43 protein-coding genes and 1 tRNA gene (1 of these 44 running past the window's edge) are annotated in these 57,671 nt (G+C 39.3%); 11 read left to right on the plus strand and 33 right to left on the minus strand.

The features are described from left to right. Positions 1–34 precede the first annotated feature (34 nt). From BCU84_RS07655 to BCU84_RS07670, 4 genes are all read right to left on the minus strand, one after another. A complete protein-coding gene (locus tag BCU84_RS07655) occupies positions 35–1,588 on the minus strand; it encodes an AbgT family transporter (RefSeq protein WP_102527498.1) in 1,554 nt (517 codons plus the stop codon). A 302-nt stretch (positions 1,589–1,890) separates the two neighbouring features. Continuing rightward, entirely contained in the window at positions 1,891–2,553 is a 663-nt protein-coding gene (locus BCU84_RS07660; RefSeq protein WP_102527538.1) for an SDR family oxidoreductase, read from the minus strand. Between the two features lie 41 nt (positions 2,554–2,594). Next, on the minus strand, positions 2,595–3,065 hold the full coding sequence (locus tag BCU84_RS07665; protein ID WP_102527499.1) for a GNAT family N-acetyltransferase: 471 nt from the start codon (positions 3,063–3,065) through the stop codon (positions 2,595–2,597). A gap of 149 nt (positions 3,066–3,214) precedes the next feature. Then, positions 3,215–5,230: an NADPH-dependent 2,4-dienoyl-CoA reductase gene (locus BCU84_RS07670; RefSeq protein ID WP_102527500.1), complete on the minus strand. Its 2,016-nt coding sequence runs from the start codon at positions 5,228–5,230 to the stop codon at positions 3,215–3,217. A gap of 162 nt (positions 5,231–5,392) precedes the next feature. On the opposite strand from BCU84_RS07670, the gene sppA reads away from it, so the two are divergent. Next, positions 5,393–7,234 (plus strand): signal peptide peptidase SppA, encoded by a 1,842-nt coding sequence (gene sppA, locus BCU84_RS07675; protein WP_102527501.1) that lies wholly within the window; start codon positions 5,393–5,395, stop codon positions 7,232–7,234. Between the two features lie 161 nt (positions 7,235–7,395). Then, positions 7,396–8,418: an asparaginase gene (gene ansA / locus BCU84_RS07680; RefSeq protein WP_102527502.1), complete on the plus strand. Its 1,023-nt coding sequence runs from the start codon at positions 7,396–7,398 to the stop codon at positions 8,416–8,418. A 93-nt stretch (positions 8,419–8,511) separates the two neighbouring features. Here ansA and BCU84_RS07685 read toward each other — a convergent pair whose 3' ends face one another. The 4 genes from BCU84_RS07685 to BCU84_RS07700 all read right to left on the minus strand — a co-directional run bounded on the left by BCU84_RS07685 (position 8,512) and on the right by BCU84_RS07700 (position 11,566). Further along, positions 8,512–8,793 (minus strand): DUF1315 family protein, encoded by a 282-nt coding sequence (locus tag BCU84_RS07685; RefSeq protein WP_102527503.1) that lies wholly within the window; start codon positions 8,791–8,793, stop codon positions 8,512–8,514. Then, entirely contained in the window at positions 8,790–9,107 is a 318-nt protein-coding gene (locus BCU84_RS07690) for a zinc ribbon domain-containing protein (protein ID WP_102527504.1), read from the minus strand. Before BCU84_RS07690 ends, BCU84_RS07685 begins: the two co-directional genes overlap by 4 nt. Positions 9,108–9,114: 7 nt before the next feature. Beyond that, on the minus strand, positions 9,115–10,245 hold the full coding sequence (locus BCU84_RS07695; RefSeq protein WP_102527505.1) for a M14-type cytosolic carboxypeptidase: 1,131 nt from the start codon (positions 10,243–10,245) through the stop codon (positions 9,115–9,117). 649 nt (positions 10,246–10,894) lie between these two features. Further along, on the minus strand, positions 10,895–11,566 hold the full coding sequence (locus BCU84_RS07700; protein ID WP_102527506.1) for a response regulator transcription factor: 672 nt from the start codon (positions 11,564–11,566) through the stop codon (positions 10,895–10,897). Between the two features lie 362 nt (positions 11,567–11,928). On the opposite strand from BCU84_RS07700, the gene BCU84_RS07705 reads away from it, so the two are divergent. Together BCU84_RS07705 and arsB are read left to right on the plus strand one after the other, a co-directional pair. Next, a complete protein-coding gene (locus BCU84_RS07705; protein ID WP_102527507.1) occupies positions 11,929–12,270 on the plus strand; it encodes a winged helix-turn-helix domain-containing protein in 342 nt (113 codons plus the stop codon). Positions 12,271–12,428: 158 nt separating this feature from the next. After that, positions 12,429–13,502: an ACR3 family arsenite efflux transporter gene (arsB, locus tag BCU84_RS07710; protein ID WP_102527508.1), complete on the plus strand. Its 1,074-nt coding sequence runs from the start codon at positions 12,429–12,431 to the stop codon at positions 13,500–13,502. 90 nt (positions 13,503–13,592) lie between these two features. Here arsB and BCU84_RS07715 read toward each other — a convergent pair whose 3' ends face one another. Further along, entirely contained in the window at positions 13,593–15,368 is a 1,776-nt protein-coding gene (locus BCU84_RS07715) for a DUF885 domain-containing protein (protein ID WP_102527509.1), read from the minus strand. A gap of 371 nt (positions 15,369–15,739) precedes the next feature. On the opposite strand from BCU84_RS07715, the gene yegS reads away from it, so the two are divergent. After that, positions 15,740–16,642 (plus strand): lipid kinase YegS, encoded by a 903-nt coding sequence (yegS, locus tag BCU84_RS07720; RefSeq protein ID WP_102527539.1) that lies wholly within the window; start codon positions 15,740–15,742, stop codon positions 16,640–16,642. 42 nt (positions 16,643–16,684) lie between these two features. Continuing rightward, a complete protein-coding gene (locus BCU84_RS07725; RefSeq protein WP_102527510.1) occupies positions 16,685–17,329 on the plus strand; it encodes a DUF4386 family protein in 645 nt (214 codons plus the stop codon). Positions 17,330–17,572: 243 nt separating this feature from the next. On the opposite strand, the gene BCU84_RS07730 is transcribed toward BCU84_RS07725, so the two are convergent. The 8 genes from BCU84_RS07730 to BCU84_RS07765 all read right to left on the minus strand — a co-directional run bounded on the left by BCU84_RS07730 (position 17,573) and on the right by BCU84_RS07765 (position 26,641). Next, positions 17,573–18,004 carry a DUF2000 domain-containing protein gene (locus BCU84_RS07730; RefSeq protein WP_102527511.1) on the minus strand — a complete coding sequence of 144 codons (432 nt, stop codon included), beginning with the start codon at positions 18,002–18,004 and terminating at the stop codon, positions 17,573–17,575. Positions 18,005–18,121: 117 nt separating this feature from the next. Further along, entirely contained in the window at positions 18,122–19,114 is a 993-nt protein-coding gene (locus BCU84_RS07735) for a hypothetical protein (RefSeq protein WP_133146626.1), read from the minus strand. 445 nt (positions 19,115–19,559) lie between these two features. Then, entirely contained in the window at positions 19,560–20,015 is a 456-nt protein-coding gene (locus tag BCU84_RS07740) for an N-acetyltransferase (RefSeq protein WP_102527513.1), read from the minus strand. A 134-nt stretch (positions 20,016–20,149) separates the two neighbouring features. Next, complete coding sequence (locus BCU84_RS07745) at positions 20,150–20,527, minus strand: DoxX-like family protein (RefSeq protein ID WP_102527514.1); 378 nt, start codon at positions 20,525–20,527, stop codon at positions 20,150–20,152. Between the two features lie 609 nt (positions 20,528–21,136). Then, positions 21,137–21,224, minus strand: a tRNA-Ser gene (locus BCU84_RS07750). Between the two features lie 198 nt (positions 21,225–21,422). Continuing rightward, the gene (locus tag BCU84_RS07755) at positions 21,423–22,055 is read right to left on the minus strand and encodes a YchE family NAAT transporter (RefSeq protein ID WP_102527515.1); all 633 of its coding nucleotides are present in this window, start codon (positions 22,053–22,055) and stop codon (positions 21,423–21,425) included. A 656-nt stretch (positions 22,056–22,711) separates the two neighbouring features. Further along, on the minus strand, positions 22,712–24,772 hold the full coding sequence (locus BCU84_RS07760) for a S9 family peptidase (protein ID WP_102527516.1): 2,061 nt from the start codon (positions 24,770–24,772) through the stop codon (positions 22,712–22,714). Between the two features lie 330 nt (positions 24,773–25,102). Then, positions 25,103–26,641 (minus strand): fumarate hydratase, encoded by a 1,539-nt coding sequence (locus BCU84_RS07765; protein WP_102527517.1) that lies wholly within the window; start codon positions 26,639–26,641, stop codon positions 25,103–25,105. A gap of 181 nt (positions 26,642–26,822) precedes the next feature. Between BCU84_RS07765 and pabB the strand changes: the two genes are divergently transcribed. Then, positions 26,823–28,301 (plus strand): aminodeoxychorismate synthase component I, encoded by a 1,479-nt coding sequence (gene pabB, locus BCU84_RS07770; RefSeq protein ID WP_102527518.1) that lies wholly within the window; start codon positions 26,823–26,825, stop codon positions 28,299–28,301. Positions 28,302–28,588: 287 nt separating this feature from the next. Here pabB and BCU84_RS07775 read toward each other — a convergent pair whose 3' ends face one another. The 13 genes from BCU84_RS07775 to malQ form a co-directional block, all read right to left on the minus strand. After that, a complete protein-coding gene (locus tag BCU84_RS07775) occupies positions 28,589–29,302 on the minus strand; it encodes a hypothetical protein (protein ID WP_102527519.1) in 714 nt (237 codons plus the stop codon). Between the two features lie 27 nt (positions 29,303–29,329). Further along, the gene (locus tag BCU84_RS07780) at positions 29,330–29,935 is read right to left on the minus strand and encodes a hypothetical protein (protein WP_102527520.1); all 606 of its coding nucleotides are present in this window, start codon (positions 29,933–29,935) and stop codon (positions 29,330–29,332) included. A gap of 446 nt (positions 29,936–30,381) precedes the next feature. Then, entirely contained in the window at positions 30,382–31,179 is a 798-nt protein-coding gene (locus BCU84_RS07785; RefSeq protein WP_102527521.1) for a hypothetical protein, read from the minus strand. Positions 31,180–31,291: 112 nt separating this feature from the next. After that, on the minus strand, positions 31,292–31,768 hold the full coding sequence (locus tag BCU84_RS07790) for a hypothetical protein (RefSeq protein WP_102527522.1): 477 nt from the start codon (positions 31,766–31,768) through the stop codon (positions 31,292–31,294). A gap of 55 nt (positions 31,769–31,823) precedes the next feature. Continuing rightward, positions 31,824–32,726, minus strand: a complete 903-nt coding sequence (locus tag BCU84_RS07795) for a hypothetical protein (RefSeq protein ID WP_102527523.1) — start codon at positions 32,724–32,726, stop codon at positions 31,824–31,826. Positions 32,727–33,098: 372 nt separating this feature from the next. Further along, positions 33,099–34,046 carry a hypothetical protein gene (locus BCU84_RS07800; RefSeq protein WP_102527524.1) on the minus strand — a complete coding sequence of 316 codons (948 nt, stop codon included), beginning with the start codon at positions 34,044–34,046 and terminating at the stop codon, positions 33,099–33,101. A gap of 376 nt (positions 34,047–34,422) precedes the next feature. Next, positions 34,423–35,901 (minus strand): hypothetical protein, encoded by a 1,479-nt coding sequence (locus BCU84_RS07805; protein WP_102527525.1) that lies wholly within the window; start codon positions 35,899–35,901, stop codon positions 34,423–34,425. 279 nt (positions 35,902–36,180) lie between these two features. Then, positions 36,181–37,905, minus strand: coding sequence for a glycogen/starch synthase (locus BCU84_RS07810; RefSeq protein WP_102527540.1), 1,725 nt, complete (start codon positions 37,903–37,905; stop codon positions 36,181–36,183). 120 nt (positions 37,906–38,025) lie between these two features. Then, positions 38,026–39,288 (minus strand): glucose-1-phosphate adenylyltransferase, encoded by a 1,263-nt coding sequence (glgC, locus tag BCU84_RS07815; protein ID WP_102527526.1) that lies wholly within the window; start codon positions 39,286–39,288, stop codon positions 38,026–38,028. A 96-nt stretch (positions 39,289–39,384) separates the two neighbouring features. Further along, positions 39,385–41,982, minus strand: a complete 2,598-nt coding sequence (locus BCU84_RS07820; protein ID WP_102527527.1) for a glycogen/starch/alpha-glucan phosphorylase — start codon at positions 41,980–41,982, stop codon at positions 39,385–39,387. Positions 41,983–42,072: 90 nt separating this feature from the next. Then, complete coding sequence (gene glgX / locus BCU84_RS07825; protein WP_102527528.1) at positions 42,073–44,271, minus strand: glycogen debranching protein GlgX; 2,199 nt, start codon at positions 44,269–44,271, stop codon at positions 42,073–42,075. Between the two features lie 2 nt (positions 44,272–44,273). Further along, on the minus strand, positions 44,274–46,502 hold the full coding sequence (glgB, locus tag BCU84_RS07830) for a 1,4-alpha-glucan branching protein GlgB (protein ID WP_102527529.1): 2,229 nt from the start codon (positions 46,500–46,502) through the stop codon (positions 44,274–44,276). A gap of 110 nt (positions 46,503–46,612) precedes the next feature. After that, positions 46,613–48,877 carry a 4-alpha-glucanotransferase gene (gene malQ, locus BCU84_RS07835; RefSeq protein ID WP_102527530.1) on the minus strand — a complete coding sequence of 755 codons (2,265 nt, stop codon included), beginning with the start codon at positions 48,875–48,877 and terminating at the stop codon, positions 46,613–46,615. 368 nt (positions 48,878–49,245) lie between these two features. Between malQ and BCU84_RS07840 the strand changes: the two genes are divergently transcribed. Further along, a complete protein-coding gene (locus BCU84_RS07840; RefSeq protein WP_102527531.1) occupies positions 49,246–49,830 on the plus strand; it encodes a CoA pyrophosphatase in 585 nt (194 codons plus the stop codon). A 6-nt stretch (positions 49,831–49,836) separates the two neighbouring features. Here BCU84_RS07840 and BCU84_RS07845 read toward each other — a convergent pair whose 3' ends face one another. After that, a complete protein-coding gene (locus tag BCU84_RS07845; protein ID WP_102527532.1) occupies positions 49,837–50,172 on the minus strand; it encodes a hypothetical protein in 336 nt (111 codons plus the stop codon). Between the two features lie 237 nt (positions 50,173–50,409). On the opposite strand from BCU84_RS07845, the gene asnS reads away from it, so the two are divergent. The 3 genes from asnS (at position 50,410) to BCU84_RS07860 (ending at position 54,751) form a co-directional block, all read left to right on the plus strand. Next, complete coding sequence (asnS, locus tag BCU84_RS07850; protein ID WP_102527533.1) at positions 50,410–51,810, plus strand: asparagine--tRNA ligase; 1,401 nt, start codon at positions 50,410–50,412, stop codon at positions 51,808–51,810. A gap of 337 nt (positions 51,811–52,147) precedes the next feature. Next, complete coding sequence (locus BCU84_RS07855) at positions 52,148–54,031, plus strand: DUF294 nucleotidyltransferase-like domain-containing protein (RefSeq protein WP_102527534.1); 1,884 nt, start codon at positions 52,148–52,150, stop codon at positions 54,029–54,031. Between the two features lie 3 nt (positions 54,032–54,034). Further along, a complete protein-coding gene (locus BCU84_RS07860; RefSeq protein ID WP_102527535.1) occupies positions 54,035–54,751 on the plus strand; it encodes a 3'-5' exonuclease in 717 nt (238 codons plus the stop codon). A 112-nt stretch (positions 54,752–54,863) separates the two neighbouring features. Here the strand turns inward: BCU84_RS07860 and BCU84_RS07865 are convergent, their stop codons facing one another. Both BCU84_RS07865 and uvrB read right to left on the minus strand, forming a co-directional pair. Further along, positions 54,864–56,435, minus strand: a complete 1,572-nt coding sequence (locus tag BCU84_RS07865; protein ID WP_102527536.1) for a BCCT family transporter — start codon at positions 56,433–56,435, stop codon at positions 54,864–54,866. Between the two features lie 294 nt (positions 56,436–56,729). Beyond that, positions 56,730–57,671: the 3' end of an excinuclease ABC subunit UvrB gene (gene uvrB, locus BCU84_RS07870; RefSeq protein WP_102527537.1), read on the minus strand. The gene runs 1,095 nt beyond the window's last position; 942 of the gene's 2,037 nt are visible here — the last part of the coding sequence; its start codon lies off the right edge, out of view; the stop codon is at positions 56,730–56,732.

Here is a 57,671-nt window from a genome sequence, read left to right on the forward strand (position 1 = left end):
CTTTCTTTTATTTTATTGTTCTGTACTTAATGTCTTAGCCGTAAGTGTAGCTAGCACCTAATCCTAATGGGAATCCAATTGACCAATAAATTAATAACCACGCACTCCAAATCGACAGTAGCGCCAAGCTAAATGGCAACATCATTGAAATGAGCGTACCTATCCCAATCCCCTTCACATAGCGTTGACAATAAACGACAACTAATGGGAAGTAAGGCATTAATGGCGTAATAATGTTGGAGCTTGAATCACCAATACGGTAAGCCGCTTGAGATAAATCAGGGCTGATATTAAGTTGCATCAACATAGGCACGAGCACTGGACCAATCAACGCCCATTTAGCAGATGAAGAACCCACAAACAAGTTAACGAAGCCCACTAGTAAGATCATACCTACCACAGTCACTTCTGCAGGTAGGTTTAAGGCTTTAAGCCCACCAGCGCCTTCAACGGCAATTAATGCGCCTAAGTTCGATGCTGAAAATGCTGCTACAAACTGTGCACAGAAAAATGCCATCACAATATAGTGAGACATGCCACTCATTGACTTAGACATGGCTTGTACAACATCAGCTGAAGTTTTAAAGCTTCCAGTCATGTAACCATAAACTAAACCCGGCAACATAAAGAAGATAAAGATTAGCGGAACAATCGATTGCATTAGCGGTGCGCTAAAACTGGTAAGTGATCCATTAGCATCTCGTAATGTCGACGTTTCTGGAATGGCGAGTGAAAAGAAACCCACAATCGCAGCTAACATCACAGCTGAAGCAATCCTAAAAGCTTTCATTTCTTTCGCACTAGCTTGATCCATCTTAGGTAAGTCAACTTCGTCACGGTTAACTTTATGAGATTTATTCAATCTAGGCTCTAAGATTTTATCGGTTAAATACCAAATAACTAATGTAATAGGAATACAAGAAGACGCAGCAAAAAACCAATTATTCAGAGGGTTTACTTGGATATCAGGATCAACAATTTGTGCTGCTGACTGAGTAAAACTTTGCAATAATGGGTCGATACCTGATGGGATAAAGTTGGCACAAAATCCACCTGAAACGCCCGCAAATGCTGCAGCAATACCCGCTAATGGATGGCGGCCAACCGTAAAGAAAATAACCCCTGCTAATGGAATAACCACTACATAACCTGCATCTGTAGCAGTATGAGATATAATCCCCACAAGCACGACAGCTGGCGTCAGGAACTTAGCGGGTGTGACTTTTAGCATTTGCTTTAATGCAGTATTAATAAAGCCAGATTGCTCAGCAATACCCACACCCAGCATGGCAACTAACACAACACCTAATGGCGCAAATGCGGTAAAAGTAGTTACCATTGAGGTTAAAAAATGGGTTAACGCATCTGCGCTCAATAAGTTATTCACTTCAATAGGACTGTTTGTACGAGGATCTATCGCTTCAAAACTCACGCCTGAAAGCAGCGCTGAAATCCCCCACACAGCAAACATCAAAATTAAAAACAACATCGCTGGATCAGGTAATTTATTACCCACTCGCTCAATACCATCTAAAGCTCTACCTAAAAAGCCAGGCGCTTTTTCTGCAGATTCACTTTTTATTGTCATCACTTCCTACCTTGTCAGTTTTCGGCAAATCTCTATGCCAATGATATAATTATCATTACACAGAAAACCCACTCGAATCTGCTTAATATATTTTTTAGCCTTCAAGAATAAGCAATCAATCTGTAATTAAACTTAAATTCAAACTTAAGTAGTACATTAAGCAAGCAGTTAATTACACTTTTAATGGTTACTTAGAATAACAATCTTAATTAATGACTTTACACGGTGTAGCAAACGTTCTGTCATCTAAGCAATAAAAAAGGGAGCACTGCTCCCTATTTATTAGAATATTGAATAACCCATTACCAAGGCAATGTTTGACCATTAGAGTGTTTAAACACACCAGAAGATGCCATATTCAAGTCATTAATCAGCCCAACAATCCGACTTGCTGATTCAACTGCTGAGATATCCCCACCATGGTTAACCATATCAGTCTGCACGTAGCCTGGATGATAAATACCAACAGCTATATTTTTATCAGCAAGATCATGACTTAACGACATTGAGGCCGCATTTAATGCCGCTTTCGACATGCGATAACCATAACGTCCGCCAGAAGTATTATCTTCAATAGAGCCCATACGAGAAGTGATCATCGCAACTTTACTGCCCGGATTAAGTTGATTTTGCAGTGAAGCAACAACCCTAAGCGGTGCGACGGCATTGACTTCAAACTGTTGTCTGATGGTATCTAAATTAAGATGTGATAATTGCTCATCGCGTAAAATACCTGCATTGCAAATAAGAATATCAATAGCCACACCCGCAAGCGAAGTGTGCATATTATGAATCCCCTCATCTGTCGCAACATCAATTTGTGTAATCACATTAATATCCAGTGCTTCTAATTCATCAGAAGTGTGGCGACACAAGCCAAATACCTTACATCCTTGTTGCTTAAATAGTTGTGCTAAAGCTAAACCGATACCTCGGTTAGCCCCTGTAATAACAACGTTAGACATTACAATACCCTTAAAATCTTTGATAACATTAATGAAAAGTATCAATAAAATTGACACATACCAAGTCCTAAAACTTCACCATCCCGGTTTTGGTAACCGTATCGCTGATAAAATGATTCTTTACCTTTTACAGATAATAATCCTACAGTCGCTCCATTACAGACCGTATCAGCCAAATAACATTGAATATGTTCCATAATAAAATGCCCTAAGCCCTGACCTTGATAATGGTTTTTTACCACAACATCTTGTACATAATAAAACAAAGCTCCATCACCAATAATCCTGCCATAAGCAGCTAAATTATTGTCACAATATAAGCAAACATGAAATAAAGATTGATTCAAACTGTTTTGCGCCAGTGTTGGGTCCACTTCTCCCCAACCAGCATCAGCTCTTATTTGATTAAACGCTCGCACTGATGGCGAGTTGAAACATATATTTACTTTATGTTCCTTATCATCATGGCGGACAAAATGATCAAAAGATTGCTTTAGCACATTAAGATTCATCCAAATCACCCCGTGTTACCTATACGATAGGTTTAATGGCAAAATGTCGTTATCAACATTTAATGACTAACAAAGCAAAAAACCTAGCAAAATGCTAGGTTTTTAAAGCTAAACTGAGTTTCAGTCGAACTGAATACTGACAATAAAAATTAAATTGCCATCGCTAGCTCTGCGCCTTGACGGATTGCACGTTTAGCATCAAGTTCAGCCGCTACATCAACACCACCAATCAAATGAACAGGTAACCCTGTGGCTTTCATATCGTCAACCAATGAGCGATTAGACTCTTGTCCAGCACATAGAACAACATTATCAACAGCCAAAATTTCAGACTGCTCACCGACTTTTATATGCAAGCCTTGCTCATCAAATTTTTCATAACTGACGCCAGTTTTCATATTTACTTGATGTTGTTTCAATACACTTCGATGGATCCAGCCAGTCGTCTTTCCAAGGCCTTTACCCATTTTGGTCGTTTTGCGCTGCAGTAAATACACTTCTCGCTGCGGCTTATGTTGCACTGCATCAGTTAATCCACCGGCATGCTGGTACTCTTTATCGATACCCCATTGCTTTAACCATTTATCAGGCTGCAATGTTGTTGATTCTTGCTCACATAAGAAATGCGCAATATCAAAACCAATACCGCCTGCACCGATCAGGGCAACTCTTTCACCAATATAGGCTTCGCCTTTTAGCACTTGCTGATAATCAACCACTTTTGGGTTATCAAAGCCTGGTAAGTCTAATGCACGAGGAACGACTCCAGATGCAATGATGACTTCATCAAATTGTTCATTAATAAACACTTCTGAATCTAAACGAGTATTAAGGCGTAGTTCGACATTATGTAATTTCATTTGGTTTGTGAAGTAACGAATAGTTTCATCAAACTCTTCTTTACCCGGGATTTTTCGCGCTAAATTAAACTGACCACCGACTTCAGATTTAGCCTCAAATAGTACGACTTCATGACCACGCGATGCCGCATAAACCGAGAAAGCCATACCCGCAGGGCCTGCGCCCATCACAGCTAAACGTTTTTTGTTTGTCGTAGGAGTAAAGTTGATTTCCGTTTCATAACACGCACGCGGATTAACTAAACATGTCGCTCGTTTTAACGCGAAAGTATGGTCTAAACAGGCTTGGTTACAACCAATACAGGTATTAATAAGTTCACTGGTGCCCGCAGCTGCTTTATTGACAAATTCAGCATCAGCTAAGAACGGACGCGCCATTGATACCATATCCGCCTGACCAGATGCGATGATTGATTCACCAATCTCTGGGGTGTTAATTCGGTTAGTTGCAATGAGCGGCACGGAGACTTCAGACTTAAGTTTTTCTGTTACCCATGAAAACGCACCACGGGGGACACTGGTAGAAATTGTCGGTACACGAGCTTCATGCCAACCGATACCCGTGTTAATAATTGAAACACCGGCGCTTTCTAACCATTTAGCTAATTTAACCACTTCTTCCCAAGTCGAGCCGTTATCAACTAAATCTAGCATTGAAAGTCTAAAAATAATGATGAAGTCTTTGCCTACTTTTTCACGTATAGCTTTAACGATTTCCAGTGGTAAACGGGCACGATTATCAAAACTTCCACCCCATTCATCTGTACGTTTGTTAGTACGAGAACTAATGAACTGGTTAATCAGATAACCTTCAGATCCCATCACTTCAACGCCATCATAACCGGCTTTTCTAGCAAGCTTAGCGCTATTAGCGTAATCAGCAATTGTGCCTTTTACTTGTCTACCTGACATTTTTGATGGGGTAAACGGCGTAATAGGTGATTTTATTTTGCTTGGCGCTTGGCTAAACGGATGATAGCCATAACGACCCGCATGTAGAATTTGCATACATATTTTGCCATCCGCTTCATGCACTGCATCAGTGACGATACGGTGCTTACTCACCTGCCAAGGAAAACTCAACTGGCAAGCGTGTGGCGCTAAACGTCCACGAAAATTTGGTGCAATACCACCAGTGACAATTAATCCGCAGCCACCTGCTGCTCGTTCTTTATAAAATGCAGCCAGTTTCTCAAATCCGCCCTTTTCTTCTTCAAGACCTGTGTGCATTGAGCCCATCAGCACTCGGTTTTTTAACTGAGTGAAGCCTAGATCTAAGGGTTCTAATAAATGTGGGAACGACATTCAAACATCCTTTTTAAACAAGTGATTTAAACTAGCATACAACGAGAGTTACTTAAGCTCAATGCTTTCCAAAGGCTCTTGTTAAAAACCGTTACAATTCAATTTCCCAAAGCTGCACATAATCAGTTAGCATTACAGTATTAGAATGTTATAGGAGTGGCTATGTCCGCCAAACCATCACTTATTAAAAGAATCTTTACTCTGATTTGGAAAACCATTAACGGTATTCGCAAAATCATCCTCAACCTTATCTTTTTCGGGTTCATAGCCATCATTATTGTGGCGTTGAGTGCGGATGACGAAATTGTGGTCGAAGATCAATCAGCCTTAGTATTAAACCTTGCTGGCAGTATCGTTGATCAAAAGCGCCATGTAGACCCGATTGAAGCGGTGTTTAAACAAAGCAAAAGTAATGATCCTGAAGGTGAAGTTCTGCTTTCTGACATTATTTATGTGATTAACAGTGCAACACAAGACCCTCGAATTCAGGTCATCGTATTACAAGTGGGTAATTTACGCGCTGGCGGGATCAGTAAAATGACTGCGATTGGCGATGCATTAAATGAATTTAAAGCCGCAGGTAAATCTGTTGTTGCTTTTGGTAATTCCTATGAGCAAAACCAGTACTTTATTGCCAGCTATGCCGACAGTATTTACTTAAACAATAAAGGTGCAGTTTCCCTTGAGGGACTTAGCAGTTACCGCTTGTTTTATAAGTCCGCACTCGAAAAATTAAATGTCAGCACCCATGTTTTCCGTGTTGGTACTTTTAAGTCTGCGGTTGAACCTTTCATTCGTGATGATATGTCAGCACCAGCTAAAGAGGCCTCAAGCGCATTACTTACTGATATTTGGCAAAACTACGAATCTACTGTTGCTGCTAACCGCAATATAGACCAAAACGATATTGTATTAAATCCGCAACGTTTTTTAACTGAGCTTGATAAAGTTTCTGGTGATTCTGCACAGTTAGCATTGAAGATGAAATGGGTAGACGAACTTGTTTCAGATGAAGCCTTTAGATTAGCCATGGTAGAAAAAGTAGGCCAAGATACTGAAGGTGATTCATTCAAACAAATCAGTTTCTCTGACTACCATGCTGCAGTGCAACCAATACCAAGTCTTATAGAAAAAGACTCGGTGGGTATCATTGTTGCTAAAGGCAACATCTTAAATGGTAAGCAACAAGCTGGACAAATTGGCGGTGAAAGTACCTCCGCGCTACTTAAAAAAGCGCGCTTTGATGACAAAGTAAAAGCAGTAGTACTTCGTGTCGACAGCCCAGGTGGTAGTGCATTTGCTTCTGAAAAGATCAGGCAAGAAGTGATTGCGCTTAAAGAAGCAGGTAAACCTGTTGTCGTCAGTATGGGCAGTCTTGCAGCATCAGGCGGCTATTGGATTTCAGCCAGTGCAGATTATATCTACGCGACTCCTACTACCCTAACCGGTTCCATTGGTATCTTTGGTATGTTTGCCACATTTGAAAATGTGTTATCAAACTGGGGCATAAATTCAGATGGCGTATCGACGTCTGAATGGGCAGGTATTTCAGCGACTCGTGCACTGGACCCTAATGTCTCAGCCGTTATTCAACGTCACGTTGAACATGGTTACCATGAATTTATCTCTCTTGTTGCCAAAGAGCGTGACATGACTCTCGAGCAAGTTGATCGTATTGCACAGGGCCGTGTTTGGTCAGGAACTCGCGCTGTCGAACTTGGTTTAGTTGATGAGCTTGGTGATATTGACAGTGCTGTAGCCAAAGCCGCAACCCTAGCCGAAATTGAGAAATTTGATACTAAGGTCATTCAGCAAGAGCTCACAACTGAAGAAATCTTTGTTCAGAAAATGCTGGCTTCAGCATCAACTTACTTGCCTCAAGCGTCGACTCAGTCACCGATACTTGAACAATTATTTAGTCAGTGGATTTCAGTTGTTGAAGAGTTCTCAATGTTTGAAGACCCTAATGGCATGTACCTGTACTGTGAAAACTGTAATTATTAACCCTATATCGCTAATAAGCTCAATTTAATTACTCACTGAAAACAATTAAATTGAATATTATTCAAAAATGCCCGCTTTGCGGGCATTTTTATTGGGTTTTAATCAATCTAAGACGTATAATTTGCAGATCTGATAATTCCCAGTGCTGAGAATCAACTTCAATGACAAAACGTTCTATATACGTCGCCTACACAGGCGGTACCATAGGTATGCGCAAAACAGACAATGGCTTTGCACCTGTGGCTGGATTTTTAACCGATTGTGTTAAATCTATGCCAGAGTTTTATCATGAAGAAATGCCAAGCTTTGTCATTAATGAATACTCGCCGCTAATTGATTCATCAAACATGGCGCCAACTGATTGGCAATTGATTGCCAATGACATCAAAGCGAATTACGACAAGTACGATGGCTTTGTTATTTTGCATGGTACTGACACTATGGCGTATACCGCCTCTGCTCTATCTTTCATGCTACAGGGGTTATCAAAACCGGTTATTGTGACAGGATCGCAGATCCCGTTGGCACAGCTTCGCTCAGACGGTCAAACAAACCTACTAAACTCGTTATATATAGCAGCAAACTATCCTGTCGCTGAAGTTTGTTTATTCTTTAATAACAAACTCTTCAGAGGTAATCGTTCAACCAAAGCCCATGCTGACGGCTTTGATGCATTTGCATCACCTAACTTTCCGTTGCTACTTGAGGCTGGCATAAAAATAAACCTCCGTGCTGGCCAAATTACCGAGCCAACAAACGAAGCGCCACTGATGCCTCTTGAAGTGATAAACATTAGCCCGCAACCAGTTGGCGTTATTACGCTTTATCCAGGTATTTCCACTGAGATTTTTGCCAATATTTTAATGCAACCCGTTAAAGCATTAATATTATTAACCTTTGGTGTTGGCAATGCACCGCAAGACAAAGCATTGTTAGATACGCTAAAGCAAGCAGATGAACGTGGCATTGTTATCGTCAACTTAACCCAGTGTTTCCAAGGAAAAGTGAACATGGGCGGTTATGCTACGGGCAATGCCCTTGAGCAAGCGGGTGTAATAAGTGGATCAGATATGACCATTGAGGCAGCACTGGCAAAATTACATTATTTACTATCAAAAGATTTGACATCAAGTGAAATAAAATCAGCCATGAAGAAAAACTTACTAGGTGAGTTAACTGAGTAGAATTTACATTTAAATTAAACTACTGTTTTATTTGCATTAAAAAGCCACATTAAAGAATGTGGCTTTTTTTGTTTGCAATGTAATTACTTCACACTAAATGTCAGATTCTTTGAATTCAGCTATGGACTCGCCGCGGAATTCTTTTTTAAGTTGAGATTTAGATAGCTCGTTAATCTTGCCACCAGCACCAATCGTAAAGTGATCAGTCTGAGATAATTTACGTGCTTGATATAACATGACAACTTGTAACGTTGATTCTTTCTGCTCATCAGATAAAACGGTGCCGTCTTCCCACTTACCCGTTTCAGCCGCTGAGCGGAGTCGATGATAAACTTCTTCAGGCATGTCATCGATGACTTTATTGATATCGTTCATACGCTTTTCCGTTTGTGTAATACAATTCTTGCACGGGTTATGGTGTAGCCCACAAAACCAAATACAAAACAACCTACAGCTATATACGACTGCATTCCGGTTGCGGTTTCACCACCCCAAAACCAAATCACCACACCTGCAATAAATAAAGTTAAAAACACAAAACTATGGGTCATTAACTGATTAGATTTTTGGATGTGACTAATAACACGAACTGATTCATTATCGCCATCGGTACTCGAATGACAAAACTGACATTGTTTCGCTTTACTAGAAATACGTTTTTGACATGAAGGACATTCAATTAACGCCATAACTTGACTACTCTGTTAAATTATCAACAACGGCAAGCATTGCCACTAGCGATGCTTCACCAAGATACTCACAACGAGCTGGAGACCAACCCACTACAGGATCAGGCAGATTATCGTTGTCTTTAAATGGCATTTCTAACGTATTCGCTAGACATTTAAATGTGTTACCTACCCAGTTAGAGCCAACAGTTAAGTTTGCTTTTCCAGGCTCATCTTTGTCATAACCGTATTTAGTTTGAAAATCAGCACTTGCCATGCCTAATGCTGCAAGGAACTGCTCTTGTAACTTAGCCATATGTTCAGTGTAGTTTGGTGCGCCTTCACAGCCAGCAACAAACACATAAGGTAGACCTTCATCACCGTGGACATCATAAAATAAGTCAACGCCCGTTTCTTTCATTTTATTCGTTACATAAAACACTTCAGGGCTTCTTTCTAAACTTGGCGACTGCCATTCACGGTTTAGGTTAGTTCCCACAGCATTAGTACGTAGATGCCCTCTCACGCTTCCATCAGGATTCATGTTTGGCACAATGTAGAAGTTAGCTTTGTCCAATAAAAGTTTTGCTGTTGGGCAATCACTGTCAAGTAATTGGTTTAATAGACCTTCAATTAACCATTCAGCCATGGTTTCACCAGGATGCTGTCTTGCAGTAATCCAGATGTTTTTCTTAGCAGGATCGTTATCGCCAATTTTAAGTAAGCTCATATCGCGACCATCAAGGGTTAAGCCAAGGTTTTCTAAGCTAACTGATGGGTGTAATTGCACAGAGCTTATCAAGTCTAAGTGACGCTCGTAGCTGTATGGTGCAAAGTAAGCAATCTGAATGGCTTCACAATCTAAATCAACTTGAATGGTTAGCTTGCCATCTTGGTAGGCCGTTGGTAAACGGAACCAGTGTTGACGGTCGTAACTCGCCACTGCTTGATAATCTTCCCAACCTTTAGGGTAAGATGCAGTACCAGCATTCATAATGTTCAATGAATATGTTTGACCAATTTCACCTTCCATACGGAAGTTAAACCACTGATAAAACTCGCCGCCTTCATCAGGTCTAATCGCCAGTTGAATGTCATCGTGCTTGTCTAAATTGATAGTCTCAATGTTGCCACCATCAAAATTCGCGCTAATACGCATAGGACTTCCTTATGTAAGGTTATTATCGATTTTTATCAGTGCATCTTATCAAATGCAGTTACTCAATAAAATCAAATCTAGAACAACTGATAAACATCTGCACAATTAATCCCCTTAGCAGGGTATTCCATTGCCAAACCGTCTTTGTTCCAGCTCAATATTCAGGTGTACTCTATATAGGTCTGTGATAAAAATCAGTAGAAAATCAGTTACTGAAAGTGAATTACTTGAAGTGAATTAATGAAAGTGAATTATTGGAAGTGAAAAAATAAAAAGTCAGATATAAAAATGCCAAGTATGTCTGCCATACTTGGCATTAATTCAATGTTTGTTAATTCTAGAATTTTTAATCAATTACAACAACATTAGTGAATATATATACCCATGTTACCTCAAGATGCTTTGTCAGACACAAGCTCAGATAACAATGCAAGGCGTAAGCGGAGGTAATTTTGATTCACTTTTTAAAGGTTTCAACGTAGCAATGGTTTTCGAGTTTGCGCCCATAGGGCAAGTCAAATAGCACCAATCTCCGTTGTTATAAAATATCGATGTAGAATAACTTTACTTCAATTTTATGCCTAGGGACTGTTGATCTCTAAAGGTTGTTTTTGCAGCTTGAAATATCATGGGGATAAGTGCCAAAAACTTAAATTAGGCTTGAACTAAAGCAATAGCCTTTGCCACGAACAGTGTTGATAAGCTCACGAGGTAAACATTTTTTGGCCATTTTACGTCGAGTATTGCTGATGTGCATATCAAGGTTTCGGTCAAACTCACCCAGCTCTTTATGTAACACCCTCATTTGTAGCTCTGCTTTAGTAACAACTTCACCTTTGCGCTGGAACAAATATTTAAACAAACGATATTCTGTTTGAGTTAGTTTCAGATGCTGTGTGTTCAAGGTGACGGTATTACTGACATCATCAAACAACACATCATCAAAATCAGACTGATGGATTACTTTGTCACTTCTACGGCGAAGTACATTAACTCGCAGCAATAACTCTTTTACATTGTATGGTGCTGCAATATAGTCATCTGCGCCAAGCTCATATGCCTGCATACGCTCAACGTCATCATTGTTATTCGCTAAAACAATGACAGGGGTTTGGCAATGTTTAGCCATTAATAACCAAAATGAATCCATTTTAGGCACAAAATAGTCTAATAAAATTACTTCAAAGTCGTTACGTTCTATCTCAACCAGTGCATTAAAAGCATTATCAACTATTTCTATGCTATAGCCTAAAGACTCCATGTCCTGACAAAGTGCCAAACTATGAGTAAGTTGCTGGTCAATCAGTAATATTTTTTTCATAACGCTTTAATCTAAATGATAACAATTACCATTAAGATTACCACTCTAGTTAAGTTATTGCTACAGTAATTGTGTAAAGATGAGATCTTAATAACATTTATAGATAGTTCATTGTCTTAGCTAAATTAATAAACAAGGTGTGTAGGGGTCGATCACATATTCGTCATCATTAGTTGAAGCGTAGTAAACTGAGGAATATACTTACATCGTTAATCGTCGATTAACTATTGCTTAATCTTTTATAGCTTCAATAGCTATAATGTAAATTTTGAATGATGTGTAACGTGAACAGTCCTAGAAAAATAGGTTAATGATCGATGCGTAAACACTCTTTATGAACTAGCCCCAAATTGGATGTTGCAGTGAATAAGACTTGTGATCAAATCAACCAACTTGCTTTTAAAACCACAGAGCAAGATATTGCTAATGAAATCGCTTTTGCAGCTAAAGCAAAAGCTTTATCGCACCCTGCCCGTATCCGAATTCTCAAGATATTATTTACTCTTGATGAGCTGGGTGGATGTTTAAGCAGTGATTTAGTTTCAGAAGTAGGACTTGCCCAATCAACGGTTTCAGAGCACATCAGAATTTTAAAAGCGGCTGGCTTTATTAGTGCTGAGCCCAAACCGCCTAAAATATGCTATCGCATTGTTCGTAGTGAGCTGGTTACATTTCAAACAAGTTTCAAAGACATTTATAGCTAATATGAATGGCAGTTTTATAGTTTATTTTGCACCCAATTTAATCGCTATTCGACGATTTACGATTAAGCACTTAAAGCTTACGAACTAAAATGGTAAACCACACAAGCGATGAGCTGTTATGCCGAGCTTGAAACCGATTTTTATAACTGGAATTTATGATGAACACTGACATACAAACACTCGGGGCTAAGAAAATGAGTTTTCTTGACCGCTACTTAACACTTTGGATTTTTGTTGCCATGGCCATAGGTGTGTCTATTGGTGCGTTGTTTCCACAAGTTGAACAAATTACCGAATCACTGAGTATTGGCTCAACCAATATTCCGCTGGCCATTGGTTTAATACTGATGATGTATCCACCGTTAGCAAAAGTGGACTACAAGTTATTAGGAAAAGTAACTAAAGATAAGCAAGCCATAACGCTATCGCTCATTATGAACTGGGTTGTCGGGCCAATTTTAATGTTTGCCCTCGCCTTAACGTTTTTAAGCGATTACCCAGGTTACATGGTGGGTATTATTTTAATTGGTATTGCCCGCTGTATTGCCATGGTTTTAGTGTGGAATGATATAGGTGGCGGTAATAAGGAATTGGGCGCTGCATTAGTGGCAATTAACAGTGTATTCCAAATTTTAACTTATAGTGTCATGGCTTGGTTATTTATCACCGTACTGCCACCGATATTCGGATACGAAGGCTTTGTGGTCGATATCTCAATGGCCGATATTGCCCAAAGCGTAATGATTTATTTAGGCATTCCATTTTTAGCAGGGTTTTTAACTCGTAAAATCTTAGTCGCCAGAAAAGGAGAAGATTGGTACAACACAGTATTTATTCCAAAAATCTCCCCTATAACGTTAGTTGCCCTACTCGCAACCATCGTGCTGATGTTCAGTTTAAAAGGCGACATGATCCTTGAACTACCCATGGATGTATTGCGTATTGCTCTGCCATTGACAATTTACTTTGTACTGATGTTTTTTATCAGCTTCTTTATTGGCGAGAAGATGGGGATCCCTTACGATAAAAATGCTTCTATCGCATTCACAGCCACAGGAAACAACTTTGAACTTGCGATCGCTGTGTCAATTGCAGTCTTTGGTATCCATTCAGACCAGGCGTTTGCCGGCGTCATTGGGCCATTAATCGAAGTCCCAGTGCTTATTGCTTTAGTGAACATTGCCTTACGCATGAAAGCTAAATCTGAGCAAAAGCTGCAACAAGCCAGTTAATCAAACTTATCAAAACAAAAAGCCGGCTATTCATATTCAATGATCATAGCCGGCTTTTTATTTGCTTTATTAATACAGTCAGACAGTAAATTATTTCGTCATCATTAGCTGTTTAATGTACTTAACTGGCGCACTACCATAACTTAAGAACTGCTCATGGAAAGCTTTCAAATCAAAGTCATCACCCTGGGCAGCTTTTAACTCTTCACGTAAATCATAGATTTCACGATAACCAGAGTAATAACTGGTTAACTGAACTTGGCTTAATGTAGCACGGCGCCATTTACCTTCTGCCTCTGCACGCTGCTGAAATGCCTCATTCATCATAAGATCGAGTGCTTGCTCTTCGGTCATGCCATTCACTTGGATACTGTAATCTAAAATAGTATTGGCAATAACGCGCAAATTCCATTTGTAGTACATCAGCCAAAGTTCAGGTTCAAAATCACCGTAGCCTTCTTCAAGCATCATGCGCTCAGTGTATACAGCCCATCCTTCAACCATGGCACCATTACCAAATAAGCTTTTAACCAAGCTTGGTGATTCGTTTGAATAGACTAATTGGGTGTAATGTCCTGGAATAGCTTCATGGATATTCAGAACTTGTAAAATCCAATGATTATATTCACGTAAATAACTTTCAGCAGACTCATCACTCATGCCATCTAACGGTGTCACATTGTAATAAGTATTAGCAGACTTCTCATAAGGGCCAGGTGCGCTGATAGATGCTCCTGCAAAGCCACGCATGTATTCAGGAGTTTCACGCACGACTAATGGCTTAGATGGATCTAACGTCATCAGTTGTTTTTCATTGACGAATTTAACTAATTCAGGAATTTGTGCGCGCACTTCATCAACAAAATCTTCACGCTTAACATGCTTAACTGACAAAACATCAATCAGTTGCTTAATCGCAGCATTGTCATCTTGTGGTTTTGGCGTATCAATGTACTTAGACCATAAATCATGGGTAATTTTAGCCATTTCCGCTTGAACGCGGGACTTATCAGCCGTCGCCTTTTCAAATAATGCTTTACCTGACATGCCCGCTTGAATATCAAAAGCGAACTTTTCTTCATATAACTCTTCACCGATTCTAAAGCTACGTGAGCCCTCTTTTTCAAGCTTGGCTTCTAGCTGCGTCAACCATTCAATATGTTGATTAATCGCATCCGTTGCTTTAGCAAAACGTTGGTTAAATAACGCTTTGTCCGCATCAGATAAACCAGATCCGCTGACTTGCTGTTTAAGCTTGTCTGATAATACAGAAAAGGCGCCTTTGTTTTGCATAATCGCCAGTTGTGTATGCTCAATCGTTGGGTCAACAATATTAGCTTGTGCTGCAGCATAATAGGCAGGCACATTCTCTAAACGCTCAACCACAGATTTAAGTCTTACATCTAGGGGCGCAAAGTCTTCATTAATGATTTGCGCAAAACCACCTGCCACATTGTATTGTGATGGATTCCACTGCCAAGATTTAAAGCGTTCTTGTTGCCATTGAATACTGCCAAGTAAATTTGAAATTAATTCGTAATCGATCAATTCATTAGTTGTCAGTGCGGTTTTATCAAATGCCAGTAATTTAGCTTGCTGGGTTTCAACAAACGCTAATGTCTTAGCTCTTGATGCTTCGTTTGGAATGTCTAAATAGCCATCGTTTACATGTTTACCACTGTATAGCGCCCATGTTGGAGACCACTGCCATAAGTCATCAATAAATCCATCAGAGAACTGGCTAAAATTCGGCGATTGAACTTGTTCAGCTGCCGTTGTGGTATCACTTGTTGTCGATGCACTATTACAACCCATTAGTGCAGCAAGCCCTAGTGCGATAGCGACTGAAATGGTGGCTTTTTTCATTGTCTGTATTCCTTTATCCCTTGAGATCATCTTAATCATGAATTTATAAAAAAGTGCTAGCTGTACTTAGATACTTGAATTAGAAACTTGAATTAGAAGCTTTAATCACAAACCTTAATACGAAACCTTAGTACGGAACCTTAATACGAAACCTTGATCTATTTTTATTGTTATTTATTTCACGTTTTTAAGCGGTTGAACATTTAGTTGTTAATCTTTTTGTGGCATAAGTAAATCATGAACTTCAATTCATTTCAGCTCAATTTAGTCTTTTGACACCTTTTGTGACAACTTATTCAGTCACTTTGAGCTAATAGATTAATTACCCATGGCACACTATGTCATCAGGCTCACTGCAAAAAGGATTTGAAATGACAACGCTACGTTACAGTTTGATTTTGAATGGTAAAAAAGCGGGTATCCCAGAGATCCGCACAGCGGTTTATGCATTAAGAGATAAAGGTTACGACCTTGCCGTTAAAGTCACATGGGAAGGCGTGGATATGCAGCGCCTAATAAAAGAATCAATCATTGCAGGTGCAGATAGAATTATCATTGGTGGCGGTGATGGCTCACTAAATGAAGCTGTTACCGCGTTAATGCACTTACAGAGTGATTATTCATTACCGGAAATTGCTGCTTTACCACTTGGCACGGCCAATGATTTTGCAACCGCTTGTCAAATCCCCACCACTATCACTGATGCACTTAACTTTGCAATAACAGGCGACAGTTTTCCTATCGATCTGATCAGTGCTAATGATCGTCACTTTATCAATATTGCCGCTGCGGGCTTTGGCGCCCAAGTCACCGCTGAAACTCCTGTTGAGCTAAAAGATTTCCTTGGTGGCGGCGCATATACCCTTACAGGTTTAGCTAAAGCGATCGGGTTTAAACCTTATGAAGGTTCCATTACCACTGAAAAAGGTCGATTTGAAGGTAATATAGTCGTAGGTGCCATGTGTAATGGTCGCCAAGCAGGTGGGGGTCAGGTGCTAGCACCGACGGCAAAAATAAATGATGGTTTGATGGATGTTACTTTGCTTAAAGGTTTTACCCCAATAGATTTGCCCCAAGTAATTGAAGAAATAAAGACTTCGAATACCAATGGTGAATTTTGCTTTCACTTTCAATCTAAATGGTTAGAAATTGATTTCCCATTGGCCTTACCTCTGAATCTCGATGGTGAACCTTATCACTGCGAACAAGTCCGTTTTGAAGTCAAACCTAATGCAATTAAATTTGTACTGCCTAAGAACAGTCCGCTGATTTAGCCGGTTCCTGTCGCAATATTCAGTTAACAAGGAGTTTATATCATGAATCAATTGCAAAAAGCTGGTGGAATTGCAGCGCTTATGGAGGCAAGCATTTACGTATCAGCTTTCATTTTTTTTGGCGCATTCTGGGCTTATCCCATAGATGCTAACCCCGCTCAACAGTTTGCTTTTCTTGCTGAAAACCAAGTTGCCCTATCTATTGTAAATCTCATCATGTATGTATTATTCGGTGTCTTGCTAGCGATATTGGTAATGGCTATGCATCACCGATTAACAATAAACACTCCATTGCTGTCACAAATTGCTTCGGTCTTTGGGATCATTTGGGTGGGTTTGGTCATAGCCAGTGGAATGATTGCCAATATAGGGTTAGCTACGGCATTGGGCTTGGCAACAAAAGACCCTGAGCAAGCAATGACAGTCTGGCGAGCTATCTATGCTGTCGTCGAAGGCTTAGGCGGGGGAAACGAGGTTGTTGGCGGTCTGTGGGTATTATTGCTGAGTGTTGCCGCTTTAAAAGGTAACGAATTACCTAAAATCCTCAATTACTTTGGCCTTTTTGTAGGCATTGTGGGTATTTTCACCATCTACCCTGCAGATGTACTGACAGAGATTTTCGGTTTAAGCCAAATCATATGGTTTTCTTGGCTAGGGAAAGTATTGCTGAGTAGGCCTAAGAGTTAATCATCATTAAGTGAAGTGAACTTATTTTAAGTTGAGAAGTGCGCTCTTCGTCAAATGCTAAGGCCGCACTTTTAAACTGTTTAATATCAAAAAAGATACCCAATTGATTTTGCAGCCTTGAAAGAGTGATAATCAGCAGGATTTCGTTATTAAATGTATAGAAAGCAAGAATAAAGCGGTACAGAGTATATAAAAAATGCCCGCTTAGTCGCTCTTAAAGGTGCAGGTTACGTATTTTGACGTTTACCTATACAAACTAAACTTTTTGGTGAATTCCCGTAAAATTTCAGTATCACCAAATAAGCACACACCGAGATATTCTAAGTCTGCTTCTTTAGTTTCATTGGTCCTTTGCTGTTGTGCTAAAGAGCCACCTTCAATCATCGAACTGGTAAAGTCTGTAAACTTAATATCTCGACTTATGGCTTCCTCGCGCACTTTACGAAGTTTATTGGAGTTATCCGCTTTTAACACAATAAAAGGATAATGAGATAAGTTCGGGTGCAAATTCCCATCCATGTCATGGTAATCAATATACTGAGTTTCACTATCATCTAGCTGACTTGCAAGACCAACACTCAAGTGACCTAATACATTCAGCGACCTGCCAAGTTCCATCTTTTTACTCAAAACCGCTATGAATCGTTTCTGACTTTCATCTGGCAAATTTGACATAACATTTCCTTGTTAATTGATAGGTGAACACAAGTGATATATCGCATCATTATAAATCCCAACTCCGCAGTGATATATCACTTAAAGATCAAGGCTATATAAGAACTGATTATTGATTTAATGCACCAAGTTTACTTTTTTACCTGCTCGCCACATGAGTATGAAAAACATCATAAAATAAATAGGTGTTTCCACAAAGGTGTCATATGTGAGCCACTGTTCTTCAGTTAATTGACTTGCTACACAATAATTTAACCCAGCCATACATAAACCAATAAATGCTAAACCTATGACAAAGAATCTATGTTGAATAGGTGAGTTTAAATAGCGCTCAAAACGAGTTCCAAAGTAACCACCTTTATTAAACACGCCATCGATTATTAACGCTGATGCACTGAGTATTCCCATGAATGTGCCTTTGAGTTGAACTAAAAACTCACTTTGAAATGCAAACGAGAATATCGCTGATACGAAGAGCATTATTGTTCCGAACACTGCAAATCCACCAAGTAAATCGGCTTTTACAAAGCGTTGAATAATAACAAGTGCTAACCCTAAAAATACACCCGTAAATGCAGCCATGACTAAATCGCCAGTAACTTTCGCTACTAAGAAAAATACAGCACCTATGCCTATATCCGCGACAATAGAGGGTTTGTTTCTCCGCCATTTTTCACTTTGAAGCATTCTTTTTTCAGTTGCCTCTGGTGTTTGATCAGAAACACTCAGTTTTTCGAGTGTTTTAGTGGCAAAGTGAATATCTTTACCTGGATGACTTTGATAAATTAAATCAGTACCTTTCCTAACCTCGATACCGACACTAAACCAATTAAAGTAGCCAACTGATACGTGCACGGGTTTTGTTTCGTTGCCTGCTTGACTGGTCGATTGAAACTTATGCACAACTACTTTGACAGCTCCGTTGAATGAATCTGAACATTGGTCTATTAGATTCCCATTGCAAAATAGTTCAGATGTATAAGAAGTAAGTGTAAATGAGTACTTCACTTCATAGTCATCACCGTTATATTGAAAAGGCCGTTTGTAAGTCCATAAACGCATCGTCATCACCCTGATTTTTCCTATTTTTGTTTTTCTATCATCTAGCAAACTTGTATGGGCTGCACTTAAGAGCTCCAATAGGATCCGTTACTGCCTAGTTTTTAATTTAATAAGAGCCTCTAAGTATCGTTTCTGACTTTCATCTGGTAAATTTGAAATAACATTTCCTTGTTGAGGCTCATTTTGAGACATTTAGCCAACCTTGTTGAAGCATGAACAAGCTTTGAAATAAACTACTTGTAAATTCTGGTCTTTCATTTTCAATAAATTGATTCACTTTCAATAAATTGATTCACTTTCAATAAATTGATGCATTTTTAATACTTGATATTTATGTATTCCATTGTTCTGCCACGCACGCCCTTCAGTGGTAATACTATTATGAAATGGCAAAATCAATAGATGGCCTCTAACAATTTTGCTTCTCGCTTTCGCCAGACTCTTGCTTATCCCAGAGTTAGACGACCCTTGTTATCCATTTTTTACGCTGTTTTTAGATAACAGACTTAACTGACAGTGCTACTTTTCTAATACCGTGGGCTGGCGTCCACCTTTTAAATTCGATAAAGCCATGTTTCTTATATAAATTAATTGCTGGTATATTTACTACAGCAGTTTCTACAACAGCTTCTGAAAACTCAATTTTTTCTAGAACAAAGCTTACCAATTTACCACCAATACCTTTCCTAAAGTAATTGGGGTCAACAGTTAAACTATTAATATCTAAGTGCTGGTCTTCCATTACAATCTCTATAACTCCAGCTACGCATTCATTTTTAATAAATCCATAAAACTGTGTTTTTGAATTTTCTATATTGTTAATACTTCGGAATAGAGGCGGAAAATCAAGAGTGCCTATAAGATGAGCTTCAACTTGATATGATCGTTGAAAAACAGTAAAAATCTGGTTTGCTACTTTTTCATCCGAATTATTAAGTTTTCTAATCATAATATGCCTAAATCAAACATTTTCATTACTCTCTAATATCGCAATAAGCGGCAAATATATAGTTGGCTAAAATCTTAAAGTAAGTGAAACAGCCAAACCAATTTTTTCGATTATTCTTCTTGTTATATATATACTTAGCTCTGACTAGATTGCTTTAAATTATTTAGTAAAACAAGACTTAAACCGATAATGGGAATATTGGTTGTTATAGGGTTGAAAGCCTCTATTAATAACTGATGCTGTATAACTGCGACAAATAGCAATAAACCAATAAGTGCATAAATGTTAAGTAAAACAATCAACTTGGAGCGGTAAAAAACAAATAAAATAATGCCGAATATCACTTCGATAATACCAGCAGATTTTGTAATGTGATAAGACACTTCGTCAGAAAAACCAATGCTTGCTGTCATTAATTGTTCGAGCGGAGCAATATGGATTAACTTTGGGAATATTCCATGGTAAAGCCAACTAAAGCTGACTATATAGCGGGCTATTTGAATAGATGACAACGACTTACTTCCTTGTATTTATAACAGTCTATTAGCGAGATTTCAGATAAACAAATTCAATCATCTCTCGTGCAAAATGATTACTAATAGGTATATTCTTTATTAATTTCAATACGCTATCAGCATATCGCCTCAGAATCAATAATCCCTTTTGGGGAAGCCGATAATTTAGTTAACCGAGAATTAGCACTTCTCGTTATACAAGTGTAACTAATCTAAAAAACACACAGTATCAATAGGTTATAATTTAAAACAAAGTGAAAATGAAATTTTAAGATAACATATCAATAATCAAAGTGGCCAAGTTTATAGCAATAAAATAAAACTGTTTGAAGGTTCAAAATCTATGCTAAAGAAACGATGACAGTATTTAGATTTCTGGCAATATTTTCGCTGACGGCTAGGTTGAGCAAATAGGAATGTTAACTAGGGTAAAGTACCAGAAGTGATCATAGTCATTAGGCAAATCATTTTTAGAAAACAGACTTATGACAAATACATTAAGAGATAGACAATAGAAACTGATAATTAAAAACAGATAGATAGAAACAAATAGATAGGAACAAATAGATAGGAACAGATAAACAAAAAATATTTTGAGAGAAAATTTGGCGGTGACGGAGAGATTCGAACTCTCGAAGGGTTGCCCCTTACACACTTTCCAGGCGTGCTCCTTCAGCCACTCGGACACGTCACCATTTCAAATTTTTATCTTGTAGCAATTCTCACAAACGCCAAATACTGATTAGTCAATTTAGATATTGATATCAAGATGTTCGTGAACGGACGGTACTTTACGCAAATGCGCATAGTGGGTCAAGAGAAAATCCCCTATTCCCATTCTATTGCGCATTTGCTGCTCAAAATGGTTTCAAACTGAGGTGATTAACGCTGTTTACGCCATTAAGGTTGGGAACAAGCCTTTTAATCCCGCTGCTACAACCTCAATGCCTATGGATAACATCAGTAGACCCATCAGACGGGTAATGACGTTAATGCCTGTGGTACCTAATATTTTAAAAATAACTGGTGCAAGTCTAAATAAACCAAAGCTCATGAAGCCAAAGACCACCACCGTTATCGACATACCGATTAAATCGACCATCTTATTATTATCAGATGCAAATACAATCACCGAACTAATGGCTCCTGGGCCTGCCATTAATGGCAATGCTAATGGCACTACTGCCACTGACTCCATCCCTGACGCTTCACGATCTTCTTCTTGATTTCGCTTTACTGGGCTTAATTTACCTTGCAGCATCGACATTGCAATGATTGCAATCAAGCTACCACCAGCGATTCTGAACGCTGACAGTGAAATACTGAACATATTTAAAATATGCTGACCAATAAATATCGTCACCAATAAAATCACGACAACCGCAAAGTTAGCGACTTTGCCTGTATGGTTACGTTCGACCTCTGTTTGGTGACTGGTCAAGCTTACAAAAACCGGCAATAACCCCACCGGGTTAATGATGGCAACCAGTCCTAAGAAAAACTTAACGTAAAGCATGAAATCCACAAGCAAATCCTCAAAATTATATGGTTTTGTGGCCCAAAAAATAATCGCGCAACTTTACTGATTATTTGCTTTTTATCAAATGAGATTTTTTAAAACTTTGAGCCAGTTAATAAAAAATCTAATCTATGAATATATTCGCTTTTTCGAATTAGATTTACTTATGAAAAAGTATGCCTTGAATCACATTTCTGCCTTCATCCTTCATTTTCCACTCTTGTATTAAATAAACAACGTAGCCTTTATAGTGAAATTTAATTCCAATTAAAGGCGAAAATTAATATTTTTCAGCCTACATAGTGCAACATTTGTTATAATATTTCTCTTTCTGAATATAAATTACTGTTTAGCTTTTGTTTTCACTTTTTTCAATACAGTACATTAAGGTTTCTCATGGGTAAACGAAATAGAATTAGCCAAAAAAACGGTCAACGCAAAATTACTGGCTCTAGAAGAAGGTTAGCTTATTTTCTATGGATAACAAAAACCGGACATAAATGCCCGCCTACCGAGCTTAAAATAGCTGACGATAATAGCTAAAACTCAAACGCTATTTAACGACTCTATGATTAGGCTGTAAGATCCACTTCATAAAATCAGACAAAAAAAAGAGATGCTTATTAGCATCTCTTTTTGTTTAATCAGACGTGTTGGTATAACTATTTTTTCTCAGTCCAACGATCCATCCAACCAAGTACGTTTTTGTACCATTGTTGCAAGTTATCTTGGTTCAGAATCCAATGGTTCTCATCTGGGAACATTAATAGTTCTGATGGGATATCGTTACGCTGCATGTAAGTAAACGCAGCTAAGCCTTGTCCATAAGGTACACGGTAATCTTTTTCACCGTGGATCACTAGCATTGGCGTTTTCCAGTTTTCAACATAGTTTACTGGGTTAAACTTCTCATACAGTTCTTTGTTTTCAGTGTAAGTACCACCGAACTCATACTCTGGGAACCATAATTCTTCAGTTACGTGATACATAGAACGCATATCAAATAAACCAGCATGGTTAACTAAACACTGGAAGCCGTCACTCCAATTACCTTGGAACCAGTTCATCATGTAACCACCGTACGAACCACCTAATGCACAAGCGTTATCAGTATCTAGCCATTTCTGTTGTTGACCAACAGCTGCTAAGCCTTTTTGTAAATCTTCTAAAGGCTTACCGCCCCAATCTTTTGAGATTGAATCAGTAAATGCTTGGCCATAACCAGTAGAGCCATGGAAGTCGACCATCACTACGCCATAACCTGCACCAGCCCATAGCTGCGCATTCCAGCGACCACTAAATGAATTGCCAAACGATCCTTGTGGGCCGCCGTGAACTAAATAGGCAACAGGATACTTTTTACCAGACTCATAGTTAGCAGGCTTGATCCAGTAACCATGTACTGTCTCGTTGTTCCAACCTTTAAAGTTAAACTGTTGGAATTCGCCAAATTGAATCTCAGCAAGCTTTTCTTCGTTAACATTAGTTAAGCGAGTCAGGTTTTCACCTTCCAGGCTGATTTTGTATAAGTCACCTGGCTCTACCAATGATTTATTACTAAAGATGATGCCTGAATCAGTAACGGCTACAAGGCTGTTACTGCCGTCATTGTATAGTGGACGTACATCACCAAACTGGGTGTTAACTTCAAAGATGCTAACTTGCCCCACATCTTGCGCAGTAACATACAAGGTTCGGCCATCATCACTAAATGTCAGTGAATGTGGGCTGCGATCCCACAGCGGTGCGACTTCTTTTTCAGCGCCTGTCACAGTGTCACGTAACATGATGCGGTAACGATCGGCTTCAAAACCAGGTTTGCTCATGGCTAAATAAGCTAATTGGCGACCATCTTTTGAATACGTTGGCTGTGCATCCCATGCTAAGTTTTTCTCAGTTAGGTTTTCAGCTTCGCCGCCTGTTACTGGCACTTTCCATAAATCGTAATTTGTTGTCCAAGCTTGGTCTTTACTTGGCGCTTTTGCGCTATAAACAATATGCTTACCATCTGCAGTAAATGTGACCTCTTCCATGCCTGAGAAAGGTTTTGGCGGGGTTTCAGTATCTAGACCAAAAGTAACATCAACCACATCTTTTACTGGCTTACCATTTAACTGGCCAACGAATAAATGATTACGGGCATGATCTTCCCATGTGTCCCAATGGCGAACCATCAACTGCTTGTATTCACGGCCTGTAGTCTTTTTGTTTTCTTCTTCTGCAATACGGTCAACAGTACAAGCTAAGTCCTTGCACTCTGGAAAGACGCGCATGTTCATGACAACTTGTTTGCCGTCATTTGAAAGCTTGTAACCATTAACGTCTAACGGTAAATCAGTGACTTGTAATGCTTCACCGCCAGATAAAGACAGGTTATAAAGCTGGCTTGAACCATCGCGCGCAGCAAGGAAGTAAATTGATTGGTCGTCAACACTGAAGTTAACGTCATGCTCAGTCCCTTTATGGGAAGTAATTTGCACTGGTTTAGCATTTTTGTTGCTTAAGTCGAGAAGATAAAGATCAGAACTACTCTCGCCTTGTGCATCAATGTGTTTAACTGCATAAACCAATTGAGTGCCATCATTTGACACTGCCGCAGAATGTAATTTGTTAAGTTTAACGAGCTGCTGCACATTAAAAGGAGTTTTAGTTGGCTCTGCAGCTTGGACAGAAAGTGCAAGTCCTGCTGCGCCAAGCGCAAGTAGTAGCGACGACTTTTTCATTTGATGAAGTTCTCTTGTTATTTTTTGTTGTTGATATCAATCACATTCAATTTCTAAATAAATCAATTATGGCTAGCATCATCACAGTTTTATGAGGTGAAGTTAGCAGTCAGTTAGTGAACTGAAATGACTCTGTTTAAAAAATACTGCTAAGCACATTACCCAAACAAAAACGCTCAGGCAATAGAGGGGTTCAAAAAAATGAATCTATCTATTTCTGAGCGTGATTTTTTAAACAATTTGAGTGTTTAAGCAGCTATATAAGCACGTATGACAGCATTTATATATGTTTCCATATAAGCACTTAATTAAGCTAGTCAAATATCAACACTAGCTTTTAGCGTTAGCAATATTCACTTTCCAAATTGCAGGACCCGTTTCATGAGCATTAATACCCTGAGTATCAACGGCTACAGTAACCGGCATATCTTGCACATCAAATTCGTAAATCGCTTCCATACCTAAATCTTCAAATGCGACAACGCGCGACTTTTTGATTGCTTTTGATACAAGGTAAGCTGCGCCGCCCACAGCCATTAAGTAAACCGCTTTGTGTTTCTTAATTGACTCAACAGTCTGTGGTCCACGCTCTGATTTACCAATCATGCCCATTAACCCTGTTTTTTCGAGCATAAGATCAGTGAACTTGTCCATACGGGTTGCTGTTGTAGGGCCTGCTGGGCCAACGACTTCGTTACCTACTGGATCGACTGGGCCAACGTAGTAAATAAACTTACCGGTAAAGTCGACACCTTCAGGTAAACCTTCTCCAGATTCGATGAGAGTTTGAATACGTTTATGCGCTGCGTCGCGACCTGTTAGCATTTTGCCGTTTAGCAATAAGGTATCACCACTCTTCCAGGTTTCAATTTCAGCTTGGGTGACGTTATCTAAATCGACTCTGTGAGTGTTCTCACCCGCTTCACGAGTGATCTCAGGCCAATCAGCTAATGATGGTGGGCTTAAATCTGCAGGGCCTGTGCCATCTAAATGGAAGTGAACGTGACGAGTCGCTGCGCAGTTAGGGATCATTACAACAGGTTTAGATGCCGCGTGAGTCGGTACAGACTTAACTTTAATATCTAAAACTGTCGTTAATCCGCCTAAACCTTGTGCACCAATACCTGTGCTGTTAGCACGTTCAAAAATATCTAAACGTAGCTTTTCTTCGGTAGTTTCTGCGCCGCGTTCCATTAGCTCATGGATATCAACAGGATCCATTAACGACTCTTTTGCTAACACAGCGGCTTTTTCAGCAGTGCCGCCAATGCCTATACCTAGCATTCCTGGTGGACACCAACCCGCACCCATTGTCGGTAAGGTTTTTTCAACCCAAGCTGCAATGTCATCTGACGGATTTAACATGACCATTTTAGATTTGTTTTCTGATCCGCCGCCTTTAGCAGCAATCATCACTTCAATGTGATCGCCAGGCACCATATCAATATGTACTACAGAAGGCGTGTTATCACGAGTGTTTTTACGTGTGCCAGCAGGGTCAGCCACAATAGATGCACGTAAAGGGTTGTCTGGATTCAGGTAAGCTTGGCGTACGCCTTGATCAACCATTTCTTGTACAGTCATGTCGGTTTTATCCCACTGAACTGCCATACCAATTTTAACGAAAGTGGTCACAATACCTGTGTCTTGGCATAAAGGACGTTTGCCTTCAGCTGACATACGAGAATTAATCAAGATTTGTGCGATTGCATCTTTTGCAGCTGCACTTTCTTCGCGATCGTAGGCTTTCGCCATCGCGTCAACGAAATCTTTTGGGTGATAATACGAGATATACTGCAGAGAATCAGCAATGCTTTCGATGAAATCAGCTTGCTTAATCACAACACTAGCAGAAGAATTTGTAGACATATAGGGGCGCTCCAGCAGCCATTGAGGCATAACTTGTTTTATTTTTATATGAATGCGGTGTTAAAATTGAATTTAACCATAGAGTTAAAAAAGCATTCAATTAGCTATTAATCCTTTCAGGGACAATATGATACTCTTTCCAGCCTTTTTGGGCTACATGACATTTTAAATAGGTGTATTAATGGGACAGTTGAGCCAAGACTCTCTTGCTATAACAAAGCTAAATTGGGCATTAGACACCCACACAGTTTTCAGCGTGGTGAGCGATCAACCCTGGGCAATGTTATTGGATTCAACTCAAACCCTACATCAAGATGCCAATTTTGACATCATAGTGTTTAGCCCAATTGCCACCCTTGTCAGTGATGGGTCAAGCATCGACTGTTCAATAGTACCTACAAGACAAACTCAATCTGATATCAACTCCTCAGCTACTATTACTCCAACTGCCACTGCTAATGTTTTTGAAACACTGCAAGCAATGCAAAGCAAACTTTATCCAACCCAGTTTGATTGTAAGTTGCCATTTAGTGGCGGCTCAGTGGGTAGTTTTAACTATGATTTAGGCCGAGTCATTGAAAACTTGCCCCAACAAGCCATGAAAGATATTCAACTACCTGATGTTAATGTCGGTTTTTATGACTTTTCTTTATTATTTAGCCATCAAGAAAAATGCTGGTATGCCACGCATTATCTTGGCGAGGAAGCACTAAAGCTTGAGGTGAAAAAATTTGAAGCAAAACTAAATATAGTTAAACTCAATGAAGCTAAACTAGACGAAGCACAAAATACCAGTAAGCAATCTCATCCAAACAATGTATTTAAACTCACCTCGACTTGGCAAAACCAAACCACAAAAGCGCAATATCAGCAAAGATTTGAGCAAGTTCAAACCTATTTACATCAAGGTGATTGCTATCAAATCAACTTAACTCAGCGATTTAATGCCAGCTATGAAGGTTGTGAGTGGCAAGCTTATTGCGCTTTATCAGATGCCAACAAAGCCCCTTTTTCAGGTTTTATACGTTTAAAAGATCATTGTATTTTATCAATATCCCCTGAGCGGTTTATCCAGCTGACTGACGATAAAGTCTCTACAAAACCTATCAAAGGCACGTTACCGCGCGGTAAGACGCCGCAAGAAGATGATGCTAATGCCGCTAAGCTTAAAGCATCAGAGAAAGATCGCGCCGAGAATGTAATGATTGTGGATTTACTGCGTAATGACATCAGTAAAGTGGCTACTGCTGGTTCTGTGAACGTGCCAAAGCTATTTGATATTGAAAGTTTCCCTGCAGTGCATCATTTAGTCAGTACAGTGGAAGCCACTCTTGCCCCTCAATATGATGCTGTTGATTTATTAAAAGCGGCCTTCCCTGGTGGTTCAATTACTGGCGCACCTAAAATCCGCGCGATGGAAATTATCGAAGAGTTAGAGCCATCAAGACGAAATATCTATTGCGGGAGTATTGGTTATATCAGCCAAGATGGTCATATGGACACGAGCATCACCATCCGCACATTAGTCACCGAAAACAATACAATCTATTGCTGGGCTGGCGGCGGTATTGTAGCTGATTCCGATGTGGATGCTGAGTATCAAGAAACCTTTGATAAGGTCAGTAAAATTTTGCCAGTGCTTGAGCAAGTTAATCAATAACATCTTAAAATCATCGATTATTCTCAATCAACTCATATTAATACAAGGCCAGCCAAACATTAATTTGCGGACCTTGATTTAACATAAAATTGAAAGCCGTGAAAATATCAAAGATAATTAAGCCTTATTTTACACAGTTACAAGATAGGCAATAAAACGATTCTTCTAATCTAATTAAAGGCTCTCTAACTGCGTAGTTTTCAACAAGAACATTTAAAGAGAAAGAACAGTTAGCTGGCCATTATTTATTAGAATATTTTTATAATTTTCTATGGGTTACTTTATGATTAGTTGAGTAAATCTGACTCAATTCCATTTTCTTTTAGCAGCTTAAATATATTACTCGGTAAGATAAACAAGGAAGTTGACCCCTCTTCAACCGATAGCAATGCTTGATTCGGAAACCACTCCATAGCCAAATCTATAATCTGCTGAAAGTAATCTGCAGTTTCATTACTAAAAACCTCATCCAAATTAATATCTCCTACCACTTTCTCATTTAAACTAATCGTTAATACGCCATCTTTGACTTCATCTTGGTAGCTAACACTATCATGCTCACCACGTAACTTAACTAACTGCTCTAAGGGGTCAATAAAACCTATATAAGGTGAGCGAATATTATCTAAATCATTAATGTCAAATAACTCAATCGTTTCAGCTTCAAAATGGTCAGCTAAACACGCTATGATTTCAGTTCTATTTGTACCATCAAGTAGTAGCTGATTAAGTTCATCCTCGACATTAGTCTTATTGTTTTCAATATCCACTTCTTCAGTTTTATCTTTTGAAAAGTATTCATCGTCTGTCAGATACTTACCCGCCCTGACATTCGCCCAAATGGTTTTCCATTCTGGGGCAATCTCTTCGGAATCAAGTTGCTTAAACCAAAGCTCTGCGATTGTTTGAAACGCCGCAGAATATTGCTGCCGTTGCTGGTAAAACTGCAGGCTAGTCGCCAGCATCCGACCCAGTATTTCTTCAGAATCATCCCATCGCATTTGTCTTCTATACATTTCTGTAGAGAGCTATTGACTTAAGTTACAAAGATGTTGAATAGAGAAAGCATTAAAATATGGCTGGAATGATTCACCATCTTTATCCTTTTTTATAATTGCCGCCAACTTATCGATAGAGAATAATGCACCACTATTTAACGGCCGAAGTGCTTCAAGCTGCCATTGTTCTGCCTGCTTAACATAAGCGTCATCGAGAAATTGCTGATTTAAGAATAAAAACTGATAAAGTAGTTGCTCACGCTGTAAAAAAAGTGACTTTACATTTTCAGTCGCATTTAATGGCGTCAACAATCGACTTCTATTTTTAATTAATAAATAGCTAGTACTGATACTGCCCAGCATTGATTCTTCACAGCGGGCTTCAGATTTGATGCGCTGAAACTCTGCAAACCAAACGTTAATATCATCTGATGGGTGCCACGCTAAACAGTAGATAAGCGGTACAGGTTCTGCCCATGCAATATCTTCTTGTTTACGTATTCCCTTTAGAAAATAGGGCTCCATATATTTAACTTCTTTTTTAGAGTATTGGTGCTCTAATAGGCATTTTTTTAACTCAGCCCATAATACCTTACGAGCCTTCATCCATTTTTTATCTTCCACTTTCCAATACATGTTCTACTACTCCACGGCGTTAATTAAGTCTTACATACCTTCCAGCAAGTTATTATCTAAATAAGTCTTTCATTAATCTATTTGATTAAGGAGTAATATTAATTAAAAATGCCATTAAATCCCTTTTAGAAAAAGGTTAATTTAAACATGACATCTATTTTAAAAATACAACCCAGCAATTGTTTTCAGTAATATCTATTACCGCTTTAATATCTGAAATATTGTAAGTTATCATCTGAATTCTGGCCTAATACACTCATTCTAATTAACATTAAACAAAATCGATTTATCGAAAAAATGGCAGCAGAATTTGCTTGACGATGTTTATCAAGCTTATTGGCTCATCTAATAAAAGCGTAACTGCCTGAAAGACATTAGCGTGGGGGCCATGTTATTTAATCTTCGCCAATGTTGTCATAACCTGCATATTATTTATTTTCGTTATGTTACTCGGTTGAATATTGACTGGTTCTAATTTCTTCAACTCGATCCCTTAACGCTTGAGGCATTTCAGGGTCATTGATGGCATCAATAATATCTTGCGCTAACTTAATCTGTTTGGGATGTTTTTCACCTGTTGAAGCTAAAAAAGTATCAAGATCTTCAATAAACCACACGAACCCCTTTTCATTTTTATATTGTTCAAAACTTAACTTAACTGCAGATTTCCATATATCTATCTTATTCACACAGATATCGGTATCGAAACGTTCTTTTCTAGTCAGAAAGTCCCCCCAATCATAGCAAGGATCCATACAAAACTTTCTAACATGGAACTCTCGCTCGCTTTCACCTTCAAGCTCAATATACTCCTCTAAGGTCTGAGGCATAAAAACTTGATCGATTACCCACTCCCGACCATTTAACCGACTAACCCCTTTATAAGGGACATTATGCCTATGCTTAGCAATTCTATAAAAAGTGTTTCTATCATTCACCCTATAAGCAGGCATATCTGAATAGCTTTTTTTTTCTTCACAATGGCGATGAAACACTTGCTTTAATGTGTCCGTGTTTTCACTTGGGTGTAGCCAGAGCTCAAGAAGTAAACCACTCCGAAGTTTATAAAGTGTTTCAAGCGCATTGTTATCACCGGTGAGAAAGTAGCTTTTTAAACTGTTTAATTCTTCTTTAGATAAGTCTGTAACCTCAACCAAAGCCTCAGAAATATTAGTCCGATACTGCGGCCACTCTTTTTTACGCTGCTTCATCCACTCTTTGTCGTCACACTTCCAATCACTCATTAAAACTCCTCACTTGCAGTAATTAACTCGTTTATTGTCTCGTCATCTATCCCATCAAGCAGATACGCTTTTAGACAATTTTATATATACCTGTCAACCATTTAGAAAATAATTAACACATATCAACGACATCTTCTAATTTCTCTTTAAAATCAGCATCATTAAATTGACCTGTATATGGTGCAATCCAGTCTTGATAGTGTTTTTCAAAATACCCGCGGGCACCAAGCTTTAATGCGCTTAGGTCATGACTATCTAATTCATCTTCATCCGCTTCTTCTAAGTACTCAAAATAAGATGAGCTTAGGGTGTTGCGGTTGATGTTACCTGCCACTAGGGATATCAACTCAGGTTCGGGCTCTTCGTCGCCGTCTAACCAAACTAAAACTGGGTTTTGGGTAACCTTACTGATAGCTTGCAGCATCTCATCAATATCATCAGGTAAATCAGATGAGCCCATAATATAAAGCTGACCAAAACCTGATTTTAATGAACTAGTCTCAAGCTCTGCTGTATCTTCAACAATCTCTTTAATCTGTTGCCAAACACTCGTTTCAGTTTTAACGATTAACTGTGCGTACATTTCCATCGGTATGTCCTTATAAATGTTTATCTAAATCCGAGGCTATTTATTCTGGTTTTTGCTATTCCGTCAACACAGTTAATATTGGGTATTTTTTAGGGAAAGAAGAATACGTTGCCTCTTTACCCTCTGGCGTTTGGGCAAAATCCCACATTTGCTGCAGAGGCTCAGGTAATTCAGTGGTATTGAGTTTCTCGCGGGTTAAATTTACTAATTTCCAAGCCCTTTTATAACGTTCTTCATCAATGCCTTTAAAGGGATCCAGTAATTCATAATATTGGATGAGCTGTAAGAATTGGTTATTATCTATGGGTGTACGACCAAAAGTATAATCTAGCTGTGGTGCCATATAAAAAGAAAAATCGACTAAATATTGATAATGGTAACTAACATAAGCATCAGGATTAAGTAAGAGTTTAATATTAGCACTACAAAAAGCACCAAACGCGCCTTTATGTCCTCTTGTAAACTCCTGCCATTGTTGTTCTGTAGTGCCATATAACAAGCGGCAATACACCTCTTCTAGACCATGAACCACTCCTTGTGAATTCCCTTTAAAGTAAACGTTTTGCTCGGCTAATATCCAATGAAAAAAGAAATTTTTATCATCGTAACGGTCGTCCAAATAGGCTGTTTGTTGTTGGTTTTTTGCATCTTTTCTCAATTGACAAAATGTAAAATATAGCTCGGTTATATTTTCCTCTGTTTGCAAAGGATGTAAGAGTAACAAAATAGTACAATTTGCATGTTCAGGCAGGTCTTTTAATTGATCTTTTATCTCAGGTAATTCACCTGTTAAATAATAACTTTTATAGTAACGGACATCTTTTGGCAAAAAAGACCCCATGTCACGTAATGTTTTGCTCAGTTCGGCCCAGTCTTTTTTGCGCTGTTTTACCCAGGTTGGATTATCCAGCTGCCATGGCGTTTTATCTAATAAATCTACGAGTTGTTCTATTAACATGCTGTTGGTCACTCCTTGTTGACAGGTTTTATCGCGCGCTAAAGATGTTAATTAATCTAGCCTATTTAATATCCAATAAAAATAAGCTTGCTGATAACATACAAATTTATCATGACACCTATTTTAAAAATACAACCCAGAAATTGTTTTCAGTAATATTGACAACCGCTTTAATATTTGAAATGTCGTAAATTATTATCCTAAGTCACTCATTCTAATTTACATTAAACAAAAATCGATTTATGGCAAAAATGGCAGCTGAATTTGCTTGATGATGTTTATCAAGCTTATTGGCTCATCTAATAAAAGCGTAACTGTCAGAAAGACATTAATCATGGAGGCCATGTTGTTAAATAAAGGGTAACGTTATTTTTAAACTAATTTCCCGCGCCTTTTTTTCTTAACAGCACTTCGTTTCTCAAGTAGTTTTTGCTTTAAACTTTTTTCAACTATGGGTTCAGGTAATGGAATTTCTGTAAAAAAGGGGTCAGCTTCTATCATTAACTCCTCTAATGACGCAGCCTTTTGTGCCAGTTGCCACCAATGCTTGATAAACTCCGGTAAGTCATCATTACTCATAGCCTGCTTAAGTTGGCTCAAAAACACCCTCCGAATATCTAGATCTTCATCTAAGAACTCAAAGTTTTCGACATAATAGAAAAGCTCCAATATATGAGATTTGTTAGAATATAGTATGTCTTTACCAAAAGCTTCTTCATTTGACCAGGTCAGCGCTTTGGCCCAATATTTAACAGCAAACTGACTCAGCTTATTTTTATTAATGATTCTTGCTTTAGTTAACCAACTGTACATACCTCCAAACTTATATGGCAGCCCAACTAACGCATATTTATCCACTTCAATATTAGGTGCCCTAAAATACCGTCCATCACCTAGGTGCTCAAAATAAAAGTTGACTAACCTTTTCTCCAACCCCATAAAAAAACCATTTTCGTTATCATAATCATTAAAATCTATATCTGCATTCGCTTGGCGAAATAATGCGGCAAAGTAGTTTAATTCATACCGAAGATCATACATATCTTCATGACCATCAAAAACAACATCCCTAATGCTAAGCCAATTATCGAGCGACGAATCAGGATCTAGCCATAAACGGATAACCAAAGGCACAGGGTTATCTTTATCATTTCTGTCCCATTTGGGCGCTTTGCCCTTTATATAATATCTCTTAAAATCAGACAGCTGCTTTTTAGTAAATTTCTCAACAAAATAATCAGAAAAACGAGGGCTAATTTCATGTTCCCAAATAGCCTCTCGTTGAGCGATCCATTCAACGGTTGTTGTATCTTTTCTCATGATAAAATCTCCTCCACTATCTCTTTCATGTCATCTAACAAGTCATTCTCAACAATATTTTTTGACAGTATTTATCATGAAACCTATTTTAAAAAATACAACCCAGCAATTGTTTTCATTAATATCAACTACCACTTCAACATTCGAAATATCGGAAGTAATTATGCTAATTTCACTCATTTTTCTTAGATTAAACAAAAATCGATTTATGGCCAAAAACGGCAGCAGAAATTGCTTGATGATGTGTTGTGGTCAACTCATATTGGCCACGATCTTATAGTTTGACCAGAACAATCGTTCTGATTCATTGGTTGTCAGTCCGCCGTTATATTGATATGTACGAAGCTGGCAATAATATCCATATATGGCCGTGATATTACTCAGTGATAAAATCTGAGTAGCTAAGGCCATCAACTAATTTGAACTGGTCATCTACACCATGAAGTAAGCCATATACTCCGTGTAAAAAAATACTATAATTACTATCAATAAAGGGGATTATCTTTAGCTTAAGATATGACAAGTAATCTTCAGGGGCTGGGAGTATTGATTTGGGCTCGTCACTCCTTGAATAGTTAAGATACCTGGCAAAATTAAGATTACTTTCCGTTCTCAATGAATCTAATAAAAACAGTCTATTTGCATTAAACACTCTAGATTTACATAAACCATTCCTAACTCTCGAGCTTTCCGAAATTATAACCCTACGAGATTTATTTAAAATAAATACATTCAAAAACAAGATTGATCTATCAGTGCCTATATATTTAGATGACATTTCAAATCTGTAATGGTAAGCATCACCCTGTCCGACTTCCGACTTAAACTCTTTTGATAGCATACTCTCTAAATTGACTAACTTAACTTCTTTAGGAACATATTCATGCAGACAGAACTCATTTTTCTTTAATTGATAAAAAATATGAGAAATTGGATCTTCACCTTCATCAAAATTAGATATAAAAGTGCTAAAGAATGCACGTTTATATTCGGATTCTGTATTATCTAAAGTTAGTGAAAATTCTTTTGTTAATCTTTTATCGACCCATTCATCTTCTTTATCTTCAAGAGCTGCTTCCCATAACTCAGCCATTCTTTCCAAAGTGAAGCCATACTTTTCAACACACTTTAAAAATTCAGTGACAAACTCTTTTTTTGCTTGGGATGCTGCGTGGCATGCGTGCTGGGGTATAAAGTGCCTTATATAAAGAAACAGCTGACTTATTGACTTGAGGTTTTGTTTACGCTCAAAAGCCGACTTATCCATATGATGCAGCGAAGAGAACCAAAAAGGCAGTAAAATCAAGAATCCTTGATATTGATTACTACCACACATACTTAACCAATTATTGGCATGCCTAATAAAAGACATAGAGAAATCATTTTTTTTGCTCGCTTCAAGAGGAAATGCTCTAACTTGAAAGGAATTGTATTCTATTAGCTTATCTGTATATTCAACTTCATCATTGGTCACCCACTGGAACAGAGTTAAACGACGATGCCAATCATCAAAAGGCATAAACTCTTCAGGCACTACTTTCATTACTGATTTAACTAATGTTTCCCTGAGGTATTTTGTTCCATATTGTGTCGTGGCTTCACTGGCCATTTCATCAATATAAGATGTTGAAATTGTAGGGCACCACCTCATTCTAGTCTCAAGTGAAGGGGCATATTCAGAACCTTCAGTCCATTCTCCTTTAATGAAATATCGTTTCATTGCGGATATTCTATTTTTGTTAACACCGTCACATAGCAACTGAAATTCTATGGGCTCCCAAGCAAGCGCCCTATCGGACAGCCATTGTGGATCTTTTAATAACCATACTTCTTTATGAAAACTAAACTTTGCCATTCAACCCACCATAATCTAAAAATCACTTGATTTCGGATTAGCATCTTCCTAGAAGATAACACTTTAATAAAACTAATTTTCAATAGCTTAATGGATTTACATTAAAGATTCGATAGCTCTTTTAGGTAGGTTTTAAGTCTTTACTGATTAAGTTTGATTAGGAAGAAGATAGATTGACTAGGATTAATATCAATGACTAACAGCCATGTGCTCAAGATACAAAGCTCGCAGATTGTTATATGTGCGAGCTTTGTTTATCAAACCTTTAGATAATTAACCTTAACTAGAGTAAAGCTTTTCTAAATACTCTTGCGCGACTTTGTGCCAAGTAAATCGAACTTCACTGGCAGATTGTCTCATGGCCAAATACTCATCTGGATTGTCATTGTGCATGGTTAACGCTTGCTCGAGTACTAATAGCAATTGCTGGGCTTGGTGTTGTAAATTATTGCCTTCAAATAACCAGCCATTATATTTATCTGCAATCGTGTCTCTTAGGCCACCGACGCCATGGGCAATACACACTTGGCCGTGTTTCATGGCTAATAATTGGCTTATTCCACAAGGCTCAAAACTGCTTGGCATCATAAACAGCTCACCGTATTGATATAGGCTGGTTGATAAACTGTCATCGTAACCGTTAAGAAACACAAAGTTATCGTTGTTTGCAGCGACTTTTTGAAACTCTGCGGCAATTTGTTTATCGCCACTGCCCAAAAGGATAAATATTGCTTTAGGTTTAGCTTGTTTTAGTCGCTGTAAAACAGATTGTAAAATAGAACCTGAATTACCGTTGGCTTGCCTTAGCAATAACACTTTTTGATCGGTTAAACGCCCTACTGATGTCATTAAAAAATCACAGGCTACACTAGGCTTTGATTGTTTTGCCATCAGCATTTGTAAGCGTGTTAAAGCAATTTGATCGACTGCTTTTACATACTCAGATTTACCAAGCCACTTAATAACGGCTTGCTGAGAATGTTCAAATACTTGTGCAATTTGTTTGCTGGAAACAGGCTTTACAGATTTAGCGACTTTCGACACTTTACTTACTTGAGACACTTTACTCTCTTGGTCATGGGACACTTGGTCATGAGTCGCCTGAGTTTCATAAATACAGCCATTAAGTATACCGACTACGTCACCTCGATGATGCTTATCAAGCAATGAGCCTTCTAAACCTTCACCGCCAAAAAACCCGTTTTGGTGATCGGATGCCATTAATACTTCATTGGCATAAGTCGGCGACACCAAATGGACCTTATCACTGAGTTCAATGCCCATTTTCATCGGGTTAATACAATGAGCATAACGAGGGTCACTGATTTGGATTTTCTGTGCTTGAGTTAATTTCATCGTTAACTCAGGAAACCATGCCGTAAACGAGGACACATCTTCTCGAATTGGACGAATGCCCTGCAAGGCTAAATTATGAATAGAAAACACACAAGGTAAGGCTTTAAGCGCTGCATATTCAGATGCAAAGGCACGTAGCATCACTAACATTCCTGCATGCCAATCATGCATATGCAAGATATCAACCGGGGCTATGACTGCATCGATATAAGCTTGCGCTACCACTAAGTTAAATAAGGCAAACTTAGTGGCATCTTCTGCAAACGGACGGTCAGGAGCACCTTCGGTATACACTTGGTTATCTGGGCTATTAAATAAATGATGATCAAACAAATAAACTGAGCTAGTTAACTCAATACTTTTGCCTTGGGAGCTTGTATCTTGCGTGCTTTTATCTTGCAAGCCAGTCGCTGTTAAAAATGGCGCAGGCATTTTGTAGACATCGATTGTTTCGAGATTGGCGCCAAACTTTACCACGACCTTAGCAATAAACTCTGCATTGTTGTCTTTGGCAATGAAACCATAATTAGGCATTGCCACATCAACACACACATCTACTTTAGCGAGTGCTGGGGGTAAGTCACGGATAACATCAGCCATTCCACCTACTTTGGCCCCTTTTATTGCGTCGTTTTCTGCTGCGATCATCAACACTTTTTTCACGTTGCTGGTTACCTTTTCAATATTTAATTTGGAATTCATTACGTCGATAGCGATATCTAACTAACAAGCGGCTATTTATTGACATAACCGCTCATTGAGTCAGATTTACTCGTAACCTACTGGCAGCCCGAGCATTTTACGGGTGACTAAAGTGATACCTTTTTCAGAGACTCTAAAACCACGGGCTAAGTCTTGCTCGCGGCTGTAACCTATTTCCATGCCCTCAGGTATTACGCAGCCGCGATCAATAATCGCATTTTGAATTTTGCAGTTTTTAAGTACCACCACATCTGGAAGCAACACTGAATCTTTAACCAATGAATAAGAGCAAACTCTGACTTCATCAAACAGCACACTGCGTTTAACTTTAGCGCCCGAAATAATACAACCACCAGAGATAATAGAATCCACTGCCATACCGCGGCGGTCGTCATCATCAAAAACAAACTTTGCTGGTGGCAATTGTTCTTGATAAGTCCAAATCGGCCACTTGGCGTCATACAGGTTTAACGCTGGGGTTGGCGAAAGTAATTCCATGTTAGCTTGGAAAAATGAATCTAAGGTGCCTACATCACGCCAATACGCTGGCTCGTCTGGTACTGCACTGGTAAACGGAAATGCAAACACATTGGCTTCTTTAATGATGGCTGGAATAATGTCTTTGCCAAAATCTCGGTCAGAATTCGCGTTGTCAGCATCTTTTCGCAGTTGGTCAAACAAGAATTTAGTATTGAATACATAGTTGCCCATTGAGGCTAAACAGAACTCTTCGTTACCCGGAATCGATTTAGGCAGCTCTGGTTTTTCTTCAAAACCAATCACTCTTTTATCTTCATCCACTTCCATCACACCAAATGAGCCTGCCGCTTCTGGAATTGGGGTTTCTAGGCAACATACTGTCATGTCAGCACCAGATTCAGCATGGGCTGCAAGTAAACCTGCATAATCCATACGATAGACATGGTCGCCAGATAAAATCATCACGTATTTAGGTATTTCATGGCGAATGATATCGATATTTTGAAACACTGCATCGGCGGTGCCTTCATACCAATTTCCTGAGGTTTGCTGTGATGCAGGTAATATCTCTACCGACTCACCGAGTTCTTTTTTAAAGTGACCCCAACCACGGCTGACATGGCGTATCAAAGAATGAGATTTGTATTGGGTAACAACCCCAACTCGGCGAATGCCTGAGTTAATGCAATTAGATAATGGAAAATCGATAATGCGGAATTTACCACCAAAATATAAGGCAGGTTTTGCACGCCAATCGGTTAGCTCATGTAAACGAGAACCTCGTCCACCAGCTAAAATAAGCGCATAGGTATCGCGGGTAAGATTACTAATATAACGAACATTCGACATAAATATTAACTCCTAACTGTACGACTTTGGTTAGGGGCTGCAACTTGTAGAAAACGCACTTCTAGCAAGCTAACAAGCCCTTTAGCTATCTGATGATTATTTGGCTAGCCAAATTTCGTCACGATATGCACTAATAGTGTTGTCACTTGAAAAACGTCCGCTTGCGGCAGTATTTCGAATACTCATTTGCGTCCAATGCTGTTGATCAGCATATGCTTTAGACACTTGGTCTTGAGCGACTTTATAAGCTTCGAAATCTGCTGCGATCATCCATTGATCAAAAGGATCTTCAATAGCATGAATAATGCTGTCGAAAATGCCCGGTTCCACTAAATTGAAATGACCACTTTTCAGCATGGTTAATACTTGCTGTAGAGCGGTCGATTGTTGAATAAATTGTTGAGGGTTATAGTTTGTTTTAAGTTGGCTGACCTGGTCTGCATTAAGACCAAAGAGGAAAAAGTTTTCTTCCCCTACTTCTTCAAGCATCTCGATATTGGCGCCATCTAATGTGCCAATGGTCATCGCACCGTTCATCATAAATTTCATGTTGCCAGTACCTGACGCTTCTTTACCTGCTGTTGAAATTTGCTCAGATAAATCGGTACCAGGACATATTTTTTCCATAGCGCTAACGTTGTAATTTGGCAAGAAAGCAAAACGCAGATAAGGCGTAACGACGGGATCTGAATTCACCATATGCGCGACATTGTTGGCTAATTTGATAATTTGCTTGGCCATGGCGTAACCAGGAGCAGCTTTACCACCAATAAGCACACAACGAGGCTGTAGGCCTTCGGTATCACCCGCTACAATACGTTGGTATAAATGGATGACATGCAGAATATTTAATAACTGTCTTTTGTACTCATGGATCCTTTTTACCTGCACATCAAACATCATTGCAGGATCAAACGACACATTGCATTCTTCAAGGACTAACTTGGCTAAATCGACCTTGTTGTCGAATTTCACTTGTTGCCACTGTTTCATAAACGCTTTGTCATCAGTGAACGCATTTAGCGCTGTCAACTGAGTTAAATCCGTCACCCATTGCTCACCTAAACGGCGATTTAATAAATCAGCTAGCCTAGGATTACAGTGAGCAAGCCAGCGTCTTGGCGTTACGCCGTTGGTTTTGTTATTAAACTTTTGTGGCCACAATTGATAAAAGTCTTTAAACAAACCTTTTTTCAGTAAATCAGTATGCAGACCAGCAACCCCATTCACCGAAAAGCTTGCCACAATCGCTAAATAAGCCATTCGCACATGAGGCTCTGGTCCTTCTTCAATAATCGACATACTGGCAAGTTTATGGTTATCACCAGGCCATTGATGCGCGACTTCTTCAAGATAGCGCGCATTGATTTCGTAAATTATGTCTAAAATCCGCGGCAGCATGTTTTTCAACATACGCACTGGCCAGCGTTCAAGTGCTTCAGGTAATAAAGTGTGATTGGTATAAGCAACGCTTTTTGAAGTGATGTCCCATGCTTGATCCCAAGCTAAGCCATAATTATCCATCAATAGGCGCATCATCTCAGGGACTGCAATACTAGGATGGGTATCATTAAGCTGCATGACGTTTAGTTCACTAAAGCGGCTAAAGTCTTGGCCGAATACTGTAATGTAGCGTTGTAAAATATCTTGCAGACTGGCTGATGATAAAAAGTATTGTTGCCTTAATCGTAACTCTTTACCGTTTTCACTTGCATCGTTGGGGTAAAGCACCATGGTAATTTGTTCGGCTAAGTTTTTACGGGCTACCGCTTCGGTATAATCACCATCATTAAACTCTGCTAAATCAAAGTCATCAGTGGCTTCAGCTTTCCATAACCGCAAAGTATTGATGCGGCCATTTTTAAACCCTGGCACTGGCATATCATGGGGAACAGCCTGAACATCTTGGGTATCAACCCACACATAGTGCCGGTGACCTTCAGGATCGACATAAGATTCTGTATGACCAAAAAAAGGCACTGTAATGGCATGGTTTGCCATTCTCACTTCCCATGGGTTGCCTTCACGTAACCAGCGATCAGGTTGCTCTACCTGATAACCATCAACCAATTTTTGTTTGAACATGCCATATTCATAACGAATACCGTAGCCCACAACTGATAAATCTAAATTGGCACAACTGTCTAAAAAGCATGCCGCTAAGCGCCCTAAACCGCCGTTACCTAAACCTGCATCTAACTCCGCCTCTTGCAGGGTTTCTAAATTGGCTGAATAATCCGTTAATGCATCGTTAGTCTCTTGGGTTAAATCTAAACTGAGTAAGGCATTGCCTAAGGTACGTCCCATTAAGAACTCTAACGATAAGTAGGCTATTTGTTTTTGCTGATACTGGTTATCTTTTAACCGAGTTTCTCGCCATTGCGGTAATAATTGCGATTTAACTGTTGAAGCAAGCGCACTATAAATATCGTTCACGGCTTGTTCATCGCGGCACAATGCCCCATGAAACTGGCGTTCAAATGTTGCAGCTAAGGTATCGCATGGGTCACAATCAGTGACTTTTGTATTAGCTGTGTTCTTGTTGGCGACTGGCTTTTTAGCGGTGCGTTTCGCCGTTTTAGCTTTGGTCTTAGCTACAGGCTTTTGTTTCACTTCTTCGGCATTATTCACAGCAGATAAATTGTCCGCCGAGCCTACATTTGTTGCTGGCGTTTTTCCTTTAGTCACAGTCATCGATAAAACTCCTTTATTACCCGCTTAATTTAAATGTTAATTTCGAAATTTATTTGATAAAAATTTGAGTTAATTCATTTATATAGATGTTTATTCGTTTTGCTGTTCACATGCATGGAATAACATTAAGCTTCTGCCTAACAAGGTCAGTTGATAGCTGCATGCATAACTCGGTTCTACAACTTGTTCTGATGCGCCATCATCTATGGTTGTAACAGCGACTTTGACTTTGTTTTTCGCCAACAAGCTTTCAATATCACTATTAGCAAGTTGCTGCGTGTTGATTAACGGTTGCCACTGGCTAAAACCTTCAATAATCGGCAAAACAAATTGTTGTGATTGCTCATCGGCATTAAGCAGTAGTAATAAGGCTTGAGGGTGTTGATAAGGCGGTAAGGTTTCGCACGTTAATACCACCGCTAATGTGCGCGCTTCAAACTCGCTCCACTGACGCTTGGCCATGGGTTCGGCGTGTCGGCTATACCAGATAAATCCATTGTCATTTTGATCTTCTGGCTGATGTATAAATTCGCGATGACATAAGGCAGGGAAACGTTTACGTAATTTGATTAGTTCGGCGGTAAACTCGACCAATGGCCAATCGATATTTTGCCAATCAATCCAACAAATACGATTATCTTGGCAGTAAGCATTATTGTTACCTTGTTGGCTATGCCCCATTTCATCGCCACTTAATAACATTGGCACGCCTTGGGATAGCATTAATGTGGTGAGAAGGTTTCGCTGCTGACGTGAACGAATTTGAAGAATATCACCGTCATCCGTTTGCCCTTCTACGCCATAGTTATGGCTGAGGTTTTCATGATGACCATCACGATTATCCTCGCCATTATCTAGATTATGACGTTGCTGATAACTCACCACGTCATGCAAAGTAAAACCATCATGGCTGGTGATAAAATTAATACTGGCTGAGGGACTGCGGCCATGATGTTCAAAAAAGTCACCAGAACCATGAAAGCGTCTAGCAAATTCAGGCAACATGCCATTATCACCACGCCAAAATCGTCTCATAGTATCGCGATATCTATCGTTCCATTCACTGAAAGCAATAGGATAATTACCCAATTGGTAGCCTCCAGGACCTATGTCCCAGGGTTCTGCAATCAGTTTCACTTGGCATAGCACTGGATCTTGAGATATCGCATCAAAAAAACCACACCCAGGGTCAAAACCATAGGTTTCACGACCTAAGCAACTGGCTAAATCAAATCTAAAGCCATCCACTCCCATGACCTCAACCCAATAACGTAGTGAGTCCATGATCAGCTGTAATACTTGCGGATGATTGGAGTTAAACGTATTTCCGCAACCCGTATCGTTAATGTATAAACGCTGATCGTTTGACACTAAGCGGTAATAACTGGCGTTATCAATTCCGCGAAAGCTTAACGTTGGGCCTAGGCGATTACCTTCTGCCGTATGGTTATAAACTACATCCAAAATGACTTCGATATTCGCTTCATGGAAAGCATCCACCATGTCTCGAAACTCAGTGATACTGTCACCACTGAGATAACTTGGATTGGGTGCAAAAAAACCAATACTGTTATAGCCCCAGTAATTACTTAGGTTTTTTTCAATCAAGAAGGGTTCATTGAAAAAACTTTGTACAGGTAATAGTTCAATGCAATTAACCCCGAGCTGAGATAGGTATTGAATTGAGTTTTTTGATGCAAGACCTGCGAAGGTTCCCTTAATTTCATCGTCAACCTCATGATTCAAGACACTAAAGCCTTTCACATGTGTTTCATAAATAATGGTTTGCTCTAAAGGAATGTTTGGACGCTTTATCGTTTTTTGCTTTAATGCGCGATCGTCTATCACCACACATTTAGGCATAAAATTCGCGTTATCAATATCGCAAAAAGACAGGTCGGACTCGCTACTGTCTAGTGCATACCCGTAATTGGCATCATTGGGTTCAAGCTCACCTAGCAGTTGTTTTGCATATGGGTCGAGCAATAATTTATGGTGGTTAAATCGATGTCCAAGCATCGGCTGGTAAGGGCCGTAAACGCGATAGCCATATAAAGTCCCTGCAGTCAGTCCTTCAAGATAACCGTGCCAAATTTGTCTGGTTTTTTGCGGTAGGACAAACTGTTGCTCATTCAAACCATATTGGTCGAAAATACAAAGCACCACCTTGGTTGCATGAGCTGAAAATAATGAAAAGTTAACCCCATTATCATCCACAGATGAACCCAATGGATAAGGGCTACCAGTTGCTACACTCTCTAAAAGTTGTTGAGATTTAGCATATGACATGACTAATCCTCATCCAGCACATTATTTGAGTTAACGGCTAACACAACACAAGCTAACGGTGGCACAGTGATCACACCACTGCCTTTCATTCCCTGCCAGGCTTCCTTATCGTAAGCAATGACACTATTGGTCACATCACTGCCACCATAACAATGACTATCACTGTTAAGCACTTCGACATAATCTTGCTCAAGTGGTAATCCAACACGAAAATGATGATGGACTTGTGGGGTCATATTAATGATGAAGACTAAATGTTCATCGGTTGATTTTGCATAGCGTACAAAGCTAAACACACTGTGTTGACTGTTATCACAGTCGAGCCATTGAAAGCCGGTGGTTTGATGATCTAATTCGTACATACAAGGATATTGCAGATAGAGGTTATTTAAATCCCTCACCCAATCTTGCATGCCTTGATGTGGTGCATATTGTAGTAAATGCCAATCTAAACTTTGGTTATGGTTCCACTCATCACGTTGAGCAAACTCAGACCCCATAAAGATTAACTTCTTACCTGGTTGGCCCCACATTAAGCCAAAGTATGCCCGTAATGTGGCAAATTTTTGCCAATCATCACCTGGGATTTTGTGTAGCAGCGAGCCTTTACCATGTACCACTTCATCATGGCTGACGGATAATATAAATTGCTCGGTGTATGCATAAACCAGCGCAAAGGTCAGTTCATGATGGTGATGACTTCGATAAATGGGATCGCGTTTTAAATAGCTTAAGCTGTCATTCATCCAGCCCATGTTCCATTTAAACCCAAAGCCTAAGCCGCCATTTTCAGTGGAGTTAGTTACCCCAGGCCACGCCGTCGACTCTTCAGCAATCATGGTCACGCCTGGATAGGATGCATAAATCCGTTCATTCAATAGCTTCAAGAATTCGATGGCTTGAATGTTTTCACGACCACCATATTCATTAGGTAACCATTGCCCTGAATCTCGGCTGTAATCTAAATACAGCATCGATGACACGGCATCTAAACGCAGTCCGTCGAAATGAAACTCTTCTAACCAATAACACGCGTTACTGAGCAAAAAACTTTGTACTTCACCGCGACCATAGTTGTAAATCAAAGTGTCCCAATCAGGGTGTTCCCCTTGACGTGGATCTTCATGTTCATACAAGCAGCTACCATCAAACTTTGATAAACCATGAGGATCTTTTGGAAAGTGTGCAGGTACCCAATCCAGCAAAACACCAATATCACGGGCATGGCAGGCATCAATAAAGGCTTTCAAACCTACAGGATCACCAAATCTATAAGTCGCTGCGTACAAACCTACGGGCTGATATCCCCATGAACCGTCAAATGGGTATTCACTAATGGGCATCAATTGAAGATGGGTAAAACCCATTTCTTCAATATAAGGTATGAGTTGGTCTATTAAGTCTTGATAGTTTAAATATTCATCACCCCATTCACCTTTACGTTTCCACGAGGCTAGTTGAACTTCATAGGTCGACATTGGTGCATGATGTAATTGTGTATCGCCACGCTTTGTAAGCCAGTGATTGTCATTCCATTGATAATCACTTTTTGCTGGAATAACTGAAGAGTTGCCTGGTGCAGATTGCATTTGTACTGCGTATGGATCCGCCTTTTCAACCTGTTCACCATATTGATTGGTAATTTGATACTTATAAAATTGCCCAGCACTGGCATGGGGTAAAAAGATTTCCCATATACCGTTACTTGGGTGAAAACGCATAACATGCTGCCTGCCATCCCAGTGATTAACATCGCCAACCAAAGACACTCGCTTAGCATTGGGCGCCCAGACGCAAAAATGTACTCCTTCAACGCCTTGCGTTTGGCGCCAGTTTGCACCTAGCAACTGATAACTCTTTTGCTGTTTTCCCTCAGCAAATAAATACACATCATCTGGGTTTATCAGCGAGCTAAATTGATAAGGATCGATAATGGTTTCAACGCTCATTGGATAAGTGACTTTTAGGCTATACAAAAAAGGCTTTACCCTTCGTCCCATCACGCCGGCAAATAAACCTTGATCGTCTATCTGGGCAAGTTCAGCCACTTTTTTACCGTCTTTCAAACTCATCACTTCAACGGCAATCGCGCCTTTAATGAAAGAACGCACCAATAATGACTTACCATTTTCAGCCTTATGCATACCTAAGAGTGAAAACACATCGGTATAGTCACCGCTTAAAATTGCGATATCAGATCCATGATTAAAATAAGGGGCATTAGTCGTCATTGTTTATTGCTCCATGTAAAAGTTAATTTGTTACTGTCGCCCTACTACTTGCACTTAATGGTTAGCAACAGTCTTAATAAGTTGGATTTGTTGGCCGTTACATCAAAATGTTATTCAATTGAACCTGCCGATTGCGAACACGATTCTGCAAGTGCAGATTGCTTGCAATGACGAGCACGATTAACAATATGAAGTTTTTGCTTCACATCTTCTGAGTCCATTATTTGCTCTAAACTCTGAGACAACCTGCGCCGCCAATTAGGATATTCTTTCCAAGTTCCTGGAATATTTATCGGCTTAACTTCATTGATAAGATCGTCAAGTTGAACGCTATACAACATGGATTCACCGGATGCTGTAAGTGATAACCATGCATGAATAAGCGCAGGCTGTTTGATATCGTCTAAAGTGCTGTGTGGCGGTAAAAAGTGCTTTGATTTAAGCAAATCTAATAATTGCAGTTTCTCATTAAGCCTGTCGTTCAACGCGTTATATTTCTGCTCAGTGTCTGTTAAACCAAGTTGTTGTCTTAACTGAATGTCGTCGCCATTCCACCAAGCTGACAGTGTTGGTACATCATGATTTGCTAACATCATCAAACTATGTGGTTTATAAAATTCAGGCGGTGTAAACCCATGGTAATTTTTTGTGAAATAGAACAGTTCGTTAGAAAAGATTTTAGCTTTTGATAAGTTTTGAACAATCTCAGGTGGAACAATGCCTAAGTCTTCACCAATTAATAAACATTGCGCTCGCTGACTTTCGAGACATAGAATCGCCAATAACGTATCTAGTGGATAATAAACATAAGCACCATTACCGAGATGAGTATCTGTAGGCCACCACCATAAACGTAATAACCCCATCACATGATCAATCCGTAACCCACCACAAGACTCCATATTACTGCGAATGAGCGTAATAAAATGCTGGTAACTTTGCTGCTGAAGGTTAATAGGATCAAGTGGGGTTAGCCCCCAATTCTGCCCTTGTGGCGCGAAAGGATCTGGCGGCGCGCCGATATTCGCTTGCTGGCAAAAATAGCTAGCATTTTGCTGTACCTCAGAACCCGTTGGAGATGCCCCAACAGCCATGTCCCTGACTAAGCCAATCTGCATGCCGACAGATTTAGCTTTTAACTGACATAAAGCTAATTGTTCTGCAGCCACAAACTGTAAGTAACAAATAAAATCAGCTTCATAGCTAACATTAATATGATGAGGTTCAGCTGCTGGGCTGCTATTGGATAAAGCTAATTGATGATCGACAAATTGACTTAAAGCTTCTCCCTGTTGCTTTTTAAATTGAGTGAATTGTTTAAATCGCTTTGAACGTTTCGAGCTATTTTTAGCGATAAATACGTCAAACAATAATCGATAGATTGAATACTTAACTTGATAAACAGCCGAGTAATTGAGTAGCTCTTCATTGAATAAATTCGTTTTTTTATTATCAAATTCATCAGACTGGATTATGGCCGCGATACTTGCGTATTCGTCTACTGATTCAATGTGGATATATAAAGGATTCAATCGACGGCGATCATCAGGGCTGTACGGGCTGACACTATCGGGTAAACCTAAAGCATGCAGCGGATTTAATAATATAAAATCAGCACCTTGTTCAGCTGAATAATCAATTAGCTTTTGCAAGTCGTTAAAGTCACCAATGCCCCATTGACTGTGACTCTTAATGCTATAAAGCTGCGTGCTTATTCCCCAAGGTTTACTGGCATCAACTTCATTTGTGTTCACATGAGCATTTGAACCTAGCTTGGAAGCTGAATTAGCTTTTAAATGCGTTGTTAATTCCGACTCTTGATGCTCAACAGTGCCACAATATGCACTGCGCGGCGCAAGCATAAATATGCCAGTATATGTTTGGGTGTAATTATCTGATTCGGTGGTTAAACTGATTTGATGATAACCAAGACCCACTGGCATATTAGATTCAAGATTTAATCGATATTGGTATTTGAAGTACTTAATTGAATCAAGTTGATAATCACCAACAATGGATAGCTGATGACTATGCACTTGAAAACGATAAACATCGCCTTGTTCGCTAATGATTTCAACCCGCAGTTGCCCGATAAATGATTCAGGGAAAAATACTTCCACTACTGGTTCATCAACATTGCTCCACTGAAAATGATGCAAAGGAATTAGCCATGGCTTTACGTCAAGTTCATAAATCCGTTGCTCAATATAAGCATCACTGAAACTCTGTTTATTCGGATCTTTATCTAAATAACCCAAACACATTGATTTTAGAATTCCATTTCTATCTTCAGGGCAAATGTGAATATTGTTGCCAAAGCAATCAATAAATTCAGCCCCTACGCCTTGCAAATACAGTAACTTTTCCAGTCCCATATTTGTCTTCCTCGCGAATAACATAACTGGTTAATAACTCAGCACTAACCATGCCAGTAAAACATCACAGTTTAACTACAGTGATATTTCATTAAGGTGACAGGTTAATTTACATGTATTCAGCAACTTACAAACAGCAAAAAACCAAGCTTACATTTTGACCGTTTGAATTTAATCATGAATGTATTGGTGCAGATAGTATTTTGGTGCAAAAAACGCACAAGCAATGTGCATCACAAATCACTGAAACAATATAAGAAAGGTGCTAGCAGAGATGTTTTATATATGATGCTTTCAAAGCAACAATCTCTTATGATGGGCTTAAATAATAAGTAATTAATACTGTTACACAACCAACGGGGGAATAAATGAACGCCACTCAATTCAATGTACATTTCTCTCTTCAAAGCCTCGCTAGCGAAATAACCTCAGCACCGATTAATAGAAGCTTACGAAAGGCTGCAGTACTAGTGCCGTTAATGGAAGTTAATGGACAGTTACAAATATTACTGACTCGACGTGCACTGCATTTAAGAGCGCACCCAGGACAATATAGCTTTCCTGGCGGTAAAGTTGATGACGCAGATAACAGCATGATTGAAACCGCGCTTAGAGAAGCTGACGAAGAAATTGGTTTAACTGCTGATAATGTTACCGTTATTGGTAACTTCCCTCCTCACGCCACTTTTACCGGTTTTGAAGTAACCCCGATTGTCGGAATAATAAAACAACCTTTTGATATCATATTAGATCCAGGTGAAGTGTCTGAAACCTTTTGGGTGCCACTACAATACTTCTTTAACGCGAGTAATCGATATACTTTTAGTTTTATGCGAAACGGCAATGATTTTGATGTGCATTATATGCCGTACAAAGGAAAGTTTATTTGGGGAGTGACGGCAGCAATTATTGATTTACTGTGCCGTCATATTGATTTACAGCATTTAAAATAATTTAGCTTATATTACGTAACGAATATAAAACCCCGCAGCAAGAGAAACCAGTAGTAACAAAGGAATATTGACCCAGTATTCTATCTTTCGTGACGTTTGCGCGTAATAGTTAACTGCTAGGTTCACTAAGCTTATCCCTGCACACCACCAAATTAAGTACTCTAATTTGATTGTTAAGTCAGGATCCCAATTAAAGCGTACTTCAACACCTTTGCTCATATAATAGCCAACAGCTCTGTCGGGTCTTGCTTCACCAAACACGATAAGCGCGTAAACAGCTAATGCCCAACCAGTAATGGATAGCACAGTTAATATAAATTGCAGAACTTTGGTTTTGGACATTTAACCACCTACATCAATTAGATGATAATAAAATATACTCTTTGTTCATACGCTTACAAGCATAAATTAAGATCAATTTTAGTCGTTTAAAGATGATTTACCCCATTAAACAGTCGATATTGTTAAAAGTTAGCTAATAATCTTGTTATAAGGGCTTTTTCGGCTTGTGAAAAGCCGATATCAAGGTAATATAAAGCACTTATTTTTATCATTGATCCATTGGAGAACTAAGCAACAATGAGCATTACATCTGTCGCTTCTGTATTTAAAGGTGACTTCGCGATTGGTTCGCAAGTTACAGTACGTGGTTGGGTTCGATCTCGCCGCGATTCTAAAGCTGGTATTTCATTCCTAGCTGTTTATGACGGTTCATGTTTTGATCCTATTCAAGGCGTAGTACCGAATAATTTAGATAATTATACTGAAGAAGTGCTTAAGCTTACTGCTGGTTGTTCAGTGATCATGACTGGTGAAGTCGTTGAGTCTCCAGGTAAAGGTCAAGCATTTGAAATGCAAGTCACCAAGGTTGAAGTAACAGGTTTTGTTGAAGATCCTGATACTTATCCTATGGCAGCTAAGCGTCACTCTATCGAGTACCTTCGCGAACTTGCACATTTACGTCCTCGCACTAACATTATTGGTGCCGTTGCCCGTGTACGTAACTGTTTATCTCAAGCTATCCATCGTTTTTATAACGAACAGGGTTACATTTGGGTATCTACCCCATTAATCACTGCTTCAGATACTGAAGGTGCTGGTGAAATGTTCCGTGTATCAACATTAGACATGGAAAACTTACCGCGCACAGATAAAGGTGCTGTCGATTTTTCTGAAGATTTCTTCGGTAAAGAATCATTCCTAACGGTTTCTGGTCAGTTAAACGCTGAAACATATGCGTGTGCACTGTCTAAAGTGTATACCTTTGGCCCAACATTCCGCGCAGAAAACTCAAACACGAGTCGTCATTTAGCTGAGTTCTGGATGGTTGAACCTGAAGTCGCATTTGCTGACTTAGATGATGCTGCAAAATTAGCTGAAGACATGCTTAAGTATTGCTTCCGCGCAGTATTAGAAGAACGTCGTGACGATTTAGAGTTCTTTGCACAACGTGTTGAGAAAACAGCAATCGAGCGTTTAGAAGCATTCGTAACCAGTGACTTTGCTCAAATTGATTACACTGACGCAATCGAAATTCTTAAAGCGTGTGATAAGAAATTTGAATTTGACGTTGAATGGGGTATCGATTTACATTCTGAGCATGAGCGTTACCTTGCTGAAGAACATTTTAAAGCCCCTGTTGTTGTTAAAAACTACCCGAAAGACATTAAAGCATTCTACATGCGCTTGAATGACGATGGTAAAACAGTGGCAGCAATGGACGTACTTGCACCTGGTATCGGTGAAATTATTGGCGGCGCACAACGTGAAGAACGTTTAGACGTACTTGATGCGCGTTTAGCTGAGATGGAATTAGACCAAGAAGATTACTGGTGGTACCGTGATCTGCGTCGTTATGGCACAGTCCCTCACGCAGGCTTCGGTTTAGGTTTTGAACGTTTAGTATCTTACGTTACAGGCGTAAGTAATATCCGTGACGTGATCCCATTCCCACGTGCACCAAAATCTGCAAACTTCTAAATCTACCCTCTGGTTCGAGAGGTCATTGATTTAAAAAACGCGCTTTAGGCGCGTTTTTTTATGTCTATAAATCCAGCACATTCACATCAAAAATAATCACCTATAACCACCTTTATTCATCAGCACCCTCTGCAAGCGCATATAAACATGGCTTTAGCTATCAATTAAAATCATCCATAAATAAAAGCTCATTCACTGTTTACACTCTAAGGCCTTATTAACAAAGTTTTTGTAGACACGATTTTACTATTGAAAACTTGTTTGCGACTTAACTGCATAGTCATAATAAATGCCATATAATGATTGTTATAACCAAATCAATAATATCGAGCGAATAATGGAAGTCGAACTACTTGAAATTCGAAACTTCATCCGCCAGTACCCACCTTTTGATCAACTGCCTGAGCAAGCGTTAATCGAAGTGTCTAAAAGCGTCGAAATCTCTTACTATCGTTCTGACAGTATGGTGATTGAATTTGAAGATAAGATTCATGATCTGTATATGATCCGTAGCGGCGTAGTAGAAATATACCGTCGTAAAGGTGAACTCTATAATCGACTCGATCAAGGTGGTTTGTTTGGACAGCTTGGCTTATTAACCAACAATAAAGTTCGCTACCCTGCAAAAGCAGTTAAAGACACGCTGCTTTATTGCATTCCCGAAAATATTTTTGAAGAGTTTTGTGAACGTTACGATGTCTTTGCTGACTTTGTTGAAGTTGAAGGCAGTATTCGATTACAGCAAGCTGTTGAGGATAATAGTGATGATGCTAACTCTCTCACTACATCTAAAGTAAAAACCATTCTGAGTGCTGAACCTGTGATGTTGTCTAATACAACATCAATTCAAGATGTTGCCAGGATTATGACCAATGAGAATGTGTCAGCAGCCATCATTAATGATCCAAGCCTCACAGATGAAGGCGGAAACAGTTTTGTCGGCATCATTACCGTTCGCGATCTATGTGCAAAAGTCATTGCTGAAGGCTTAGACGTTGACACGCCAGTGGGCGAAGTGATGTCTACCGAGCTCATATCGTTAGATCATAATGCCTATATTTTTGAAGCCATGCTATTAATGCTTCGTTACAACGTTCACCATCTACCGATTTTAAAAAACAGGCAACCTATCGGCTTAATTGAAGTCACCGATATTATTCGATATGAATCTCAAAACAGTTTGCTAATAGTCAGCAGTATTTTTCAGCAAAACAGCATTGAAGATTTAACTGTATTGTCTCAGCAAAACAGTGCTTGTTTTGTCCGTATGGTTAACGAGGATGCTAACTCGCATATGGTCGGTCGTGCAATGTCAGAAATTGGCCGTAGCTTTAAGCAACGCCTCCTTGAATTAGCTGAAGAAAAGTTTGGTCCACCACCTGTGCCCTACTGTTTTCTTGCACTGGGTTCAATGGCGCGTGATGAACAATTAATCGTCACCGATCAAGATAATGCCATTATCCTCGACAATGATTATCAAGAATCACTACACGGTGAATATTTTGAAAACCTGGCTAACTATGTATGTGATGGCCTAGCGGCTTGTGGATATACATATTGCACTGGCGATATTATGGCGACTAACCCTGAATACCGTAAAACTCAATCTCAATGGGAAGATTGCTTTGCTGACTGGATTGAAAATCCGAACCCTCAAGCTTTATTAAACTGTTCTATTTTCTTCGATTTGTATGGCGTGTATGGCAGACCTAAATGGGCTGAACAATTAAATGCCTTCATTCTAAGAAAAGCGAAAAAAAATAACCGCTTTTTAGCCTGTCTTGCTCGGAATGCGTTAAACCGTACTCCACCATTAGGCTTCTTTAAAGATTTCGTCATGGAAAAAGATGGTCGTCATAACAATTCGATCAACTTAAAAAGACGTGGCACAGCCCCACTGGCTGATTTAATTCGTGTTCACGCACTGGCGATTGGCTCTCAATCGCAAAACTCTTTCGATAGATTGGAAGACATTATAGAAGCCGGGATCCTTCCTGCTACCAAAGGCAAAGATTTACAACATGCCATGGAGTTCATTTCATTAGTTCGCATTCGTCATCAGGCATTAGATATTGAGGCAGAACAAGAACCTGATAACAATATTGAACCTGAAAACATGTCTGAATTTGAAAGGCGTAATCTTAAAGATGCATTTTTGGTATTAAGCAGCGCGCAGAACTTTTTAAAATTCCGCTACACTGCAAATAGTATGCAGGGGTAAACAATGCGTAATTTCACCAATCAAGAAGTCTTAAACTGGGAAGCGTTTTTACAAATAAAAGCCAAAGAAAGCAAAGATAAACGCTTAACAAATTTTTATGATGTCGGCACATATCATGCTGAAACACTCCTCAAAGATATTGAGTTTGTTGCGCTAGACTTTGAAACTACCGGGTTGGATGCTGACCAAAATAGCATCATCAGTATTGGGTTGGTGCCATTTACGTTGAACCGAATCGCACTAAGACATGCAAAGCATTGGTTTGTTACCCCTGAGGATAAACTGCAAGAAAACTCTATTATCATTCATGGTATCACTCACTCTGACTTAAAAGGGGCACCTGACTTACTGCGTATTTTAGAGCAATTATTAGATGAACTTGCGGGTAAAATTGTTGTAGTGCATTACCGTCGAATAGAACGTGATTTTTTTGATGCCGCACTGCGATCATTGATTAATGAAGGAATCGTATTTCCCGTCGTTGACACCATGCAAATAGAAGCTGAAGTGCAGCAAAACAAACCTAAAGGCTTTTTAGATTGGTTTAAGCATAAGCGACCTGAATCAATCAGATTGGGAAGTACGAGAATTCGTTATAACCTGCCGACTTATCCACCACATGATGCGCTAACGGATGCCATTGCCACAGCTGAGTTATTGCAAGCGCAGATTTATCATCACTATAGCGCGGAAACTCCGATAAAAAAATTGTGGATTTAGCGCTGTAAACCTGTGCTATATCAAATAAAAAAGGCACCTTAATTAAGGTGCCTTTTGTTTTATTCTAATAATGTACATTCTCAATACGTAATGTCGATAGCAGAGCAGGAACTTAACGCTTTTCTGTTCTTAATCCCATTATTAAACTGATACACATCACCAGCAGAATGATGGTGAATGGTAATGCCGTCGAAATCGCACCAGCTTGTAATGCTTCTATCGCCTCAGTACCACCAACCCAAACTAGCGCAGCTGCAATCGCGCCTTCAACTAAAGCCCAAAACACGCGTTGCGGTGCAGGTGCATCGACTTTACCACCAGAGGTAATACTGTCGATAACCAATGAGCCTGAATCCGAAGATGTCACAAAGAATATTAACACTAAGATGACAGCTAGCATTGATAAGATGTTGCCTAAAGGCAATTGATCAAACATTTGGAACATGGCTAAAGGAACATCTGTCAGTCCTTTTTCACCTAGCGTACCAATGTTATTCACCACTTGATCAATACCAACGCCACCAAATACAGACATCCATAATATCGTTACCACTGTCGGTGCAATTAGCACGGCAGTCATAAACTCACGAATCGTACGACCTCGTGAAATACGCGCGATAAACATACCAACAAATGGGGACCATGAAATCCACCACGCCCAATAGAAAACAGTCCAACCATGCATCCAGGCTTCGTCTTCGCGACCGATAGGATTACTTAATGGAATGATATTCTTAATGTAGCCCATAACAGTCGTAGGGATTGTTCCCATTGCTACTGCAAAGCTCACTAAAGCAACAAATACCACTAAGATAAGCGCGAGCAGCATATTGACATTACTGATGACTTTAACGCCACCATCAATACCGCGCATTACCGAAACAACTGCAATTAAGGTCACAGCAAAGATAATCGCTATTTGCAGGGTTAAGCCGTTTTCCATGCCAAATACATGGTGGAAACCACTAGCAGCTTGTTGTGCCCCTAAGCCAAGCGATGTAGCTAAACCAAACAAGGTTGCGATAACAGCCAAAATATCAACAACATGCCCAGGCCAACCCCAGGTGCGATCACCCAAAATCGGATAAAACACTGAACGCATCGACAGCGGTAAACCTTTGTTGTAAGCAAAAAATGCTAACGATAATGACACTACACCATAGATTGCCCACGGGTGAAGTCCCCAGTGGAACATAGTCGCACCCAGTGCGAGCTCTTTTGCTTCAGCAGTATTGGCTGCGACATTAAGTGGCGTTTCATACCATCCAGTAAAATAAGCTACAGGTTCAGCAACAGCCCAAAACATCAGCCCGATCCCCATACCAGCAGCAAATAACATAGCAACCCAAGATAATCTAGAATAGTCAGTCTTGGCCTCTGCTCCGCCCAAACGGATTTTACCGTAAGGCGAAATAATCATTGCTAAACAAAACAATACGAAGATATTGGCTGACCACATAAATAAACCATCGAAAGCACCAATAATTTGCCATTTGATACCGTCTAAAACAGATTTAGATGTTTCTGGTTCCACCAACAAGATAGCGATGATGAACAGACCAATTAAGGAAGCGCTGATACCAAAAACAGGGTTATGTACATCAAAACCCCATTTTTGAATGTTATCTTGACCGACGGTGTAATCAGTATTGTCGATACTGTATTTATCTTTATTAGTATTCATTGATCCTCGTTTAGAAGAACTTTCATTCGGAAAATGTCATTATATTTTAAGCTATTAAGCGATTTTTTACAGTCGCAGCCGTAAAGCAATCACGTTTAATGTCTCGTTTTTAAGCTAAGATTAGACTTCCTTAACAAAAGTGGTGAAACAACCCGCAAAATAAAAACACTCATTTTTGAATGTGAAGTTAATACCTTCAAAGTATTCTGATATTAAAAGATAAAAAAAGCTTAGCATAATTGCTAAGCTTTTATTGTTTCAAACAGGATTGTCTGTAAGTTTATCGATAATAAACTAACTGTTAAGAATAATTTGTTCACGCAGGCTTTTCACTTGGTCACGCACTGCAGCAGCTTGTTCAAACTCAAGATCGCGCGCATGTTGATGCATCTGCTTTTCTAGTGCATCAATTTGCTGCGATAATTCAGCAACACTCTGTACTTTAGTATCGGTTTTATATTGTGTTTCTTTTTCAGCCACTTTACCAAAAGCAGTGTATTTGTGTTTACTGTTACCACGATGAGGATCGCCCAAGTCCATCACATCTGTGACTTTTTTCGTCACCCCTTTTGGTGTTTGGCCTAATTTCAAATTATGCGCATGCTGCTTTTCGCGGCGACGTTCTGTTTCTCCAATCGCTTTTTCCATTGACTTAGTGACTTTGTCAGCGTACAGAATAACTTTACCATTAACATTACGTGCAGCGCGGCCAATAGTTTGGATAAGTGAACGTTCAGAACGTAAAAAACCTTCCTTATCTGCATCTAAAATACACACTAACGACACTTCTGGCATATCTAAGCCTTCGCGAAGCAAGTTAATTCCAACCAGAACATCAAAGTGACCTAGTCGTAAATCTCGTATCACTTCTACACGTTCAACGGTATCAATATCAGAATGTAAATAACGGACCTTAACGCCATGCTCATCTAGGTATTCGGTTAAATCCTCAGACATACGCTTGGTTAACGTTGTAATAAGTACCCTTTCATTAACGGCAACACGTTTTGGGATTTCAGAAAGCAAATCATCGACTTGAATAGCTACGGGACGAATTTCTATTTCTGGATCAAGTAAACCAGTCGGTCTAACAACTTGTTCAGCAATTTCACCATCACTTTGCTCAAACTCATAATCGCTTGGGGTTGCAGATACAAATACCGTTTGTGGCATTAACTGCTCAAACTCTTCAAATTTAAGTGGTCTGTTGTCTAATGCTGAGGGTAAACGGAAACC

Source organism: Shewanella sp. 10N.286.51.B7 (genome assembly GCF_002873615.1).
Taxonomy (GTDB): Bacteria; Pseudomonadota; Gammaproteobacteria; order Enterobacterales; family Shewanellaceae; genus Shewanella; species Shewanella electrodiphila.

Coding starts and splice junctions, on each gene's coding strand:
- BCU84_RS07655 (WP_102527498.1), bottom strand. CDS start 1,588: ATGACAATAAAAAGTGAATCTGCAGAAAAAGCGCCTGGCTTTTTAGGT.
- BCU84_RS07660 (WP_102527538.1), bottom strand. CDS start 2,553: ATGTCTAACGTTGTTATTACAGGGGCTAACCGAGGTATCGGTTTAGCT.
- BCU84_RS07665 (WP_102527499.1), bottom strand. CDS start 3,065: ATGAATCTTAATGTGCTAAAGCAATCTTTTGATCATTTTGTCCGCCAT.
- BCU84_RS07670 (WP_102527500.1), bottom strand. CDS start 5,230: ATGTCGTTCCCACATTTATTAGAACCCTTAGATCTAGGCTTCACTCAG.
- sppA (WP_102527501.1), top strand. CDS start 5,393: ATGTCCGCCAAACCATCACTTATTAAAAGAATCTTTACTCTGATTTGG.
- ansA (WP_102527502.1), top strand. CDS start 7,396: ATGACAAAACGTTCTATATACGTCGCCTACACAGGCGGTACCATAGGT.
- BCU84_RS07685 (WP_102527503.1), bottom strand. CDS start 8,793: ATGAACGATATCAATAAAGTCATCGATGACATGCCTGAAGAAGTTTAT.
- BCU84_RS07690 (WP_102527504.1), bottom strand. CDS start 9,107: ATGGCGTTAATTGAATGTCCTTCATGTCAAAAACGTATTTCTAGTAAA.
- BCU84_RS07695 (WP_102527505.1), bottom strand. CDS start 10,245: ATGCGTATTAGCGCGAATTTTGATGGTGGCAACATTGAGACTATCAAT.
- BCU84_RS07700 (WP_102527506.1), bottom strand. CDS start 11,566: ATGAAAAAAATATTACTGATTGACCAGCAACTTACTCATAGTTTGGCA.
- arsB (WP_102527508.1), top strand. CDS start 12,429: ATGAACACTGACATACAAACACTCGGGGCTAAGAAAATGAGTTTTCTT.
- BCU84_RS07715 (WP_102527509.1), bottom strand. CDS start 15,368: ATGAAAAAAGCCACCATTTCAGTCGCTATCGCACTAGGGCTTGCTGCA.
- yegS (WP_102527539.1), top strand. CDS start 15,740: ATGACAACGCTACGTTACAGTTTGATTTTGAATGGTAAAAAAGCGGGT.
- BCU84_RS07725 (WP_102527510.1), top strand. CDS start 16,685: ATGAATCAATTGCAAAAAGCTGGTGGAATTGCAGCGCTTATGGAGGCA.
- BCU84_RS07730 (WP_102527511.1), bottom strand. CDS start 18,004: ATGTCAAATTTGCCAGATGAAAGTCAGAAACGATTCATAGCGGTTTTG.
- BCU84_RS07740 (WP_102527513.1), bottom strand. CDS start 20,015: ATGATTAGAAAACTTAATAATTCGGATGAAAAAGTAGCAAACCAGATT.
- BCU84_RS07760 (WP_102527516.1), bottom strand. CDS start 24,772: ATGAAAAAGTCGTCGCTACTACTTGCGCTTGGCGCAGCAGGACTTGCA.
- BCU84_RS07765 (WP_102527517.1), bottom strand. CDS start 26,641: ATGTCTACAAATTCTTCTGCTAGTGTTGTGATTAAGCAAGCTGATTTC.
- pabB (WP_102527518.1), top strand. CDS start 26,823: ATGGGACAGTTGAGCCAAGACTCTCTTGCTATAACAAAGCTAAATTGG.
- BCU84_RS07775 (WP_102527519.1), bottom strand. CDS start 29,302: ATGCGATGGGATGATTCTGAAGAAATACTGGGTCGGATGCTGGCGACT.
- BCU84_RS07780 (WP_102527520.1), bottom strand. CDS start 29,935: ATGTATTGGAAAGTGGAAGATAAAAAATGGATGAAGGCTCGTAAGGTA.
- BCU84_RS07785 (WP_102527521.1), bottom strand. CDS start 31,179: ATGAGTGATTGGAAGTGTGACGACAAAGAGTGGATGAAGCAGCGTAAA.
- BCU84_RS07790 (WP_102527522.1), bottom strand. CDS start 31,768: ATGGAAATGTACGCACAGTTAATCGTTAAAACTGAAACGAGTGTTTGG.
- BCU84_RS07795 (WP_102527523.1), bottom strand. CDS start 32,726: ATGTTAATAGAACAACTCGTAGATTTATTAGATAAAACGCCATGGCAG.
- BCU84_RS07800 (WP_102527524.1), bottom strand. CDS start 34,046: ATGAGAAAAGATACAACAACCGTTGAATGGATCGCTCAACGAGAGGCT.
- BCU84_RS07805 (WP_102527525.1), bottom strand. CDS start 35,901: ATGGCAAAGTTTAGTTTTCATAAAGAAGTATGGTTATTAAAAGATCCA.
- BCU84_RS07810 (WP_102527540.1), bottom strand. CDS start 37,905: ATGATCGCAGCAGAAAACGACGCAATAAAAGGGGCCAAAGTAGGTGGA.
- glgC (WP_102527526.1), bottom strand. CDS start 39,288: ATGTCGAATGTTCGTTATATTAGTAATCTTACCCGCGATACCTATGCG.
- BCU84_RS07820 (WP_102527527.1), bottom strand. CDS start 41,982: ATGACTGTGACTAAAGGAAAAACGCCAGCAACAAATGTAGGCTCGGCG.
- glgX (WP_102527528.1), bottom strand. CDS start 44,271: ATGTCATATGCTAAATCTCAACAACTTTTAGAGAGTGTAGCAACTGGT.
- glgB (WP_102527529.1), bottom strand. CDS start 46,502: ATGACGACTAATGCCCCTTATTTTAATCATGGATCTGATATCGCAATT.
- malQ (WP_102527530.1), bottom strand. CDS start 48,877: ATGGGACTGGAAAAGTTACTGTATTTGCAAGGCGTAGGGGCTGAATTT.
- BCU84_RS07840 (WP_102527531.1), top strand. CDS start 49,246: ATGAACGCCACTCAATTCAATGTACATTTCTCTCTTCAAAGCCTCGCT.
- BCU84_RS07845 (WP_102527532.1), bottom strand. CDS start 50,172: ATGTCCAAAACCAAAGTTCTGCAATTTATATTAACTGTGCTATCCATT.
- asnS (WP_102527533.1), top strand. CDS start 50,410: ATGAGCATTACATCTGTCGCTTCTGTATTTAAAGGTGACTTCGCGATT.
- BCU84_RS07855 (WP_102527534.1), top strand. CDS start 52,148: ATGGAAGTCGAACTACTTGAAATTCGAAACTTCATCCGCCAGTACCCA.
- BCU84_RS07860 (WP_102527535.1), top strand. CDS start 54,035: ATGCGTAATTTCACCAATCAAGAAGTCTTAAACTGGGAAGCGTTTTTA.
- BCU84_RS07865 (WP_102527536.1), bottom strand. CDS start 56,435: ATGAATACTAATAAAGATAAATACAGTATCGACAATACTGATTACACC.